The 43,598-nt window shown below is 64.8% G+C and carries 42 protein-coding genes and 1 pseudogene; 30 read left to right on the top strand and 13 right to left on the bottom strand.

Annotated elements, in window-relative coordinates; translation table 11 throughout:
- Positions 1–963: ATP-dependent helicase (locus Q7T45_RS03420; RefSeq protein WP_304867658.1), on the bottom strand; the 963-nt coding region annotated here is incomplete at its 3' end.
- A gap of 196 nt (positions 964–1,159) precedes the next feature.
- Entirely contained in the window at positions 1,160–1,672 is a 513-nt protein-coding gene (locus Q7T45_RS03415) for a thioesterase family protein (protein WP_304745731.1), read from the bottom strand.
- 87 nt (positions 1,673–1,759) lie between these two features.
- On the opposite strand from Q7T45_RS03415, the gene Q7T45_RS03410 reads away from it, so the two are divergent.
- From Q7T45_RS03410 to Q7T45_RS03395, 4 genes are all read left to right on the top strand, one after another.
- The gene (locus Q7T45_RS03410; protein ID WP_304867656.1) at positions 1,760–3,178 is read left to right on the top strand and encodes an FAD-binding oxidoreductase; all 1,419 of its coding nucleotides are present in this window, start codon (positions 1,760–1,762) and stop codon (positions 3,176–3,178) included.
- Between the two features lie 78 nt (positions 3,179–3,256).
- Positions 3,257–3,643: a hypothetical protein gene (locus tag Q7T45_RS03405; RefSeq protein ID WP_304867654.1), complete on the top strand. Its 387-nt coding sequence runs from the start codon at positions 3,257–3,259 to the stop codon at positions 3,641–3,643.
- Between the two features lie 300 nt (positions 3,644–3,943).
- Entirely contained in the window at positions 3,944–5,911 is a 1,968-nt protein-coding gene (locus tag Q7T45_RS03400; RefSeq protein ID WP_304867651.1) for an ice-binding family protein, read from the top strand.
- A gap of 137 nt (positions 5,912–6,048) precedes the next feature.
- Entirely contained in the window at positions 6,049–7,341 is a 1,293-nt protein-coding gene (locus Q7T45_RS03395) for an MFS transporter (RefSeq protein WP_304867649.1), read from the top strand.
- On the opposite strand, the gene Q7T45_RS03390 is transcribed toward Q7T45_RS03395, so the two are convergent.
- A complete protein-coding gene (locus Q7T45_RS03390) occupies positions 7,328–7,939 on the bottom strand; it encodes a TetR/AcrR family transcriptional regulator (protein ID WP_304867647.1) in 612 nt (203 codons plus the stop codon). The two genes, Q7T45_RS03395 and Q7T45_RS03390, sit on opposite strands and share 14 nt — an antisense overlap.
- A gap of 141 nt (positions 7,940–8,080) precedes the next feature.
- On the opposite strand from Q7T45_RS03390, the gene Q7T45_RS03385 reads away from it, so the two are divergent.
- Positions 8,081–9,313, top strand: coding sequence for a cytochrome P450 (locus tag Q7T45_RS03385; RefSeq protein ID WP_304867646.1), 1,233 nt, complete (start codon positions 8,081–8,083; stop codon positions 9,311–9,313).
- A 161-nt stretch (positions 9,314–9,474) separates the two neighbouring features.
- Positions 9,475–13,179, top strand: a complete 3,705-nt coding sequence (locus Q7T45_RS03380) for an AsmA-like C-terminal region-containing protein (protein ID WP_304867644.1) — start codon at positions 9,475–9,477, stop codon at positions 13,177–13,179.
- Between the two features lie 54 nt (positions 13,180–13,233).
- On the opposite strand, the gene Q7T45_RS03375 is transcribed toward Q7T45_RS03380, so the two are convergent.
- Positions 13,234–14,451, bottom strand: a complete 1,218-nt coding sequence (locus Q7T45_RS03375; RefSeq protein WP_304867642.1) for an MFS transporter — start codon at positions 14,449–14,451, stop codon at positions 13,234–13,236.
- Positions 14,452–14,787: 336 nt separating this feature from the next.
- Here Q7T45_RS03375 and Q7T45_RS03370 point away from each other — a divergent pair, with 336 nt between their 5' ends.
- The 3 genes from Q7T45_RS03370 (at position 14,788) to Q7T45_RS03360 (ending at position 17,369) form a co-directional block, all read left to right on the top strand.
- Positions 14,788–15,912 (top strand): DUF2336 domain-containing protein, encoded by a 1,125-nt coding sequence (locus Q7T45_RS03370; protein ID WP_304867639.1) that lies wholly within the window; start codon positions 14,788–14,790, stop codon positions 15,910–15,912.
- A 34-nt stretch (positions 15,913–15,946) separates the two neighbouring features.
- Positions 15,947–16,177 (top strand): hypothetical protein, encoded by a 231-nt coding sequence (locus Q7T45_RS03365; RefSeq protein ID WP_304867637.1) that lies wholly within the window; start codon positions 15,947–15,949, stop codon positions 16,175–16,177.
- Between the two features lie 76 nt (positions 16,178–16,253).
- Entirely contained in the window at positions 16,254–17,369 is a 1,116-nt protein-coding gene (locus Q7T45_RS03360) for a Zn-dependent alcohol dehydrogenase (protein WP_304867635.1), read from the top strand.
- An 86-nt stretch (positions 17,370–17,455) separates the two neighbouring features.
- On the opposite strand, the gene Q7T45_RS03355 is transcribed toward Q7T45_RS03360, so the two are convergent.
- Together Q7T45_RS03355 and Q7T45_RS03350 are read right to left on the bottom strand one after the other, a co-directional pair.
- Entirely contained in the window at positions 17,456–17,611 is a 156-nt protein-coding gene (locus Q7T45_RS03355; protein ID WP_304867633.1) for a hypothetical protein, read from the bottom strand.
- Positions 17,612–17,785: 174 nt separating this feature from the next.
- Positions 17,786–18,058: a Crp/Fnr family transcriptional regulator gene (locus tag Q7T45_RS03350; protein ID WP_304867629.1), complete on the bottom strand. Its 273-nt coding sequence runs from the start codon at positions 18,056–18,058 to the stop codon at positions 17,786–17,788.
- A 138-nt stretch (positions 18,059–18,196) separates the two neighbouring features.
- On the opposite strand from Q7T45_RS03350, the gene Q7T45_RS03345 reads away from it, so the two are divergent.
- The gene (locus Q7T45_RS03345; protein ID WP_370691199.1) at positions 18,197–18,625 is read left to right on the top strand and encodes a response regulator; all 429 of its coding nucleotides are present in this window, start codon (positions 18,197–18,199) and stop codon (positions 18,623–18,625) included.
- A 20-nt stretch (positions 18,626–18,645) separates the two neighbouring features.
- Here the strand turns inward: Q7T45_RS03345 and Q7T45_RS03340 are convergent, their stop codons facing one another.
- Positions 18,646–20,520, bottom strand: a complete 1,875-nt coding sequence (locus tag Q7T45_RS03340) for a ferrous iron transporter B (RefSeq protein ID WP_304867626.1) — start codon at positions 20,518–20,520, stop codon at positions 18,646–18,648.
- Positions 20,521–20,539: 19 nt separating this feature from the next.
- Positions 20,540–20,851 carry a FeoA family protein gene (locus tag Q7T45_RS03335; protein WP_304867622.1) on the bottom strand — a complete coding sequence of 104 codons (312 nt, stop codon included), beginning with the start codon at positions 20,849–20,851 and terminating at the stop codon, positions 20,540–20,542.
- Positions 20,852–21,131: 280 nt separating this feature from the next.
- Here Q7T45_RS03335 and Q7T45_RS03330 point away from each other — a divergent pair, with 280 nt between their 5' ends.
- Both Q7T45_RS03330 and Q7T45_RS03325 read left to right on the top strand, forming a co-directional pair.
- Entirely contained in the window at positions 21,132–21,719 is a 588-nt protein-coding gene (locus tag Q7T45_RS03330; protein WP_304867619.1) for a lipopolysaccharide assembly protein LapB, read from the top strand.
- A 23-nt stretch (positions 21,720–21,742) separates the two neighbouring features.
- A pseudogene (locus tag Q7T45_RS03325) lies at positions 21,743–21,991 on the top strand (HupE/UreJ family protein); the annotation flags it as partial.
- Positions 21,992–22,001: 10 nt separating this feature from the next.
- Here the strand turns inward: Q7T45_RS03325 and Q7T45_RS03320 are convergent.
- The 4 genes from Q7T45_RS03320 to Q7T45_RS03305 all read right to left on the bottom strand — a co-directional run bounded on the left by Q7T45_RS03320 (position 22,002) and on the right by Q7T45_RS03305 (position 24,720).
- Positions 22,002–22,253, bottom strand: a complete 252-nt coding sequence (locus Q7T45_RS03320; protein WP_304867617.1) for a ribbon-helix-helix domain-containing protein — start codon at positions 22,251–22,253, stop codon at positions 22,002–22,004.
- Positions 22,250–22,438 (bottom strand): DUF4169 family protein, encoded by a 189-nt coding sequence (locus Q7T45_RS03315; RefSeq protein ID WP_304745780.1) that lies wholly within the window; start codon positions 22,436–22,438, stop codon positions 22,250–22,252. Before Q7T45_RS03315 ends, Q7T45_RS03320 begins: the two co-directional genes overlap by 4 nt.
- A 321-nt stretch (positions 22,439–22,759) precedes the next feature.
- Positions 22,760–24,187, bottom strand: a complete 1,428-nt coding sequence (gene fumC, locus Q7T45_RS03310; RefSeq protein WP_304867616.1) for a class II fumarate hydratase — start codon at positions 24,185–24,187, stop codon at positions 22,760–22,762.
- A 23-nt stretch (positions 24,188–24,210) separates the two neighbouring features.
- Positions 24,211–24,720 (bottom strand): SspB family protein, encoded by a 510-nt coding sequence (locus tag Q7T45_RS03305; RefSeq protein WP_304867614.1) that lies wholly within the window; start codon positions 24,718–24,720, stop codon positions 24,211–24,213.
- Positions 24,721–25,108: 388 nt separating this feature from the next.
- Here Q7T45_RS03305 and Q7T45_RS03300 point away from each other — a divergent pair, with 388 nt between their 5' ends.
- The 11 genes from Q7T45_RS03300 (at position 25,109) to Q7T45_RS03250 (ending at position 35,315) form a co-directional block, all read left to right on the top strand.
- On the top strand, positions 25,109–25,720 hold the full coding sequence (locus tag Q7T45_RS03300; protein WP_304867612.1) for a chromate transporter: 612 nt from the start codon (positions 25,109–25,111) through the stop codon (positions 25,718–25,720).
- Positions 25,717–26,250, top strand: coding sequence for a chromate transporter (locus tag Q7T45_RS03295; RefSeq protein ID WP_304867610.1), 534 nt, complete (start codon positions 25,717–25,719; stop codon positions 26,248–26,250). The genes Q7T45_RS03300 and Q7T45_RS03295 overlap by 4 nt, the downstream gene beginning before the upstream one ends.
- Before the next feature lie 89 nt (positions 26,251–26,339).
- On the top strand, positions 26,340–26,840 hold the full coding sequence (locus tag Q7T45_RS03290; RefSeq protein ID WP_304867607.1) for a tripartite tricarboxylate transporter TctB family protein: 501 nt from the start codon (positions 26,340–26,342) through the stop codon (positions 26,838–26,840).
- A gap of 7 nt (positions 26,841–26,847) precedes the next feature.
- Positions 26,848–28,413: a tripartite tricarboxylate transporter permease gene (locus Q7T45_RS03285; RefSeq protein WP_304867605.1), complete on the top strand. Its 1,566-nt coding sequence runs from the start codon at positions 26,848–26,850 to the stop codon at positions 28,411–28,413.
- Positions 28,414–28,520: 107 nt separating this feature from the next.
- Positions 28,521–29,504 (top strand): tripartite tricarboxylate transporter substrate binding protein BugD, encoded by a 984-nt coding sequence (locus Q7T45_RS03280; protein ID WP_304867603.1) that lies wholly within the window; start codon positions 28,521–28,523, stop codon positions 29,502–29,504.
- A gap of 176 nt (positions 29,505–29,680) precedes the next feature.
- Positions 29,681–30,475, top strand: coding sequence for a thymidylate synthase (locus Q7T45_RS03275; protein ID WP_304867600.1), 795 nt, complete (start codon positions 29,681–29,683; stop codon positions 30,473–30,475).
- Positions 30,472–31,002: a dihydrofolate reductase gene (locus Q7T45_RS03270; protein WP_304867598.1), complete on the top strand. Its 531-nt coding sequence runs from the start codon at positions 30,472–30,474 to the stop codon at positions 31,000–31,002. Before Q7T45_RS03275 ends, Q7T45_RS03270 begins: the two co-directional genes overlap by 4 nt.
- 156 nt (positions 31,003–31,158) lie before the next feature.
- On the top strand, positions 31,159–32,313 hold the full coding sequence (gene hflK / locus Q7T45_RS03265; RefSeq protein ID WP_304867596.1) for an FtsH protease activity modulator HflK: 1,155 nt from the start codon (positions 31,159–31,161) through the stop codon (positions 32,311–32,313).
- Complete coding sequence (gene hflC / locus Q7T45_RS03260; protein ID WP_304867594.1) at positions 32,310–33,218, top strand: protease modulator HflC; 909 nt, start codon at positions 32,310–32,312, stop codon at positions 33,216–33,218. The genes hflK and hflC overlap by 4 nt, the downstream gene beginning before the upstream one ends.
- A 104-nt stretch (positions 33,219–33,322) precedes the next feature.
- The gene (locus tag Q7T45_RS03255) at positions 33,323–33,523 is read left to right on the top strand and encodes a DUF2065 domain-containing protein (protein WP_304867592.1); all 201 of its coding nucleotides are present in this window, start codon (positions 33,323–33,325) and stop codon (positions 33,521–33,523) included.
- Positions 33,524–33,794: 271 nt separating this feature from the next.
- Positions 33,795–35,315, top strand: coding sequence for a Do family serine endopeptidase (locus tag Q7T45_RS03250; protein WP_304867590.1), 1,521 nt, complete (start codon positions 33,795–33,797; stop codon positions 35,313–35,315).
- A gap of 196 nt (positions 35,316–35,511) precedes the next feature.
- Here the strand turns inward: Q7T45_RS03250 and serB are convergent, their stop codons facing one another.
- A complete protein-coding gene (gene serB, locus Q7T45_RS03245) occupies positions 35,512–36,405 on the bottom strand; it encodes a phosphoserine phosphatase SerB (protein WP_304867588.1) in 894 nt (297 codons plus the stop codon).
- A gap of 4 nt (positions 36,406–36,409) precedes the next feature.
- Between serB and miaA the strand changes: the two genes are divergently transcribed.
- The 7 genes from miaA to ilvC form a co-directional block, all read left to right on the top strand.
- The gene (miaA, locus tag Q7T45_RS03240) at positions 36,410–37,321 is read left to right on the top strand and encodes a tRNA (adenosine(37)-N6)-dimethylallyltransferase MiaA (RefSeq protein ID WP_304867585.1); all 912 of its coding nucleotides are present in this window, start codon (positions 36,410–36,412) and stop codon (positions 37,319–37,321) included.
- 499 nt (positions 37,322–37,820) lie between these two features.
- Entirely contained in the window at positions 37,821–39,596 is a 1,776-nt protein-coding gene (locus Q7T45_RS03235) for an acetolactate synthase 3 large subunit (RefSeq protein ID WP_304867582.1), read from the top strand.
- Positions 39,597–39,783: 187 nt separating this feature from the next.
- Positions 39,784–40,770: a threonine dehydratase gene (locus Q7T45_RS03230; RefSeq protein ID WP_304867579.1), complete on the top strand. Its 987-nt coding sequence runs from the start codon at positions 39,784–39,786 to the stop codon at positions 40,768–40,770.
- Positions 40,771–40,792: 22 nt separating this feature from the next.
- Entirely contained in the window at positions 40,793–41,335 is a 543-nt protein-coding gene (gene ilvN, locus Q7T45_RS03225) for an acetolactate synthase small subunit (protein WP_304867575.1), read from the top strand.
- A gap of 4 nt (positions 41,336–41,339) precedes the next feature.
- Positions 41,340–42,035, top strand: coding sequence for a class I SAM-dependent methyltransferase (locus tag Q7T45_RS03220; RefSeq protein WP_304867572.1), 696 nt, complete (start codon positions 41,340–41,342; stop codon positions 42,033–42,035).
- 1 nt (position 42,036) lies between these two features.
- Positions 42,037–42,639: a LysE family translocator gene (locus Q7T45_RS03215; RefSeq protein WP_304867569.1), complete on the top strand. Its 603-nt coding sequence runs from the start codon at positions 42,037–42,039 to the stop codon at positions 42,637–42,639.
- Between the two features lie 144 nt (positions 42,640–42,783).
- A partial coding sequence (gene ilvC, locus Q7T45_RS03210) for a ketol-acid reductoisomerase (protein WP_304867566.1) occupies positions 42,784–43,598 on the top strand: 815 nt, incomplete at its 3' end.

The following is a 43,598-nucleotide window of genomic DNA, read 5'->3' as shown; positions in this document are numbered from 1 at the left end:
GGGGTGCGGGGCTGCCTCCGCGGACACCGGTTGCGCGTTTGGCTCCCCCTCACCCGGCGCGCTTTGCGCGCCGACCTCTCCCCGCAAGCGGGGAGAGGTGAGAGGAGCTGCGCCCGGAATGATGGAGGAAAGAGGGGCTCCCGCTCTCGTCGGCGCCTGCGACAGCAGCCGAAGCCACAGATATTGCGCGACGTTGGTGTCCTGATATTCGTCGACCAGGATGAACTTGAAACGGTTCTGGTATTGCCGGAGCACGTCGGGATGCTCGCGGAACAACCGGATGTTTTCCAGCAGCAGATCGCCGAAATCGGCGGCGTTGAGGATTTTCAGCCGTTCCTGATAGAGCGCGTAGAGCTTGCCGCCGCGGCCGTTGCCGAACACCGCGGCTTCGCCCGGCGGCACCTGCGAGGGCGTCAGGCCGCGGTTCTTCCAGCCGTCGATCAGGCCGGCCAGCATCCGCGCCGGCCAGCGCTTGTCGTCGATGTTGTCGGCGGCCAAAAGCTGCTTCAGCAGCCGGACCTGGTCGTCGACATCGAGCACTGTGAAATTGGATTTCAGCTGCACCAGCTCGGCGTGGGTGCGCAGGATCCGGCCGCCGATCGAGTGGAAGGTGCCAAGCCACGGCATGCCCTCGACGGCATGGCCCAGCATCTGGCCGAGCCGCAGCTTCATCTCGCGCGCGGCCTTGTTGGTGAAGGTGACCGAGAGGATTTCACCGGGGCGGGCGCGGCCCATGCTGAGGATGTGGGCGATCCGGCAGGTCAGCACCTTGGTCTTGCCGGTGCCGGCCCCGGCCAGCACCAGAACCGGTCCGTCCAGCGTTTCCACCGCCTCGCGCTGCTCGGGATTGAGGCCGGCGAGAAATTGCGGGACCGCGGTCGCCCGCGCGCGCGCGGCAATGCCGCCCGCCGCAGGCTGGTGCGCGGGGACATCATGGTGGGGCAGCTTGTTCGGCTCGGTCATATGCGAATCGTCTTCCGCCCACGATGGCACCGCGGGGCCGTGAAGGGGAGCCTTCTTAGCAGGATTGAAGGGCATATAGGGATTTTGCGGCGGATTTGACAGGCTTTATCCCGTGCCAATACACCGCCGCTTTACGCCTTCCGTGGCGGATTTTGTTCCCCGAGATATACCGGTATCCACTTTTCCGGATCATGCTCTACTTCGAGGGCATCGCGACCTTGCGGCCGATGCCCTCGGGGCGAGGTACCGTACTGTGGGCCTTTGCCAAGGCGTCGATGCGGGCGCGAATGTCCGGCGGAAACGGTGCGGTTTTCCGCACGTTCATGTCCATGTGAAGGGTCATGTTTTCCGACGTGGCGGACAGCCAGCCCTCGGTGGCGTGGCGCAATTCCTTGAAGGTGTGCAACCGCTTGTCATCGGCGGCGACCAGCAGGATCGACACCTGCACGGGATCGCCGAGATGAATCTCCCGCAAATACCGTACGTGGCACTCGGCGGTGAAGGTCGAGCAATTCCGCTCCTTCATGTAGCCGGGCCCGATCCCGATCCGGAGCCACAATTCGTCGATCGCCCGGTCGAACATCACATTGTAATAGGCCATGTTGAGATGGCCGTTGTAGTCGATCCATTGCGGCTCGATCTGCATCACGGAAGCCGGAAATGGCGCGGGCCGCTGCAGGACGTCGTCGCCGGCATCAATCATCGTCATCGCGCATTCCCGTCGGTTCGAACCATGCTCTCTTGACCCCTCATATATCCTTTGCCACGGTCCTCTCAAAGCCGGGAGGAATTTTGCGTGGCGACAACGATAACCAACCATCCGAAGCGGCCGGAGCCGCAGGCACTGAAGGCCAGCATCGACGCGCTGGCCGCACGGTTCGGCAACCGGCTGATCACCTCGCAGGCGGTGCGCGACCAGCACGCCCATACCACGACCTGGCTGGCTTCGCAGCCGCCGGACGCGGTGGTGATGGCGCAGGAAACCGCGGATATCCAGGACGTGGTGCGGATCTGCGCCAAACACGGCGTTCCCGTGATCGCATTCGGCACCGGTACCTCGCTGGAGGGGCAGGTCAACGCGCCGGCCGGCGGGATCTGCATCGACCTGCGCGACATGAACAAGGTGCTTGCCGTCCACGCCGAGGATCTCGACTGCGTGATCGAGCCCGGCGTCACCCGCAAGGCGCTCAACGAGCACCTGCGCGACCAGGGCGTGTTCTTCCCGATCGACCCCGGCGCCGACGCCTCGCTGGGCGGCATGGCGTCGACGCGCGCCTCCGGCACCAACGCGGTGCGCTACGGCACCATGCGCGACAATGTGCTGGCGCTCAAAGTGGTGCGGGGCGATGGCGAGATCATCACCACGGGCACAAGGGCGAAGAAATCCTCGGCCGGCTACGACCTGACCCATCTGTTCGTCGGCGCCGAGGGCACGCTCGGCATCATCAGCGAGCTCACCATCAAGCTGCGCGGCATTCCCGAGACGATCGCTGCGGCGGCGTGCTCGTTCGAGACCGTGCGCGGCGCCTGTCAGGCCACCATTCTGGCGATCCAGACCGGCATTCCCGTCGCGCGCATCGAGCTGCTCAATGCCGAGCAGGTGCGGGCCTGCAATGCCTATTCGAAACTGTCGCTGCCGGAGACGCCGCTGCTGCTGCTCGAATTCCACGGCAGCGAGAACGAGGTCGCCGAGCAATCGAGGAATTTCAGCGAGATCGCGAAAGAATGCGGCGGCGGCGATTTCACCTGGACCACGCGGCCCGAGGACAGGACAAAACTGTGGCAGGCGCGGCACGACGCCTATTGGTCGGTCAAGGCGCTGCGTCCCGGCGCCGGCGTGGTGGCGACCGATGTGTGCGTGCCGATCTCGCGGCTGGCCGACTGCGTCACCGAAACCGAAGAGGATCTCAAGCGCCTCAACCTGCTGTCGCCGATCGTCGGCCATGTCGGCGACGGCAATTTCCACTGCTCGCTGGTGTGCGACGTCGACAATGCGGAAGAGATGGCGCGCGGCGAGGACTTCATGCACCGGCTGGTCGAGCGCGCCCAGGCGATGGGCGGCACCTGCACCGGCGAGCACGGCATCGGGCAGGGCAAGCAGAAATATCTCGAAGCCGAACTCGGGCCGGAGGCGATCGCCGCCATGCGCGCCGTGAAGGCGGCACTCGATCCGCAGAACATTTTCAATCCGGGAAAGATATTGCCGGCGGTGTAGGGCCTCGAGCGTACCACTCACCGTCCGCAAGACTGCCCTGTGCCGATCCAGGCGGGCAGATAGTCAGGGCGCGTCGCGATGCAGTGGTTTGGCAAGAACGAGCGCAAGGAAATCTGGGACGAGGCGATTCAGTGGCCGATCGGCGACATCGAGGCCGCCAAGAAGATACGTGACATCTGCCGCTCCGCGGCCGATAGCGCCGAAAAGGTTCGCGGCCTCGCCGGTCCCCCGGCGAGCCGGAAAGACAAATACCACGCCGAACGATATGAACGCGCGGTCAGGGCCGCGATGGAAATCGCGATGAAGATCTCCGACGAACTGATGCGCGATGCGGCGGTACGCCAGATCGTCGACCTCTGCATGAGCGCGAACAACCTCAAGACAGCGCGCATCCTGTTTCGCGCGATCCAGGCGGTCTCGATCCGGGAAGCCGCGTTCGGCGATCATCCGACGCTGCGGGAGTGAACGCATTCGAAGGCGCGCCATGATCGTGCGGCGACCAATCGGCGCGTCTTCTCCGTAGAATTACGGACTTCGCCGCGCATCCGAGTGATCAATTTTGCTCACACAGCATTGCTCCGGAGACATATTTGTCACCTGCGCCGATAAAGTTTTCGCGTCGAACAATTGGACGCTTTGTCCTTGGTGAAACGCCGAACACGTGTAGCGTTTTTCTGACAGCATCTCGGTTCGAGGCGTCGGTTGGGAACTTGGTCAAGGCGATCTCGGGTTCCCCCACCTCGAATGAGCGACTCGGGGGAATACATGACCAAGGCCTGCCTGACCCGTTCGCATAAACTTTTTCTGGCGGCCCTCGGCCTCACCGCGGCCGTCCCGACTCAGAGCCACGCCCAGGCGCCGCCGCTGGGTACCACCGCGAACTACGCGGTGTTGTCCAATGCCGGCATCACCAATATCGGCAACACGATCATTACCGGAACCGCCGCGCTCCCCGGCGACATCGGCACCGCCACGGCGACCATTACCGGATTCCCTCCGGGATTGGTCACGCCGCCCGGTGTGATTCATCCAATCGGCGATGCGCCGACCATGACGGCGCTCAACTCCCTGGGAATCGCCTACAACAATCTCGCGGCCCGGAATCCCACGGCGAACCTGACGGGGCAGGACCTCGGCGGGCTGACGCTGATCCCCGGCGTCTATAATTTCAGCTCGTCGGCGCAGCTGACCGGGACGCTCAACCTCAATGCGCTCGGCAATCCCAACGCCATATTCATCTTCAACATCGGCAGCTCGCTGACCACCGCCAGCGCCTCGAGCGTGACGTTGCTGAACGGCGCGCAGGGCGGCAACGTGTTCTGGAGGGTCGGCAGTTCCGCGACGCTCGGCACCACCACATCCTTTTCAGGCGACATCCTCGCGCAGGCGAGCATCACGCTGAACACCGGTTCCCGCATCACCTGCGGCGCGGCATGGGCAAGAACCGGCGCGGTGACGCTCGATACCAACACGATTACGGTGTGCGACCTGATCGGAGCCGGGATCGGGCCCGTCGGTGCGCCCCTCATCGCCTCTCTTCTGCTGCCCTCCGCGACAGCCAATCAGGCTGCGGTCGCCAACGCCATCGATGGCTTCGTCGGCAATGGCGGCATGCTGCCATTGGCATTCATCAATCTGTTCAACCTGTCGGCGGGGGATTTGGGAAATGCGCTGACGCAGCTGTCCGGCGAAAACAGCACCGGCGTCGCGCAGGCCGGCACCCAGGCGATGAACTCGTTCCTGTCGCTGGTGACTAATCCATTCGCGGACAATCGCGGCTGGACGCCGGTCAATCCGCCGTCGCGGCCGCCGCTCTACGCCAAGGCCCCGTTCCAAAAGGCGGTAGCTGGCGGCCCCTTCGTCGATCCGCGTCGCTGGAACATCTGGGGCGCCGCTTACGGCGGTCAGACCAACACCAATGGCAATGTCTTCGACGGAAGTCATAATCGGACGGCGCGCAGCTATGGTTTTGCCACCGGCCTCGATTACCGTGTCTCACCTTACACTGTGGTGGGTTTCGCGCTGGCCGGCGGCAACACCAGCTACGGCCTATCCGACGGGCTCGGCGGCGGACATAGCGACATGTTCCAGACGGCGGTCTACAGCATGACGCGGGTTGGCGCGGCCTATGCGTCCGCCGCGCTCGCCTATGGCTGGCATCAGGTCACGACCGACCGGACTTTGACCGTGGCGGGCCTCGATCACCTGACTGCCGGTTTCGCCGCCAACAACATCGGCGGCCGAATCGAAGGCGGTTATCGCTTCGTCATTCCCGGCGTTTACGGCCTGCCGGAATTTGGCTTCACTCCCTATGCCGCCTTCCAGATGCAGGCCTTCCGCACGCCATCCTACGGCGAGGTCGCCGTCTCCGGCTCCTCCATGTTCGCGCTCGATTACCAGGCCCACACCACCACCACGACTCGCACCGAATTGGGCGCCTGGGTCGACCGCTCCATGCTGCTGTACCCGGGTGCGCTGCTATCGCTGCGCGGGCGCGCCGCCTGGGCTCACGACAACTGGTCCGACACCCGCATGACCGCCGGCTTTCAGGCGTTGCCGGGATCGACCTTCACTGTGATCGGCGCCACACCGGTGCGGGATTCATTGCTGGCTTCGGCGGTCGCGGAACTCACCTTCAGGAACGGCGTCTCGGTTGCCGGAAAGTTCGACACCGAGCAGGCGGCGCATTCGCAGACCTATGTCGGCACCGCGCGGCTGCGTTACAGCTGGTAGCGGAGCGGCTATCGCTCTTGACGCCGTCGTTCCGGGATGGTCCGAAGGACCAGACCTCAGGTGCGCAAACGCGCACCGGGGAACCCCGAGCTTCCGGGTTCGATGCTCGCGCATCACCCCGGAATGACGAGTTACCTATGCGGCTTCCCTTCTTCTATGGCTGGGTCATCGTCGTCGTGACGTTCGTCACCATGGCGATCGGCGTCAATGCCCGCACCGCGTTTTCGCTGTTCTTCCCGCCGATCGTGGATGAGTTCGGCTGGGAACGCGGCGTCACCGCGGGCGCCTTCTCGTTCGGCTTTGTCGTTTCCGCCGCGGTCAGCCCGCTGATCGGACGCCTGATGGACAGGTATGGCCCGCGCGGGGTGATGGAGCTCGGTGTCGCGCTGATGGCGGGAGGCCTGCTGCTGGCGCCGCTGACCTCGCAGCCCTGGCATTTGTATCTGACCATCGGCGTCATGGTCGGCGCCGGCAGCGTCTGTCTCGGCTATTCCGGCCAGTCGCTGTTTCTGCCGAACTGGTTCATTCGCCGCCGCGGCCTCGCGATGGGGCTGGCCTTCGCCGGGGTTGGCATCGGCTCCGTCACCCTGCTGCCGTGGGTGCAGCTGATGATCGAGCAGACCGGCTGGCGCACCGCCTGCACCGCGATGGGCATCATGGTCCTGATCGTGCTGGCGCCGATCAACCTGTTGCTGCGCAAGCGGCCCGAGGATATCGGCCTGTTGCCGGACGGCGACGCCGCGCCCACGGCGACGTCCGCAAAACCGGTTTCCAACATCGTCGATCCGGTCTGGGCCGCCACCGACTGGACGCTGCGGCGTGCGCTGCGCACCGCGCGGTTCTGGTGGATCTCATCAGGCTATTTCTGCGGCTTGTACGTCTGGTACGCGGTGCAGGTGCACCAGACCAAATACCTGCTCGACATCGGTTTCAGCCCGACCGTCGGGGTCTGGGCCCTGGGCGTGGTCAGCCTGCTCGGCATTCCCGGCCAGATCTGGCTCGGGCACCTGTCGGACCGGGTGGGACGTGAATGGATCTGGGCGGTGAGCTGCCTCGGCTTTGCGATCTGCTTCGCGGCGCTGATCGCGCTCAAATTCTATCCGACCCTGCTGCTGGTCTACCTGATGATCCTGGCGCAGGGCGCGCTCGGCTATGGTCTCACCTCGATCATGGGGGCGGTGGTGCTGGAGATCTTCCAGGGCAAGCAGTATGGCAGCATTTTTGGCACCATCATGCTGGCCGCTTTGGCGGGCGGCGCTGCAGGCCCGTGGTTCACCGGATTTCTGTACGATCTCACCGGCAATTACACCATCGCCTTCGCGATCGGGATTGCGGTGAGCGTGCTGTCGGCGGTCGCGATCTGGCAGGCGTCGCCGCGCAAGGTGCGCGCCGTCGCCGGCCAAATGCACACGGCGTTCAAGCCGACGTAATTCCCATCGCGCGCTGCAGATCGCTGATGGCGCGCAGGAAACTGTCGGCCGGCGTGGTCTCCGGATCGATCAGGCGGTGCAGGCGAAAGCCGTCCTCCATGGCGAGAACAACCGCACCGGTCCACGCCGGATTCAGCGCCGGATTCCGGCCGCTGTTCTTCGACGTGGTCTCGACGATATCGGCGATCAGTTTGCGCCGGGCGCGCAGCCGCTTGGCTAGTTCGGGCCGGCGCTTTTCGGCGCGCGCCACGAACAGGATCATCTCCATGTGCAGCAGCGGAGAACGACCGAGCGGATCCTGCTGAGTGCGGTCCATGGTCTTCAGCGCGTCGAGGAAATCGGCGAGGTTCTTGTGCCTGGCCAGCAGATTGTGCATGCGCTGAATCGATTGCTCGACGTGATCCTCGAGCATGGCGATGATCAGCTCGTCCTTGCTCTTGAAATTCGAGTAAAACGCCCCGCGGGTAAAGCCGGCCGCGGCGGCGATGGTTTCGATGCTGGCGCCGCCGATGCCCTGTTCCTCGAACACCCGCGCCGCCGCCTCGAACAGCTTCTCGCAGGTATCGTCCCGGGTCGGTCGTGTTCGGACTCTTGACATCGGTCAATTTTACGTCAAAATGCAACTCGATACAACAGTGTATCCAATTTCATATGGTCCGGACGCAACCGGCCCGGCCCCGAGGACGCCAGTCCGCCCGAATGTGCGGACAATTCAGCGCGAAAACGAATTGAGGTCACCATGAACGAGCATGTTCAGACTGCGACCAGCGCGCCGCTGTTCAATCCGCTGGCGCCGGAATTCATTCGCGATCCCTATCCGCATTACGCGCGGCTGCGCACCACCGATCCGATGCACCTGACGCCGCTCGGCATGTACGTCGCGAGCCGTCACGCCGAGGTCAGCCTGGTGATCCGCGACAAGCGCTTCGGCAAGGATTATCCCGACCGCACCAGGCGCCGCTATGGCCCTGACATCATGCAGGAGCCGATGTTCCGCAGCTTCGCCCTCACGATGCTGCAGCAGGATCCGCCTGATCACACCCGCCTGCGCGGGCTGGTGGTGAAGGCGTTCACCGCGCGCCGGGTTGAGGACATGCGCCCGCGCATCCAGCAAATCGTCGACGATACGCTCGACCGCATCATTCCCCAGGGAAAGATGGAGCTGATCGAGGATTTCGCATTCCGTCTGCCGGTCACCATCATTTGCGACATGCTCGGGATCCCCGAGGAGCATCGCGAGATGTTCTATACCGGCTCGCGCAACAGTGGACGTATCCTCGAGCCGGTGCCGCTGTCGCCGGAAGAGATCAAGCAGGGCAATGCCGCCAACGCGATGACCGAGATGTACTTCCACCAGCTGTTCGAGCTGCGGCGGAAGAATCCGGGCGACGATTTGACGACGCAACTGGTGCAGGCCGAGGAAGACGGCAGCAAGCTTTCCAACGAGGAGATGACCGCCAACATCGTGCTTTTGTTCGGCGCCGGGCATGAGACCACCGTCAACCTGATCGGCAACGGTCTTTTGGCGCTGCATCGCCATCCCGACCAGCTGGCCCTGCTCAAGGCCAATCCGGCCCTGATCACCAACGCCATCGAGGAATTCCTGCGTTACGACTCCTCGGTGCAGATGACCGGCCGGGTGGCGCTGGAGGACATCGACGACCTCGGCGGCAAGAAAATCCCGAAGGGCGAAAGCGTGCTGTGCCTGCTGGGATCGGCCAACCGGGATCCGGCGGTCTATCCCGACCGGCCGGACAGCCTCGACATCACCCGGCCGAAGATCCGTCCGCTGTCGTTCGGCGGCGGCATCCATCTCTGCCTCGGCGCCCAGCTGGCGCGGATCGAGGCCGAGGTGGCGATCGCGACCCTGCTGCGGCGGCTGCCCGATCTGAAGCTGGATGACGCCGAGAATCCGGAATGGCGGCCTTCTTTCGTGCTGCGCGGCCTCAAGCAGCTGCCCGCCAGCTGGTAAGGGCGTCGTGACGGCTTCCTGCGCGGAGCCGTCGCAGGCAATGCTGTGACTTCGCCATAGTTGCCTCTATATATGGACTAGCTCCGGCGTTGATTTCAGCGTGCGGCGGGTGGGCCGTTCCGGGCCGCCATCGCGCCGGGGCGTGCCCAAAGGGAGACGCCGTGCAGACGACGCTGCTCGGACTGGCGATTGCCTTTATCATTGCGCTGGTGGCCGCGCTGATCGGCCCGTACTTCATTGACTGGAACCAGTTCCGGCCGCAATTCGAGGCCGAGGCCACCCGGGTGATCGGCGCGCAGGTCCGCTTCGCCGGCAAACTGGATGCGCGCCTGCTGCCGGCGCCGTCGCTGCATTTGCGCTCGGTGGTGGTCGGCGGCGCCAACGATCTCGGCAAGGTGCGCGCCGACAAGCTCGACGTCGAGTTCAGCCTTGGCTCGCTGATGCGCGGCGAATTGCGCGCCACCGAATTGACCGTCAATGGCATGGCGCTCGATCTCGGTCTGGATCCGCAAGGGCGCATCGACTGGCCGGCTTCGACGGGCAAATTCAATCTGGGATCGCTGGCGATCGACCGGCTGAACCTGACCGGCCGCATCGCGCTGCATGATGCGGCAAGCCGCGGCACGCTGGAGCTGAACGATATCGCCTTCAGCGGCGACGTGCGTTCGCTGGCCGGCTCGGTGCGCGGCGACGGCGCCTTTGCGGTGTCCGGGACGCGTTATCCGTTTCGGGTGTCGTCCGGGCAGACCGCCGACGGCAACGGCACCCGCGTCCATCTCAACATCGATCCCGGGGCGCGGGCATTGTCGGCCGATCTCGACGGCGTGCTGTCGTTCGATGGGCGCGCGCCGCGCTTCGAGGGCGCGCTGGTTCTGGCGGCGCCCGCCGGCCTCAAGGCCAGTGGCGATGTTGCCATCACGCCCTGGCGGATCGCCGCCAAGGGCAAGGCCGATCCGTCCGCCGCGCGGCTGGAGCAAATCGAGGCCGCCTACGGCCCGGAAGACAGCGCGCTCAGACTAACCGGCGCCGGCGACATCCGCTTCGGCGCCTCGCCGCTGCTGCGTGCCACGCTGTCGGCGAAGCAGCTCGATGCCGATAAATTCGCCGCCAAGGGAAACGGCGCCGCCGAGCCGGTCCGGTTGTTGCCGGGGTTGCGTTCGCTGATGGCGGCGATCCCGCAGGCCACGCCGATCCCGGCGCAGATCGAGTTCAGCGCCGAGCAGATCATGTTGGGTGGCCGCCCGTTGCAGGGTGTCGCCGCCGCACTGCAGGCCGGCGCCAAGGACTTGAATGCAAAGGCTTGGGCGATCGACCGGCTGGAATTCCGGGCGCCGGGCGCGACCCGCGTGACCTTGAGCGGCTCGAATGCGCAAGCCGGCAGTTTCACCGGCGCGCTCAGCGTCGATTCCTCCGATCCGGATGCGCTGGTGACCTGGCTGCAGGGCCGCACCGAGGTGGTCTATCGCAGCCAGAAGCCGCTGCGGCTGCGCGGCGACCTGACCGTGGCCCCGGATCGCGTGGCGATCGAAGCCATGAAGGCCGAGATCGACGGCGGCGCCGTCGAAGGGCGGGTTGAGGTGTCAACGGCCCCGGGCGGTTCGCGGATCGATGCCGAGCTGAAGGCGGAACGTCTCGATCTCGATGCCGCAACGGCGCTGGCGCGTTCGCTGGCGGGGCCGCAGGCCAAATGGCCTGACGAGGCGCGGCTCACGCTCGATATCGGCCGCGCCATATCGGCCGGTCAGGAACTGCGCCCGCTGTTGGCGAAGGTCGGCTACGGACCGAAATCGTTCGCGCTGGAGCAGTTGAAGATCGGTCAGGCCAGCCAGGTGATGCTGGAAGGCGCGGGGAGTTTCGATCGCGTCAATACGTCGGGAAAACTGACGCTGAATTCGAGCGCGGCGTCGCTCGGCCAGATCACCGCCCTGATCGCGCCGCTGGCGCCGGCGCTGGCGGCGCGGATCAATGCGATGGGAGCAGGTCCCGGCCCGGCGCGGCTCAAGCTGTCGCTCGATCTGGACAAGACCGCGCAGCAGGCTGACCGCGCCAATGCGCGCGCCGTGTTCGACCTCGATGCGCCCCAGCTCAAGGGCGTGGTCACGATCGTGGCAAAGCCCGTCATCACAGCGCTCCACGGCATCGATCTGGCGGCGCTCGGGCGCAGCGAGTTCAGTCTTGAATCCAGGATGTCATCGGGGCAGGGCCGCCCCTTGCTGGCGGCGCTGGGGCTCGATCGCGCGGTCGCGGCGGGCGACGGCCCGGCGCAATTCGAAGGCTCGGTGACTGGCGTGTGGCGCGCGCCGCTGCGGCTGAAAGTGAAGATGTCGGGAACCGGCCTGGACGCCGAGGCGGAAGGCACGGCCGAGCCGTGGGCGGCCGAGCCGAAGGCCAGCGTCAATCTGAAGGTTCGCAGCGCCGATCTCGGGCCGCTGCTGGATCTCAAAGCGTCGGATACGCTGGCGCGGAATATCGGCCTGTCGGCGCGCGTTTCGCTCGCGGGCAACCGGCTGGCCTTCGACGATCTGGACAGCACGATAGCGGGCTCGCGGCTGCGCGGCCGCTTGGCGCTGGTCCTCGGCGACGAAAAGAACGTCGAGGGCGAGATCGGCCTCGATACGCTCGATCTCGCGCCGGCATTTGCGCTCGCCATTGGCGCCGCTGGGCACGACGCCGCCGAGCCGCTCGGTTCCGGGTTCTCGAAAGGCTGGCGCGGCCGCGTCGCGTTTCAGGCGCTGCGCGGCGCGCTTCCGGGCGGCGGCGAATTGCGCCCGGTCAGCGGAGTCCTCAAGGGGGACGGCCAGTCGGTGAGCTTCGAAGCCATCACCGGCAGCATCGGCGGCGGCGAGGCGAGCACCAATATCGATGTCAGGCAGACCGGCAATGGCATTGCCTTGAATGCGCGGGTTCAACTCAGCGGCGTCGATGGCGCGGCGCTGCGCTATCGCGGGCTGAAGATGCCGGCGGGCCGCGCCTCGATGCAGATGACGCTGGCAAGCCAGGGCCGCAGCGCGTCGGCGCTGACGGGGGCGCTGTCCGGCAGCGGAACGGTGACGCTTGAATCCGCAGCCATTGCCGGGCTCGATCCGCGCGCCTTCGACGCCGCGATCCGCGCCAGCGACGGCGGACAGGCGACCGACGACATCAAGCTGCGGCAGATCGTCGAGCGGGTGCTGTCGGCAGGCTCCCTGTCGGTCAAGTCGGCGCAGATTCCGTTCAGCATCGGGGACGGCCGGATCCGCATCGGGGCCACCACGCTGGATGCCGAGGGCGCGCGCGCCGTCGTATCGGGCGGATACGATATTCCCGCCGACCAGGCCGACATCCGCGCCAGCCTCGCTTCGACGGCGGTCGGATCGGCCAGCAGCCGCCCGGAGGTTCAGCTGTTCGCCGCGGGCCCGCCCGACGCGCTCGATCGCACGATCGATGTGGCGGCGCTGTCGTCATGGCTGGCGGTGCGGGCGATCGACCGCGAAACAAGACGGCTCGATGCGATCGAGCGCGGCGAGCCGCCGCCGCCATTTTCTGCCTCGCTGCCACCGGCGACCACGGCGCCGTCGGGGACGCCGGACGCGGTACTGCCGGGCCTGCCAACTTCCGAGGTGCCGATTCCCGGCCGCGATCCGCGCCGGCCTCCGCCTCCGCCGAAGCCCAAGGCCGCCATTCCGCGTCCCCCGGCGGCGCCGCCGGCTCCCGGTGCGGCAACCCCCAGTGCAGCAGCTCCTGCCGCGGCAGCTCCCCCTGCGCCGGTCGCGAGCCAGCAGGCGGCACCGCTGCCGCCGCCGATCGAGGTCAGGCCGGCGCCCGGTTCCGCTGTGGCGCGGCCGCCGAAGCTGCGGCCGCCGCTGGTGCTGACGCCGCCTCAATGACCGGCGTCCGCGCGGACATCTGGTTTCCCGACGGCCCATCGGCCTCGTACGTGATCAAGTGGCTGGCTTCAGTGCTGCTTTCATGCCGACTGCCATGAACAGCGCCGCCAATACTGAAAAGACCGCGCCGGCGAGGAAGGTCGCCGTCGGTCCGAACGCTTGCCATAACCAGCCGGCCAGCACGCTGGCGATCAGCAGCGCCAGGCCGGTGACCAGATTGAACAGGCCGAAGGCGGTGCCGCGCAGGTCTTCAGGGGCGGTATCGGCAACCAGCGCCGCAAGCAGCCCCTGAGAGAGTCCGAGATAGAGACCCCAGAGACCGACGCCGATGAATACCGCGACAAGGCCCGGAACGAAGGCCAGCGTGAGATCGGCGATCAACAAGGCGCCAAGTCCGCACAGCAGCAGTTTTCCCCGGCCTATCCTGTCGGAAAGTATGCCGGCCGGCGTTGCGGTCAGGGCATAGACGATGTTCATCCACACGAACACCAGCGGGATCAGGGCCAATGCCAGGCCTTCGGCTTGCGCCTTCAGCACGAGGAAGGCCTGGCTGAAGCGCGCCAGCGTGAATACCATGCCGATCGCAACGACCATCCAGAAGGCCGGGGACAGGTGCGCCAGTTCCTGCTTGCGGATCGGCCAGCCACGCTTCGCCGTTGCCTTGACGCCGTCCGGCTCCTGCACGCCGGCGACGAGCAGCAGCACCGCGAGGACGGCGGGAACCGCCGCCCACCAGAACACGGCGCGGAAGTCGTTGGCGTAGAGCACCATCAGCGCCATCGCCAGGAGGGGGCCGGCAAATCCTCCCACCGTATCCAGCGCCTGTCGGATGCCATAGCCGGCGCCGCGGATCGCAGGCGGCGTAATGTCGGCGATCAGCGCGTCGCGCGGCGCATCGCGGATGCCCTTGCCGATGCGGTCGACGAAACGCGCGGCCAGAATTTCCCCGGCCGTACTCGCGAGCGGGAATACCGGCTTGGTGAGGGCGGCGAGTCCATAGCCGATGCCGACCAGCAGCTTGCGTTTGCCGATGCGGTCGGAAAGGGCACCGGAGAAAACCTTGGCGACCGCAGCGGTAGCCTCGGCCACGCCCTCGATCAGGCCGACGATCGTCGTACTGGCGCCGACCACGGTCACGAGAAATATGGGTAACAGACTGTGAATGAGTTCGGACGAGACGTCCATCAGCAGGGAGACAAGACCGAGCGCCCAGACGCTTTTCGGCACGTCGCGCCATGTCACGGTCGATGTTCTTGCGGTCTCGGAACTCATCAGAAAGAAATAGCGGGCCGCCGGGTGCCGATCTTGCGTTGGGTCAACCCGTTGCCGCCGCGGGTTTGGCTGGAGCGGAACTGGCCGAAAGCGTCGGGAAACGGACTGCGAGAAGGAGATGTGCCGGCATTGGCCGGAAATATACCAAATTCGGCGGTCCCGACCGCAGCCCGAAGCCGCGTTTAGGCGCAGGAGATCAACGACTTCCCGGCAATTTGAGCGAATTTTTAGAGATAATACTTCTTTGCCAGCTTTACGGAAAACTCGGGTTTGCCCGCTAGAGTTCCACCGTGCGCAGATTTGCGCAGATTGGTTGCGATCCAGGGTTTGAAGAAAATGAGTGCGGCAAAATCGTTTCTTACGGATCTCGACCAAGCGGTGTCGCGGGGGACCGCCGAGAGCCGCACCCGGGCGCTGTGGCATACCACCGACCTGATGATCACCGGCCGCTACAGCGAGGATGAAATCTGGACCTTCGGCGAGGTCATCGGACGGCTCGCGGACGAGATCGAAGTGGCGGCCCGCGCCCAGCTGGCGCGGCGGCTGGCCCGCTTCGACAAGGCCCCGGTCAATATCATCCACAAACTCGCCTTCGACGATTCGATCGAGGTCGCCGGCCCGATCCTGCAGGAGTCCGACAAGCTCGAGCCTTACGCGCTGGTCGCCAACGTCTGCACCAAGGGCCAGACCCATCTGCTCGCGATCTCGAAACGGGAACAGCTCGAAGAGACCGTCACGGACGTGCTGGTGACCCGCGGCGACCAGGAGGTCGTGAACTCCGTCGCCACCAACAGCGGCGCGCGCTTCTCGGATTTCGGCTTCCTGCACATGATCCAGCGGGCCGAAGGCGATTCCATTCTCGCCGAGCAGCTCGGTCTGCGCGAGGACATCCCCCGGCATATCTTCCAGCAGCTGATCGCCAAGGCGTCCGACGACGTCAGAAAGCGGCTGGAGCAGGAGCGGCCGGCCATGGTCGACCAGATCAAGTCCACGATGTCCGACGTCGCGGGCGAGCTGCAATCGAAGTTCGGCCCGGTATCGCGAAGCTATTTTGTCGCCAAGCGTCTGGTGACGGCGCAGCATCGCCAGGGCAATTTGAACGAGAACAGCATCTCGCTGTACGCCAGGTCGCACAAGCTGGAAGAGGTCACGATCGGACTATCCCTGCTGTGTTCATTGCCGGGCGACGTGATCGAGCGCGCCATGCTGGACAAGAACCGGGAAACCCTGCTGATCCTGGCCAAGGCCCTCGACTTCTCGTGGGCGACCACGATGGCGCTGCTGTTTCTCGGCGCCAAGGATCACCGCATCACCGCCAACGAGTTGAGGGCGCTGGAAGGCGAATTTGGCCGCCTCAACCTCAAGACATCGCGCAGCGTTCTGGAATTCTATCAGTCCCGCAAGAGCGCAGGGGATGGCGATGCCGGCCCGAAGCGGCAGCCGGCGGTTGCCGTGCGATGAGCTGGCGATCCGAAACAGGCTGGGGAAATCGGTGATGAGCGCACTCTCATTCGGCACAGCTTCACGGGAACGCCTCGGCGCTGCTTCCGGTGAGCCGAAGCCCGACGCGTCCTCGGTGGATATGGCCTGGCTCGTTCTCGAAGCCGCCAACGATCTCGGCGACCACGAGACCGTCGAGGCATGCCGCCGGGTGATCGATGCGAGCCTGAACGGCAGGCTTGCTCCGCCATCCGACGTTCACCTCATCGTCGATTATTTCAGGTGATGTGAGTTCGGCTTAGCCAGCTTGCCATGCCGGCGCCGCGGGTTTGCGAATCCCCGGCGATGATGCATCATCAATCATGGACTCACTCGCGGCCGTATTTCGTGAGGTCGGCGCTCCCCTCTCGATCGAGCGCATCATGCTGGATCCTCCGGGACCCAGCGAGGTGCTGGTGCGCGTTGCCGCCGTGGGCCTGTGCCGCACCGATTATCATGTCATGCGCGGCGAGCGCCGGGTCGCGATGCGGCCGATGGTGCTTGGCCACGAGGCCGCGGGCGTCGTCGAAAAAACCGGCGACGCGGTCGGCGGCATCCAGCCCGGCGATCACGTCGTTCTGACCTTCATCCCCGGCTGCGGAAAGTGCCACTGGTGCCGGCGCGGTCTGCATCATCTGTGCGCCGAGGGCGCGCGCATCACGCAGGGACCGCAACTCGACGGCAGTTACCGCCGGCGTGACCGCGACGGCGTCGCGGTTGGCGCCTTCTGCATGATCGGCGCCTTTGCCGAACGCGCCGTCGTCGATCAGGCGTCCGTCGTCGTGATCGGCAAGGACATCCCGTTCGATCTTGCCAGTCTCGTCGCCTGCGGCGTGCCGGCCGGCGTCGGCGCCGCGCGGCAGCGGGCGCGGGTGCAGCCTGGCGAAAGCGTGCTGGTGGTGGGCTGCGGCGGCGACGGCATGAACGTGGTCCAGGGCGCGCGGCTGTGCGGCGCCGCCAGGATCATCGCCGCCGATATCGTGCCGGCCAAGCTCGACTGGGCGCGCGGGTTCGGCGCAACGCATGGCGTCAACGCGGAAGGCGATGCGCTGATTCGCGCGGTGCACGAGCTGACGGATGGAATCGGCGTCGATCATGCCTTTGTCTGCATCGATCCACCCTCGACATTGCTGCCGGCGTTCCGCGCCACCGCCAGGGGCGGCAACGTCGTGGTCACGGCGCTGACGCCGGACACCGTGACGGAAATCAGGATTCCGCCACTGGAGCTGTTCGTCAGCCAGAAGGCCATCATGGGCGCGGTGTATGGCTTTGCCAGTCCGCGCCTGCAAATTCCCGAACTGCTGACGCTATACCGCAAGGGTGACCTGAAGCTGCGCGAACTGATCACGCGCACCTACCGTCTCGACGACATCAACCGCGGCTATGCCGACCTCGAGGCGGGCAAAAACCTGCGCGGGGTCGTGGTGTTCGACGGCTGAACGACGCGCGAAGCAGGCGGTGAACGGGGTTCGTCGGAGCCTGATTTTCAGTTCCACGCTGATTGATCGCTTCAACGATCGGGGGCTCACCGATCCCCGGGAATCGACTTCGCGTCCTTGGCAATTTCCGCAGCCAACAGCTTCAGCAACTCAGCGTGCCGGACCTTATCGTCCGCCACATTGGTCTCGGCGAGCAATCGTCGATAATGCTCAAGGTTTTGCTGATGCACGAAACGCTCCATCTTACCTCCGAGGGGTGAATGGGCGGGAACGACACCATGCGCCGTTGCTGGGAGGCTGTCGAGCGTTCGTTCGATTCCGTTGGTACCGGTTCCAGAATCGGGCATCTCAGCATGACATGCGAATAGCCCACCCGCCAATTGATCGGTAGCAGATATGGACCGTGTCCTTCGGCCTCAGTTCAGCAATCTCTCGTACTGCGCATTGACGGCTTCGTAACACTCGCAGGAGGCGTCTTTCAGACTTTCGAGATTGGTGACTTCGATGTGTCCCCTGGCGTATTTGATGATTCCGGCTTGCTGCAGGGCATGAGCAACGGTAGACACGCTGTTTCGTTGCACGCCGATCATCTGAGCAAGGAAGCCCTGAGTCAGGTGCAATGAATCATTACCAGCCAGGTCGTGCATGCGCAGCAACCAACGTGCCAGGCGGCTCTCGGCCGAATGCATGGCGTTGCAAGCGGCCGACTGTTGCGCCTGCGCAACCAGCGCCTGCTCGTGTCGAATTAAGATGGTGCGGAACGCAATGCTCTGCTCGGCGGCGGCCCGCAGGACGACGAATCGCTCCCGAAAGGCGCAGAGACCATCATGATCGTCGAGGACGATCCCTTCGTTCGTTCCTATGCCGTCATGCGACTGGAGAGTCTGGGCTATGCGGTGATTGCCGCCGTCGACGGCGCCGATGCGTTACAGAAACTCAGAGCCGATACTCACATCGATATTCTGTTCACCGACATCGTGATGCCAGGTGGCATCAATGGGTGGGAACTCGCCGACCTTGCGAGGCAGCTGCGGCCTGGATTGCCGGTCCTCCTCACCTCCGGTTACGCATTGGAAACCCTGGCCAAGCATGGCCGGCTGCGCGCCGGTGCGATCGTCCTTACCAAGTCCTATCGCAAGGCGGATCTCGCCCGCCGCCTGCGAGAGGTCGTCAGTGTATCTCAACTCTTGTCACGGTCCCTCGCGGAGACCGCTGCCGTGTCGGTGACAGTGGCCGAAAGACAAGGCCCGAGTTAACGAATGAAGCGATGTGAAACTCAGCCGGCACCGAGCGCGACGGCGATATTGTAGGTCGCAAAACTCGCGGCATAAGCCAGCGCGAACATGTAGCCGAAGGTGACCCACATCCAGGTCCAGCTTCCGGTCTCGCGCCGGATCACCGCCAGCGTCGAGGCGCATTGCGGCGCGAAAATGTACCAGGCCAGCAGCGACAGCGCGGTCGCCAGGCTCCATTTCGTCGCCAGCAGCTGTCCGATCTGCTCGGCCGCTTCCTTGCCGCCCTCGATGGCATAGACGGTGCCGAGCGCCGCGACGGCGACTTCGCGCGCCGCCATGCCCGGGATCAGCGCCACCGCGATCTGCCAGTTGAAGCCGACCGGGGCCAGCAGCGGCTCCAATGCCTTGCCGATCATGGCGGCGAGGCTGTAGTTGATGGCGGGGTCCGTCGCGCCGGCCGGCGGCTGTGGGAACGACGCCAGAAACCAGATCAGGACCATCATCGAGAAGATCGTGGTTCCCGCCCGCTGCAGGAACATCATGGCCCGCGTGTAGATGCCGATCGCGATGCTGCGCGGGCGCGGCATCTTGTAGTCGGGCAATTCCAGCATGAACGGCGCCGGGGCATAGTCGCGCCACATGAAGAATTTGATCAGGAACGATACGCCGAGCGCGCTGGCAATGCCCGTGGCGTAGAGGCCGAACATGACCAGGCCCTGTAAACTGACAAAACCCCACACCTGTCTGGCGGGGATGAAGGCGGAAATGATCAGGGTGTAGACCGGGATCCGCGCCGAACAGGTCATCAGTGGCGCGATCAGGATGGTGGTGAGGCGGTCGCGGCGGTTGTCGATCACCCGTGTCGCCATGATGCCGGGGATGGCGCAGGCGAAACTCGACAGCAGTGGAATGAAGGCGCGGCCGTGCAGGCCGGCGCCGCCCATGATGCGGTCCATCAGGAACGCCGCGCGCGCCATGTAGCCGAAATCTTCCAGCAGCAGGATGAACAGGAAGATGATGATGATCTGCGGCAGGAACACGATGACGCTGCCGACGCCGGAGATCACGCCGTTCTGCAGGAAGCTCCGCACGAGGCCCGCGGGCAGGGCGTCGTGAACCAGTTGCCCGAGGGCGCCGAAGGCCGAGGCCAGCAGCTCCATCAACGGCGCCGCCCAGGCGAATACCGCCTGGAACATCACGAACAGGATCAGCGCCAGGATCGCGAGCCCCGCCACCGGGTGCAGCACCACGGCGTCGATCCGCGCGGTCCAGGTGTCGGGCCTGGTCGGCAGGCTGATGGTCGCCGCGATGATGCGGTCGGCTTCGCGCTGGGTGGCACGCAATTGCGCGACCGTGAGCGGCTGCCACAGGTTCGGCTGGGCGGGGTGCGGGGCTTGCACCGTGATGAGTTCGTCGGTCCGGCGCAATAGCTCTGATGTGCCGCCCTTGCGCACCGCGATCGAGGTGACGACGGGAACGCCGAGTGCCTCGGACAGCCGCGGCACGTCCACGGTGACGCCTCGGCGCGTGGCGATGTCGAACATGTTGAGCACCAGCATCAGCGGCCGGCCGGTGCTCTTGAGCTCGAGCAGGAGACGGATCGTCAGGCGCAGATTGGTGGAATCGGCGACGCACAGCACGAGATCGGGCAGCGCCTCGCCGGGGGTGCGGCCGAGCACGATATCGCGGGTGATTTCTTCATCGGGGCTGCGGCCGCGCAGCGAATAGGTGCCGGGCAGATCGACCAGCGATACCTGACGCCCCCGTGGCGTGACGAACGAGCCTTCCTTGCGTTCCACCGTGACGCCCGGATAGTTCGCGACCTTCTGGCGGCTGCCGGTCAGCGCATTGAACAGCGAGGTCTTGCCGCTGTTCGGCGTGCCGACCAGGGCGAGATGCAGCAGCGGAGCTTCCATGAATCGAGATCCGGTCGCGTCAGGCGACGATAATGGCCATGGCCTCGCGCCGGCGCACCGCGATCGTGACATTCTCGACGCGGACCGCGATCGGATCGCGGCCGACGATGCCCTCATGCAGCACTTCGACTCGCGCGCCTTCGACGAAGCCGAGTTCGATCAGCCGGCTTTCGAGTTCATCGGCCGACAGCGCAGAGCCGGCATTGCCGGCGGCGAGGTGCTGGATCACGCCCGAATAGCCGCGCTTGGCCAGCCCCAAGGGAATCCCCGAGGGAGCGTCCAAGGGGATCCCGGAGGGCGATTGCGGATGAGCGCCGTTCCGTTCAGTCATGGCTTGTACTTCCAAGCGGTGGCGGGCCGGTCAAGGCTGACGACCATCATGCGGCTGCACCTTAGAGCGATTGTAAACAACTGACGCGCCCTCGGATCGATGCGGTCCCCTGCAATCCTTAAACGCCGCCAAAACGAGCCCGTATTGATCCAGCGCAATTATTCTCCGGCCCCGAAATTTCCGGGGCAATGCCTCGGGAATTCCTTGGGAATTCCTTGGGCAAGACGGGGTTTACAACGACGGCTGGAGGGATCGCCAAACGGACACGCAGGAGGCCCGCATGACGAGATCAGCGATCAGGCTGGTGATGCTGAGCATGTTTCTGGCGGCACCGTTCGCCGTGCCCCCCGTCGCTCCGGCGCTTGCCGCCGGCGGCGGTGGCGATCCGCCTCCGTCGGCGACCCCGCCGCCGCCGGACACCCGGCCCGCGCCCGCCGGCCGTAGCACTCAAAAACCCAAGAAGAAGCCCAGCAAGCAGTCCAGTGTAGAGGAACCCGGATTTGCCGCGGGTTACCGCGCGGCCCATGCGACGATCTACGACCGCAACGACTATGCCGCGGCCATCGCGCAGCTCAAGGCGCTGGGCCATGACGACCACGCCAGCGTCGCCAATCTGATCGGCTATTCCTATCGCAAGCTCGGCGATTACCGGCTCTCGCAGATCTGGTACGAGCGCGCGCTGAAAGCCAACCCGAACCATGTGCTGACCTGGCAGTATTACGGCCTGTGGCAGATCGAGCAGGGCAACCGCGAAGGTGCGCAATATCATCTGAGCCGGATCGCGGCGATCTGCGGCACCGGCTGCGACGAGTATCGTTCGTTGGCCGCGGCGCTCGAAAAGCCGCCGGGCACCGGCCTCGTGTACTGAATTCAGCAATGTAGCCTTGCGGGCACGGGTTCGGCTTCGCCGGCGCGCTCGGCGAAATCGGCCTGCCGCAAAACGCCATCCCGCTGGCGCTGTTCTTCTTCAACGTCGGCGTCGAACTCGGACAGCTGATGTTCGTCGCTGCATTCGCAGTCGCGGCACGGCTGATGGCCCGTATGCGCATGGTGTGGCCGCGCTGGATCGAACTGGCGCCGGCCTATGCGATCGGCAGCGTCGCGATGTTCTGGGTGCTGCAGCGCGTCGCTGCGCTCTAGCCAGACTGGACTAACCCTGCGGCTTCGAATCCAGCCCGGCGGCCATGGCGCGGCTGCGAAAGTAATCCAGCACGAACAGGCGAATGGCCGACGACAGATTGCCCTGCTGGCGGTTGGAGTCGATCTCGCCCACCAATTCGGACAGCGTCATGTCGCGCAGGCCCGAGATTTCCTTCATGCCGTTCCAGAACGCCTCTTCGAGGCTGACGCTGGTCTTGTGGCCGGCGACCACGATCGAGCGCTTGACGACCGGCGACTTCATGATGCGTCCTCGCCGTCAATGCGGTGCTGATCCAGCAAATTGTTCGCACGGGTCTCGCGTTGTTGGTCCAGCGCGCGTTCGGATTTGGTTCGGCCGAATCGCGTGCGGTTGGCGTCGGCCTGCTTGGCCGACGCGACGCGCTCGGTGCGCTTCTTGAACCGCTTCAGGTTGACCACGTCCCCCATGCCTGTCTCCGTCATCCAAATATCGAAGGACAAGAAAAGTACTTGCGAAGGCATGAGTGGTCGCTGCGCACCTTGGCTGGCTCGGCGCTATGCGCCTTGGCTGGCTCGGTCGTCATCCCAGGAAATCCCCGTCAGTGCCTTTTGATAGCATCAAAAAATGCGTTTCGCTCTGCGAAAACCAAATATTCTTGAGCTCTACCATGAGCCCGATCAATGACGGTAGCGGATCAGTCTAAGTCTTTAGCTATTATGATCTATAACGATAATGCGGCCCCCGTAAACAAACGGGGACCCCGTAGTTTCCCGGGGGTCGCCGCGCGATCAACCTGGGTGTGTCATTTTGTCCGGCTGTACCAGCCGGTCGAATTCCTGAGCCGAAACAAATCCCAGCCGCACCGCCTCTTCGCGCAACGTGGTGCCGCTTGCATGGGCCTGCTTCGCGACCTTGGCGGCGTTGTCGTAGCCGATCCTCGGCGCCAGCGCCGTCACCAGCATCAGCGAGCGCTCCATCAGATCATGGATACGTTTTTCATCCGCGCGAATTCCGTCGACACAATTTTCCGTGAACGAGCGGGTGACGTCGGCCAGCAGTTCGATGGAATTCATCATGCAGTGCGCCATCACCGGCTTGTAGACGTTCAATTCGAAATGGCCCTGGCTGCCGGCGACGGTGATGGCGGTCTGGTTCCCGAACACCTGGCAGCACACCATGGTCATCGCTTCGCACTGGGTCGGGTTGACCTTGCCCGGCATGATCGACGAGCCCGGCTCGTTTTCGGGCAGGATCAATTCGCCGAGGCCGGAGCGCGGACCGGATCCGAGCAGGCGGATGTCGTTGGCGATCTTGAACAGCGCGGTCGCCACCGAATTGATGGCGCCGTGCACGAACACGTAGGCGTCGTTGGCAGCCAGCGCCTCGAACTTGTTGGGCGCACTGGTGAACGGCAGTTTTGTGATCCTGGCGGCGTGCCTGGCGAACAGCCTGGCGAATTTCGGCTTCGAGTTGAGGCCGGTGCCGACCGCGGTGCCGCCCTGCGCCAGCGGGTAGAGATCCTTCACCGCTATCCGCAGCCGCGCGAGGCCGCTCTCGACCTGCGCGGCGTAGCCGGAAAATTCCTGGCCGAGCGTCAGCGGCGTCGCGTCCTGGGTATGGGTGCGGCCGATCTTGACGATGCGGGCGAACGCCTTTTCCTTCCTGCGCAGCGCGCGGTGCAGTTCGCTCAGGGCGGGAATGAGATCGGCGGTGATGCGTGTCGCGGCGGCGATGTGCATCGCGGTCGGGAACGAGTCGTTCGACGACTGGCTCATATTGACGTGATCGTTGGGATGAACCGGCTTCTTGGTGCCGAGTTCGCCGCCCAGCAGTTCGCTGGCGCGATTGGCGATCACCTCGTTGAGGTTCATGTTGGTCTGGGTGCCGGAGCCGGTCTGCCAGACCACCAGCGGAAAATGATCGTCGAACCTGCCCTCGATCACCTCGCGTGCGGCGCGCACGATGGCGCGGGCGCGGCGGGCGTCAAGCAGTCCCAGTTCGCGATTGGTTTCCGCGGACGCCAGCTTGACGATGCCGAGCGCGCGGATGATGTCCATCGGCATTCGGTCGCGGCCGATGCGGAAATTGTGTCGGGAACGTTCGGTCTGCGCGCCCCAATAACGTTCTGAGGAAACCTCGATCGGACCGAAGCTGTCGGTCTCGCTGCGGGTGGATTTGGAACGCGATGGTGCTTTCGACCGAGCCATCCGGGACATCCATTGCGCGAGGGCGTTGTGGATTACTTCTTGCGGAAGCGATCCAGCCGCACCACCTCGGCGCCCTCGCTCGGCCTGGCGGGCTCGTCCTTGGTCTCGGCGGCCGGTGCCGGAACGGGCAGGGCGGAGGGGGCGGGGACGGCCGGAAGGTTGGCCGCCGGCGCCTCGGCTGCCGCGTCGGCGGGCTCGAACTGCAGGCCGAACTGAACCGACGGGTCGAAGAAGCTCTTGATCGAGTTGAAGGGGACCACCAGCCGCTCCGGAATGCCGCCGAACGACAGGCCGACTTCGAAGCGGTCTTCGGTCACCACCAGGTCCCAGAACTGGTGCTGCAGGATGACGGTCATTTCTTCCGGATACTGCGCCAGCAGCCGCGGCGACAGCTTCACGCCGTCGGCGGTGGACAGGAAGGTGATGAAGAAATGATGTTCTCCGGGCAGGCCGTGCTCGGCGGCGTCGGTCAAGACGCGGCGCAGCACCCCGCGCAGCGCGTCACGCGCCAGCACGTCGTATCGGATATGATCGGTCGCCATTATGGGGTCCTGTCACGTTCAAAAGTATTTTGCGGATCGGCAGCGCAGCCTGGGTGCCCCGACTCGCCTGTTCCGTCCATGCTACCCCGGCGGCGGGCCGAGGTCAGCAGCCGTTGCCGCGGATGGTGGAATTTCCAGCAGATCATTCGAACAGCAGGCAAATCAAATGAAGTGGCGCCTTCGGTTGCCGGCTGCCTCCAAACCGGCCCGGCGGAGCGATGGCAATGATATTTCCGTGGCCGACGAACCGGCAGCCTCGATATAGGCGGCAAATGCCCGGAAAAACAGAGCGGGAACGGGCGCATCTGGAACTGGAACGGAGTTCAAGGCGGCAGGACTGCCTGAACAGGGGTTGGCCTTGACCGAGCGGCCGTTCTAAATCTCTGACATGCCTCCGGATTCGCAACCGGCCGCCTTGCCGGCGCCGGAACTCCCGCCGCTTTCAGCGCCGACCCCGCCGGGGTTGCTCGAGCTGTTTGTCGCGTTCGCCAGGATGTCGCTGGCCGGCTTCGGCGGCGTGCTGGTCTGGGCGCGGCGCAGCATCGTCGACCAGCACCGCTGGATGACGGCGGACGAATTCAACGAGACCTTCGCGCTGTGCCATTTTCTGCCAGGACCCAATATCGTCAACCTCAGCGTGGTGTTCGGATCCCGCTTTCGCGGCATTCCCGGCGGCATCGCGGCCTTCGCCGGGCTGGTCGGACCGCCGGTGGTGATCGTCACCATCCTGGCGGCGCTCTATGCCCGCTACGGCGAAATCGATGCGCTGCGGCGCATTCTGGCCGGGGTATCCAGCGTGGCCGTCGGTCTGCTGGTGGCGGTGGTGTTGCGCATGATGATGCCCCTGATCAGGAAGCGCGACCTGGTCGGACTGCTGATTCTGGCCGCGGTGTTCATCGCCATCGGCCTGCTGCGGCTGCCGCTGCCGGCGGTGTTGCTGGTGGCCATCCCGCTCAGCATCGCCATCACCCTTGTCATGCGGCGGCGGGTTGCGGCATGAATTCGGACCCCAATCCGATCTGGACCCTGGCCTGGACCTTCGGGCTGATGTCGTTGTTCGCGGTCGGGGGCGCCAATGCCGCCATTCCGGAAATGCACCGGGTGGCGGTCGAGGTTCACCACTGGATGACGGACAAGCAATTCGCCGACGTGTTCGCGATATCGCAGATGTCGCCGGGACCGAATGTGCTGATCGTGACCCTGATCGGCTATTCCGTCGCCGGAGTTGCAGGCGCGCTGGTTGCAACGCTGGCGATGTGCGGACCGACCGCCATCGTTGCCTATTATGTGAGCCGCTTGCTGGCGCGGTCGACTCAGTCGCGCTGGCCTGCCATTATTCAGGCGGCTTTGGTACCGCTGTCGATCGGGCTGATGGGCGCCAGCGGACTGATTTTGGCGGTGACTTCGAACCGGACCTGGGCCGCCGCCCTGGTCACCGTCGCCACCGCGGCACTGGCCTTCGCCACCCGGCTCAATCCGTTCTGGATGCTGCTGGCCGGGGGGTGTTTGGGTTTCGCTGGCGTTATCTGACGAAAATCGGTAGGCAGGTTTGCCGGACCGGCATCTGGGCCATCCAAAAACAGAACGGGCGAGAAGCCCGTGCGGGGGGAGTGAGATCGATGAGTGATACGCCGAGTCATGTACCGGTCAAATACATCATGCCGAAATGGATACGCGGTCCGCAGGATTTCGTCGGCGGACTGGCGATGGTTGCCATCGCGGTATTCGCATTATGGGCATCGAGCGACCTGCAGGGCATGCGCGGATTCTCATTCGGGGCCGGAACCGCGCCCCGCATGTTCGCCTACCTGCTGCTCGGGCTCGGCATCGCGATAACGATTGTCGGTCTTGTCAAGGATGGCGAGCACATCACCACCTACGCGTGGCGCGGCCCGCTGTTCGTATCGGCGGCCATCCTGTCCTTTGCGTTGACGATCCGCCCGATGGGCCTGATTTTCTCGGCATTCACCAGCTTCCTGATTTCGGCGATGGGCTCGCCGGAAACGCAATGGAAGCAGACCATCATCGTCGGCGTTTGCCTGACGGCTTTCTGCAGCCTGTTGTTTCCCTACGCGCTGGGTCTGCCATTGCAGATGCTGCCAAAATTTATGATCCGGTGAGGGTGTGATGGGTGACGTTCTTTCAAATCTGAGTCTCGGCTTCGGCGTTGTGTTCCAACTGGTGCAGTGGACGCCGGCCTTTCTCGGCGGCATGTCGATTCCGATTCCCGTCAACATCCTGCTGTGCCTGATCGGTGCGCTGGTTGGCACCCTGGTCGGCGTGCTGCCGGGCATCGGCACCATTGCGACGGTGGCCATGCTGCTGCCGATCACCTTCGGCCTGCCGCCGGTCGGCGCGCTGATCATGCTCGCCGGCATCTATTACGGCGCCCAGTATGGTGGCTCCACCACCTCGATCCTGGTCAATATTCCGGGCGAGGCAGGTTCCGTGGTGACCGCGCTCGACGGCTTCCAGATGGCCAAGCAGGGCCGTGCGGGCCCGGCGCTGGCGATCGCGGCGATCGGCTCGTTCTTCGCCGGCTGCGTCGCGACCGTGCTGATCGCGGTGTTGGGCGCGCCGCTGACCAAGCTCGCGCTGGCCTTCGGGCCCGCTGAATATTTCTCGCTGATGGTGCTCGGCCTGATCTTCGCCGTGGTGCTGGCCAAGGGCTCGGTGCTGAAGGCGATCGCGATGATCGTGTTCGGCCTGCTGCTGTCGATGGTCGGGTCCGACATCGAGACCGGCGCGTCGCGGATGGCCTTCAACATCCCCGAACTGGCCGACGGCCTCGGCTTTGCCACCCTCGCGATGGGGCTGTTCGGTTTCGCCGAGATCATCCGAAATCTCGATGCGGGCGGTGAAAGCGATCGCCAACTGGTGCAGCAGAAGGTCACAGGCCTGATGCCGACCAAAAAGGACCTGAAGGATTCCGCGCCGGCGATCCTGCGCGGCACGGTGCTGGGGTCGATCCTCGGCATTCTGCCGGGCGGCGGCGCGGTCATCGCATCGTTCGCGGCCTATACGATGGAAAAAAAGCTGTCGAAGCATCCGCAGAAGTTTGGCCGTGGCGTGATCGAGGGGGTGGCGGCGCCGGAAAGCGCCAACAACGCCGCGGCGCAGACCTCGTTCATCCCGCTGCTCACGCTCGGCATTCCGCCCAATGCGGTGATGGCGCTGATGGTCGGAGCGATGACCATTCATGGCATCGTGCCCGGACCGCAGGTGATGCAGAAGCAGCCCGAGCTGGTCTGGGGCATGATCGCCTCGATGTGGGTCGGCAATTTGATGCTGCTGATCATCAACCTGCCGCTGGTCGGGATCTGGGTGCGGCTGTTGCGCGTGCCGTATCGCCTGATGTTCCCGTCGATCGTGGTGTTCTGCTCGATCGGCATCTATTCGGTGAACAACGCGCCGACCGACGTGATGCTTGCCGGCGTATTCGGGCTGCTCGGCTACTGGCTGATCAAGCACGACTTCGAGCCGGCGCCGTTGCTGCTCGGGATGGTGCTCGGACCGCTGATGGAAGAGAACCTGCGTCGCGCCTTGCTGATCTCGCGCGGCGACTGGACGGTGTTCGCGACCCGTCCGCTGTCGGCGGTGCTGATGCTGATCTCGGCGTTCCTGCTGGTGCTGACGATCCTGCCATCGCTGCGCAAGAAGCGTGACGAAGTGTTTGTGGAGTCCGAGAACTAATATGCGTCGGCGCCGCATCCGGAACCCTGGTGTCGGAAGCGGCGCGGCGTAACCATGTGCCAACCGGTTCATGCCGGTCTAGCTAACCGTTTTGGGAGGGACATCTGATGAATTTTTACAGTCGCATGCTGGCGGCCGGTGGTCTGGCCGTCTTGGCCGGCCTCGGTGCAGTTCCCGCGCAGGCCCAGGCGCCAGCCTATCCGACGCGCTCGATCACCATGATCGTGCCGTTCGCGGCCGGCGGTCCGACCGATGTCATCGCGCGCATCGTCACCGGGCATATGCAGCAGACGCTCGGCCAGAGCATCATCATCGAGAACGTGGTCGGCGCCGGCGGCACCACCGCCACCACGCGCGCCGCGCGCGCCGCCAATGACGGCTATACGCTGATAACGGGGCATATGGGCACCCACGCGGCGTCGGTGCCGCTGTATCCCAAGCTGGCCTATCATCCCGAAAAGGATTTCGAACCGGTCGCGCTGCTGGCCGGAACCCCGATCCTGATCCTGGCGAAAAAGGACTTTGCGCCGAAGGATCTCAAGGAATTCGTCACCTACGTGAAAGCCAATGCCGACAAGGTCAATGCGGCGCATGCCGGCGTGGGCTCGGTCTCCCACGTGTCGTGCGAACTGCTGCATTCGATCCTCGGCATCAAGCCGGTCAGCGTTCCCTTCAATGGCACGGGTCCCGCGATGAATGCGCTGGTCGGCGGTCAGGTCGACTACATGTGCGACCAGATCGTCAATGCCGTGCCGCAGATCAAGGGCGGCACCATCAAGGCCTATGCGATCGCGACCCCCGAGCGCAATCCGTCGCTGCCGGACGTTCCGACTACCAAGGAGGCTGGTCTGCCTGCCTTCCAGGCACAGGCCTGGAACGCGATTTTCGCGCCGAAGGGAACTCCGCCTGAGGTCATCGCCAAGCTCAACGCGGCAGTGGTCAAGGCGCTCGACGATGAAACCGTCCGCAAGCGCCTGCTCGACCTCGGCAGCGTCATCCCGCCGGTTGCCGAACGCACGCCCGCCTCGCTGGCGGCTTTGGTGAAGAGCGAAATCGCCAAGTGGACCCCGGTGGTCAAGCCGGCCAACTAGTTCGATCTGCCGAAATCGGCCGATGACAAGGGCAGAACGTGAGTTCTGCCCTTGCGATTCGTGCGTCGGAACCTCATTTTTCCGGGTATAATCGAGCTGTGGGGCTGAATCGCTGCTGTCGATCGGCGGTTGCGGCCGCTAGAACTCGCTTTTCCCCGGATGAATAGCCCGTCGCCATGAATCAGTACCACGATCTGCTCGAACGGATTCTCTCGGACGGCGCGGAGAAGCAGGACCGCACCGGCACCGGTACGCTGTCGATCTTCGGCCACCAGATGCGCTTCAACCTGGCCGCCGGCTTTCCGATGCTGACCACCAAGAAACTGCCGATGAAATCGATCGTGCACGAATTGCTCTGGTTCCTCAAAGGCGACACCAACATCAAATATCTGAAAGACAACGGCGTTTCGATCTGGGACGAATGGGCCGACGCCAATGGCGATCTCGGCCCGGTCTATGGATCGCAGTGGCGGTCGTGGCCGGCGCCGGACGGCCGCCACATCGACCAGATCGCCAATGTCATCGACATGATCAGGCGCAATCCGGATTCGCGGCGCCTGATCGTGACCGCGTGGAATCCCGCCGAAATCGACAAGATGGCGCTGCCGCCGTGCCATTGCCTGTTTCAGTTCTACGTCGCCAACGGCAAATTGTCGTGCCAGCTCTATCAGCGTTCCGCCGACGTGTTTCTCGGCGTGCCCTTCAACATCGCCTCCTATGCGCTGCTGACGATGATGGTGGCGCAGGTGACCGGCCTGAAGCCTGGCGATTTCGTGCACTCGTTCGGCGACACCCACCTCTACGTCAATCATCTCGATCAGGCGAAGCTGCAACTGACGCGTCCGACGCGACCGCTGCCCACGATGAAGATCAATCCCGAGGTGAAGGACATCTTCGCCTTCCGCTATGAAGATTTTGTCCTGGAAGGCTACGACCCGCATCCGCACATCAAGGCCGAGGTCGCGGTGTGAGTGCGACTTCTCGTCCTGAAATCGTCCTTATCGTCGCGGTCGCTGAGAACGGCGTGATCGGTGCCGGCGGCGCCATCCCCTGGCGGCTGAAGTCCGACATGCAGCGCCTCAAGGCGATGACGCTGGGCAAGCCGGTGGTGATGGGCCGCAAGACCTTCATATCGCTGCGCCGTCCGCTGCCCGGACGCACCAATATCGTCATCACCCGCGACGCCGGCTTTCGCGCCGACGGGGCGGTGGTGACGACGTCGTTCGACGCGGCCCATGCGGTCGCGACCGGCGATGCGCTGCGGCGTTTCGCCACTGAGATCGCCGTGATCGGCGGCGCTGAAATTTACGCGCAATGGATGGATCGGGCGGACCGGCTGGAAATTACCGAGGTTCACGCCCGGCCGCAGGGCGATACCCATTTCCCCGCCATCGATTCCGCGGCCTGGGAAGAGGTTGCGCGGGTGCGGAATCCGGCCGGTCCGGACCACAGCGCCGACTATTCCTATGTGACATATCGCCGACGGCGGCCGCATTAACTCCTTTAGGCAATGTTTGCATTGACAATTTCCGGCCCGAGCATAGCTCCTGCGAGCCAACAAGCCGCGTTGTAAGGGCCGGGGCGGTCCCCTATAAGGCCGTGCAGATGTAGTGAGGCCGGGCGCCTTTGCCTCGGCCCGCGGAGGAGACTGTCGATGCCGTGGAAGAATCAAGGCGGAGGCCCGTGGGGCTCCGGTCCGAAAGGGCCTTGGGGCTCAGGCCCGCAATCGGCGGGGCCGAGGCCGCCCGATCTCGAAGACCTCTTGCGCCGCGGCCAGGATCGGCTGCAGCAGATTTTGCCGGGCGGCTATTTCAGCGGCATGGGCATCGCGATCATCCTGCTCATCGCGGTGATCATCTGGCTGTTCTCCGGCGTTTTCCGCGTGCAGTCCGAGGAACTCGGCGTGGTGCTGCGCTTCGGCAAGCATGTCCGCACAGTGCAGCCGGGCCTGAATTACCACTGGCCCTATCCGATCGAGACGGTGCTGTTGCCGAAGGCGCTGCGCGTGTCCACCATCAACGTCGGCATGTCCCTGATCGATGATCCGGCGCGGCGCGGCCGCACGATGCGCGACGTGCCGGAAGAGAGCCTGATGCTGACCGGCGACGAGAATATCGTCGACGTCGACTTCACCGTGCTGTGGCGGATCAAGCCTGACGGCGTCGGCAATTATCTGTTCAACATCCAGAATCCCGAAGGCACCGTGAAGGCGGTGGCCGAAAGCGCGATGCGCGAGGTGGTTGGCCGTGCCAACATCCAGCCGATCCTCACCGGCGCCCGGACCACGACGGAAGCCAACGTGCAGGATCTGATGCAAAAGACGCTCGACTCCTATGGATCGGGCATTCTGGTGCAGCAGGTGCAGATGCAGAAGGTCGATCCACCGGCCCAGGTGATCGACGCGTTCCGCGATGTGCAGGCGGCGCGCGCCGATCTCGAGCGGTTGCAGAACGAAGCCCAGACCTATGCCAACCGCGTCATTCCCGACGCGCGCGGCCGCGCCGCGCAGATCCTGCAGGTCGCCGAAGGCTACCAGCAACAGGCCATCGCCGAGGCCAAGGGCCAGAGCGCGCGCTTCCTGAAGGTCTATGACGAATACAAGAAGGCGCCCGATGTCACGCGCCAGCGCATCTATCTGGAGACGATGGAGCGCATCCTCGGCGGTGCCGAGAAACTGATCCATGACGGCGGCGGCTCGTCGTCCGGACAAGGTGTCGTGCCGTTCCTGCCGCTGAGTGAGCTGTCGCCGCGGCGACAGGCCGCGCCGGCTGCCGGTCAGCCGCAACAACAGAGCGGAGCCACCCGATGAAGTCCGGAACCACAGGTGTTGTTGCGCTACTCGTGCTGGTGGTCGTGCTGATCGTCGGCTACAGTTCGGTGTTCCAGGTGACGCAGACCCAGCAGGCGCTGGTGGTGCGGTTCGGCAAGCCCGTCGACGTCGTCCCCGAGCCGGGCCTGCATTTCAAGGCTCCGTTCATCGATACCGTGATCAGTATCGACAAGCGGATCCTCGATCTGGAAAACCCGTCGCAGGAAGTGATCGCTTCGGACCAGAAGCGTCTGGTGGTCGATGCTTTCGCCCGTTATCGCATCAAGGATGCGCTGCGGTTCTACCAGCGCATCGGCTCGATCCAGGCCGCCAACATCCAGCTGACCACGCTGCTCAACGCGTCGTTGCGCCGTGTGCTCGGCGAGGTGACGTTCATCCAGGTCGTGCGCGACGAGCGCGAGGGCCTGATGAACAAGATTCGCGACCAGCTCGACAAGGAAGCCGACGGCTATGGCATCGAGGTCGTCGATGTCAGGATCCGGCGCGCCGATCTGCCGGAGCAGAACAGCCAGGCGGTCTATCAGCGGATGCAGACCGAGCGACAGCGCGAGGCCGCCGAGTTCCGCGCCCAGGGCGGCCAGAAGGCGCAGGAGATCAGGTCGAAGGCGGACCGCGAAGCCGTCGTCATCATCGCCGACGCCAACTCCACCGCCGAGCAGGTGCGCGGCGCGGGCGACGGCGAACGCAACCGGTTGTTCGCCGAAGCCTACGGCCAGGATGCGGATTTCTTCGCGTTCTACCGTTCGATGACGGCGTATGAGAACGGGCTGCGCAGCAACGATACCCGCTTCCTGCTGCGGCCGGACTCCGACTTCTTCAAGTTCTTCAGCAACTCGTCGGGCAAGCCGCCGGTTGCGGCGGCGCCGGCTGCGCCGAAGCCGTAAGGCTGTCTGAACAAGAACCAGGGCGAAGCGGGGTGCCGCTTCGCCTGCGGCGACCACAAGGCCGCTGCCGTCAAAAAGAACGTCAAGGGTGAGGTTGCAGTCCGATGAGGTCCATAGCGTTTGCCGACTTCCTCATCGGCCTCGGCATCCTGTTTGTGCTTGAAGGCCTGCTGTTCGCGGCAAGCCCGGCCTGGATGCGCCGGGCGATGCAGAGCGCCATGGCGACGCCGGACAACATCCTGCGCATCGTCGGCATCGGATCGGCGGTCGTCGGCCTGATCCTGATCTGGTTTGTCCGGCGCTAACATTCCGTCATTCCGGGGCGCGCGTTTAGCGCGAACCCGGAATCTCGAGGGATTCCCCGGTGCGCAATTGCGCACCTGCGGTCTGGTGCTTACGCACCATCCCGGAATGACGATCATACCAGCACGCTAAAAAGGTTGCGGGATCAACGCGATCGTGAGCCGCCGGCGCCGGTTTTTCGCCGGAATGTCCGGCTCAAATGCTTGCGCCGCAGACCAGTTCGGGCGCACTGTGGCCTCCAGATTCCGACCCGTCGCAAAGAGAGAAGCCGATATGACCGGTGCGATTCCATACCCGAGCTATCGCCTGCGCCCCCTGATGGCCGCGATCTGCGCCGCAAGCCTGCTTGTCGCGCCGGTCTTGTCCGGGCCGGCTTTGGCGCGGGGCCCCGACGGCATCGCCGACGTCGCCGAAAAGGTGATCGACGCCGTCGTCAACATCTCGACCTCGCAGACCGTCGAAGCCAAGGGGGGCTCCTCCGGCGGCGAGCGGGGCGCGACGCCGCAACTGCCGCCGGGCTCGCCGTTCGAGGAATTCTTCGACGATTTTTTCAAGAACCGCCGCGGCGGTCCGGGAGGCGGCTCCAAGGGCGGTGAGGCGCAGCCGCGCAAGACCAACTCGCTCGGCTCCGGCTTCATCGTCGACACCGCAGGCATTGCCGTGACCAACAATCACGTCATCGCGGATGCCGACGAGATCAACATCATCATGAACGACGGCACCAAGATCAAGGCCGAGCTGGTCGGCGTCGACAAGAAGACCGATCTCGCGGTGCTGAAGTTCAAGCCGCCGGCCAAGCCGCTGGTCGCGGTGAAGTTCGGCGATTCCGAGAAGCTGCGGCTCGGCGAATGGGTGATCGCGATCGGCAATCCGTTCAGTCTCGGCGGCACGGTGACCGCCGGCATCGTTTCGGCGCGCAATCGCGACATCAATACTGGCCCCTATGACAGCTACATCCAGACCGACGCCTCCATCAACCGCGGCAATTCCGGCGGCCCGCTGTTCAACCTCGACGGCGAAGTGGTCGGCGTCAACACGCTGATCATCTCGCCGACCGGCGGCTCGATCGGCATCGGGTTTGCGGTGCCGTCTAAGACCGTGGTCGGCGTGGTGGATTCGCTGCGGCAGTTCGGCGAATTGCGCCGCGGCTGGCTCGGTGTCCGCATCCAGCAGGTCACCGAGGAAATCGCCGAGAGCCTCAGCATCAAACCGGCGCGCGGCGCCCTGATCGCCGGCGTCGAGGACAAGGGTCCGGCCAAGCCGGCGGGCATCGAGCCCGGCGACGTCGTGATCAAGTTCGACGGCAAGGACATCAAGGAACCGAAGGACCTGTCGCGCGTGGTGGCCGACACCGCGGTCGGCAAGGAGGTCGACGTCGTCATCATCCGCAAGGGCAAGGAAGAGATCCGCAAGGTCACGCTCGGCCGCCTGCTGGACGACAAGGCGGTGCAGACCGCGGCCAAGACCAAGGAGGAGCCCGTCGAGAAGCCGGTGACGCAAAAGGCGCTCGGCCTCGACCTCGCCACCCTCAGCAAGGACCTGCGCACCCGCTACAAGATCAAGGACAGCGTCAAGGGCGTCATCGTCACCGGGGTCGACAGCGGCTCCGACGCCGCCGAGAAGCGCCTCAGCGCCGGCGACGTGATCGTCGAGGTGGCGCAGGAGTCGGTCGCCAACGCCGCCGACATCAAGAAGCGGGTCGATCAGCTGAAGAAGGACGGCAAGAAATCCGTCCTGCTGCTGGTATCGAACGCGGAAGGCGAACTGCGCTTCGTGGCGCTGGGCGTGCAGTAGGGTACGTTGCTCAGTCGTACGGGTCGCGCTGGCTGCTCGGAATGATCCTGTCGTCCCTGCGAAAGCAGGGACCCATAACCACCGTCGTTAGTTGAAGCAGAATCCGTCGGCCGCCGAGCAACAACGCAAGGCCACGGCGTATGGGTCCCCGCGCCCCGTGCGCAATTGCGCACTAGGCGGGGACGACGTTGAAAAACTATCCCACAAACTCGTCCCGGCGATAGCCCTGCGCATAGAGCAGCGCCGTGAGGTCGCCGTGGTCGATCCTGGCCGCGGCAGCCGCTGCGACCGCGGGCTTGGCATGGTAGGCGACGCCGAGGCCGGCAGCCTGGATCATGCCGAGATCGTTGGCGCCGTCACCGGTCACCATGGTGTCGATCTCGTCGAGATCGAAGGATTCGCGCAGCTCGATCAGGGTCGCCAGCTTCGCGGCGCGGCCCAGGATCGGCGCGCGGACTTCGCCGGTCAGTTTGCCGTCCTCGACCTTGAGTTCGTTGGCGCGGTTTTCCTGAAATCCGATCCGCTCGGAAACCGCGCCGGTGAACAAGGTAAAGCCGCCCGAGATCAGGCAGGTCCAGGCGCCGTTAGCGCGCATGGTCATCACCAGTTCACGGCCGCCCGGCGTCGCCGTGATGCGCGTCTTCAGCACCTCGTCGACCACGCCGACGGGCAATCCCTTCAGGAGCGCGACGCGCTCGCGCAGCGCCGGCTCGAACTCGATTTCGCCGCGCATCGCGCGCTCGGTGATCCCGGCGACATGCGCCTTGAGGCCGGCGAAATCGGCCAGTTCGTCGATGCATTCCTGCCCGATCATGGTGGAATCCATGTCGGCCAGAAAAAGCTTCTTGCGCCTGAACGCCCGAGGCTGCACCACAATGTCGACAGGCAAGTCGCCGCGCGCCTCGCGCAGGCGGGTGACGGCGGCGCCGATATCGTCGTGGCTGCCTTCGAAGGGGATGTCGACCGCCACTTCGTCGAACAGCCACTGCGCCTGTTCGGGCTGGCCAAGAACGGCGCGCGCGCCGTTCACCACCGTGCTATCGAGCGCGGGGGCGGCGGGGTTGCAAATGAGCGTGGCGACGAGAGACATCTGAGTGGCTTCACACGTGGAGAATGACAAGGCGGTGCTTATCGCAGGGCCGACCGCCAGCGGCAAGTCGGCGCTCGCGCTCGAGCTGGCGCAAAGCACCGGCGGCGTCGTCATCAATGCCGATTCGATGCAGGTCTATCGCGACCTGCGCGTGCTGACGGCGCGGCCGACACTGGAGGAGGAGGCGCGGGTGCCGCACCGGCTCTATGGCCATGTCGATGCCGCGGTGAATTTCTCGGCCGGAAGCTGGGTGGCCGATGCGGCAAACGTGCTGGCGGAACTCCGCGCGCAAAATCGCCTGGCGATTTTTGCCGGCGGCTCCGGCCTGTATTTCAAGGCGCTGACGCGTGGGCTGTCGGCGGTGCCGCCGATCCCCACGGAGATCCGCGAAAGCGTGCGCGCGCGGCTGGAACGCGACGGCGTCGAGGCATTGCATGCCGAGCTGGCGCGGCGCGATCCGGCCTCCGCCGAGCGCCTGAAGCCGCGTGATCGCAGCCGCATTGCCCGCGCGCTCGAGGTGGTGGAGGCGACCTCGCGTTCCCTGACCGAATGGCATCGCGACGGTCTGCCGCCGCTATTGCCGGAGACGCAATTCCGCGCGCTGTTTCTCGCGCCCGACCGCGACCAGCTTTATGCGCGGATCGACGCGCGTTTCGATGCGATGCTTGCGGCCGGCGCGCTTGACGAGGTTGCGGCGCTGGCATCGCGAAAACTCGATTCCCAGCTGCCTGCGATGAAGGCGCATGGCGTGCCGGCCCTGATCCGGCATCTCCAGGGCGAGATCAGCCTGGACGAGGCGGCCGTGATCGGCCGCGCCGATACCCGGCATTACGCCAAGCGGCAGTTCACCTGGTTCCGGCATCAGCTACCGGAATTCGAGTGGGTGAGGCCGGAGGCGGCGCGGGAGCGGTTTTGAAGTCCCGTAGCCCGGGTGGAGCCAGCGGGTCGGCGCGAAGCGAGGCCCCGAGGGCGTAATCCGGGGAGCAACACGCGACGCCCGCCCCGGATTACGCCATCGGAACGCGCGTTCGCGCGATCCGCTGACTTCATCCGGGCTACGGGACCTGTAGAGCGCGCCCGCGCATGGCTGGAACCAGCAAATTGCGCTCGCCCGGGGCAAAAAACCCCGCTAAGCTGTATTTCTGCGCCGATTGCCCCCGTGGCTTGACTTTTCAGGCTTGGGCAGTATGTTCCGCGCAACCTTTGGGAAGTCTGAGCCGTCCAATGCGTAATATTATTACCAAACTTCTTATCGTCGTCGTACCCAGGCGCACCGCCGGGGGTGGCTGAGGCCATCCATATTCGGGCGGTGTGCATGGGGCCTCTTGGGCCCCTTTTTATTTTCCCAAGACCCCAACTGAAGAAAAATACCCAACTGAAGAAAGCCGCTGACCACAGCGCATCCGGAGCAAGCCATGAGCGATACCAGCCACGATCCGAACCAGATGACCGGCGCAGCGATGATCGTCCGCGCGCTGATCGATCATGGCGTGAAGCACATCTTCGGCTATCCCGGCGGCGCGGTGCTGCCGATCTATGACGAGCTGTTCCAGCAGAGCGACGTCGAGCACATCCTGGTGCGGCACGAGCAGGGCGCCGGCCACGCCGCCGAGGGCTATGCGCGCTCCACCGGCAAGCCGGGCGTGGTGCTGGTGACCTCGGGGCCGGGCGCCACCAACATGGTGACGCCGCTGGCCGATGCGCTGATGGATTCGATCCCGCTGGTCTGCATCACGGGTCAGGTGCCGACCCATTTGATCGGCAATGACGCGTTCCAGGAATGCGACACCGTCGGCATCACCCGGCCCTGCACCAAGCACAACTGGCTGGTGCGCGACGTCAACGATCTGGCCAAGGTGCTGCACGAAGCGTTCTACGTCGCGAGCTCCGGCCGGCCCGGCCCGGTCGTGGTCGACGTGCCGAAGGACGTGCAGTTCGCCACCGGTACCTATCACCCGCCGCGCAAGTCCGACGTTCATCTGTCCTACACGCCGCGCCTGAAGGGCGACGCCGGGCAGATCCGCAAGGCGGTGGCGCTGCTGGCCTCGGCCAGGCGCCCGGTGATCTACAGCGGCGGCGGCGTCGTCAATTCCGGCCCAGAGGCCTCCAGGTTGCTGCGCGAACTGGTCGAAGTGACCGGCTTCCCGATCACCTCGACCCTGATGGGCCTCGGCGCCTATCCGGCCTCGGGCAAGAACTGGCTCGGCATGCTCGGCATGCACGGCACCTACGAAGCCAACATGGCGATGCATGACTGCGACGTCATGCTGTGTGTCGGCGCGCGCTTCGACGACCGCATCACCGGCCGCACCGATGCGTTCTCGCCGAACTCCAAGAAGATCCACATCGATATCGATCCGTCCTCGATCAACAAGAACATCCGCGTCGACGTTCCGATCATCGGCGATTGCGCCAACGTGCTGGGCGACCTGTTGCAGGTATTCAAGGCGGAGGCGAAGCGGCCGGACATCAAGCCGTGGTGGCAGGAAGTCGCGAAATGGCGGGCGCGCAATTCGCTGTCATACAAGAAGAACAGCGATATCATCCTGCCGCAATACGCCATCGAGCGGCTGTTCGAACTGACGCGCGGGCGCGACACCTACATCACGACAGAAGTCGGCCAGCACCAGATGTGGGCGGCGCAGTTCTTCGGCTTCGAGGAGCCGCACCGCTGGATGACCTCGGGCGGATTGGGCACCATGGGTTACGGCCTGCCGGCGGCGGTCGGCGTCCAGGTCGCGCATCGCGACAGCCTCGTGATCGACATCGCCGGCGACGCCTCGGTGCAGATGACGATGCAGGAGATGTCGACGGCCATTCAGTATGAACTGCCGATCAAGATCTTCATCCTGAACAACCAGTATATGGGCATGGTGCGGCAGTGGCAGCAGCTGCTGCACGGCAACCGGCTGTCGCACACCTATTCCGAAGCGCTGCCGGATTTCGTCAAGCTGGCGGACGCTTTCGGCTGCGTCGGCATCCGCGCGACAAAACCCGGCGACCTCGACGGCGCCATCCAGGAGATGATCGACGTCAGGCGCCCGGTGCTGTTCGACTGCCGGGTGGCGGCGCTGGAAAACTGCTTCCCGATGATCCCGTCCGGCAAGGCGCATAACGAAATGCTGCTGCCGGCGGAAGCCAACGACGAAGCCACCGCCGCTGCCTTCGCCGGCGGCAAGGCGCTGGTGTAAACGATGAACCAAGCGCGGCATCCCTTCTCGACCTCTCCCCGCTTGCGGGGAGAGGTCGAAATTCGCGGTAGCGAATTTCGGGTGAGGGGGAGTCTCCGCGAGTCGCGCTCGTTGAGAAAGCCCCTCACCCCAACCCTCTCCCCGCAAGCGGGGCGAGGGGGCTCACCGTCGTTGTTGAGACAAGCCGATGTTTGATCTGCAGCAACTGGAACACGCGCACGGCGTGGTCGGCGCGGCGATGCCGCCGACGCCGGCCTACGCGTGGCCGCTGTTGTCGGAGCGGCTCGGCGCGACCGCCATCGTCAAGCACGAGAACCATACGCCGATCGGCGCCTTCAAGGTGCGCGGCGGACTGGTCTATCTCGATCTGCTGAAGCGCGAGGCGCCCGACACCATCGGCATCATCTCGGCCACGCGCGGCAATCACGGCCAGAGCCTGGCCTATGCCGCGGGCCGTTACCGCATGCCGGTGACGATCTACGTTCCCCAGGGCAACTCCGTCGAGAAAAATAACTCGATGCGGGCGCTCGGCGCCGACCTCGTCGAGCATGGCGAGGATTTCCAGGCCGCGCGCGAGGAAGCGATTCGCCGCGCCTCCGCCACGGGATTTCATATCGTGCCGGCGTTTCACCGCAATCTGGTGCTGGGCGTCGCGACCTACGCGCTCGAACTGTTCCGGAAGGCCAGGGATATCGATGTGCTTTATGTGCCGATCGGGCAGGGCTCGGGCGTCTGCGGCTGCATCCTGGCGCGCGACCTGCTCGGGCTCACAACCGAGATCGTCGGCGTGCAATCGACCGAAGCGCCGTCCTACGCGCTGTCCTTTGCGGCCGGCACGGTCGTGACCACCGAGAGCAGCAATACGCTGGCGGATGGCATGGCGACGCGCGTGCCCGATCCGGATGCACTCGCTATCATCTGCAAGGGCTGCTCGCGCATCGTGCAGGTCAGCGACGACGAGGTCGCCGCCGCGATCCGCGCCTACTGGACCGATACCCACAATCTCGCCGAAGGCGCCGGCGCCGCGGCGCTCGCCGCCGCCTTGCAGGACAAGCCAAGACTCCGCGGCAAGCGGGTCGGCTTGATCCTGAGCGGCGGCAATATCGATTTTGACTTATTCAACCGCTGGGTCATTCCGCAAGCCGCCGTCGCCGGCGGCAGGGTGCCGGCGTGAACGCAAATTTGGGGACGAAACGATGAACCAGCCCGCATCCGCCTATTTCATGGAAGATCGCCACGATCCGATCGAGACGCACACGCTCTCGGTACTCGTGCAGAACGAGCCGGGCGTGCTGGCCCGCGTCATCGGGCTGTTCTCCGGCCGCGGCTACAACATCGAAAGCCTCACGGTCTCCGAGACCGAGAACCAGAAACACGTCTCCCGCATCACCATCGTCACCACGGGCACGCCGATGGTGATCGAGCAGATCAAGCATCAGCTCGACCGCATGATTCCGGTCTACCGCGTCGTCGACATGACGCTGACGGGACGCTCGATCGAGCGCGAGCTGGCGATGGTGAAGCTGCGCGGCACCGGCGAGCACCGGGTCGAGGCGCTGCGCCTCGCCGAAGCGTTTCGCGCCCGCGTCATCGACGCCACTACCGAGAGTTTCGTGTTCGAGATCACCGGCAACTCCGCCAAGATCAACCAGTTCATCGACCTGATGCGCCCGCTCGGCCTCGTCGAGGTTTCGCGCACCGGCGTCGCCGCCATCGTCCGCGGGCCCGAGGGGATGTGATTCCATGCTGGCGCGCGACTGGTACTACACGCAACGGCGTCGCCTCGGACTGGATTCCGCGGTCGCCTCGATCTACGACCGCCATGACAACAGCGACGTTCGCACCCACGCGGCGCTGTCCATGCTCGGCGTGCAGCGCGGCTGGAAGGTAGCCGATATCGGTTGCGGCAACGGCGTGCTGGCGGTCGAGGCGGCGCTGATGGGCGCCGATGTCGACGCCATCGACATTTCTCCGGCGATGCTGGCGCTGGCGAAAATCCAGGCCAGCGACCGCAAGGTCGCGCTCCGGACCCAGCCCGCGGGCCTGCTGAGTTTTGCCTATAAGCCCAATTCGTATGACCTGATCGTCAGCGAATTCGCGCTGCATCATCTGCCCGATTTCTGGAAAGCGGTGGCGCTGGCGCGAATCTATGCCGCGCTGAAACCGGGCGCGAATTTCTATCTGCGCGACATCGTCTTCGTCAGCATGCCCGACGGCGTCGACCGCGACGTCGAGGCATGGGCCGATTTCAGCATCAAGAACCACGACTTCGATCGCGACAGCGTCGTCACCCACATGCGCGACGAATACTCCACCTTCGGCTGGGTGATCGAGCGCATGCTGACCGATGTCGGCTTCACGCTGGTCTCGGCCGATTACCACGCGCCGCTGCACGGCACCTACCTGCTGCGCAAGCCGAAACCCGGCGAGCAGGGCTAGCGTGTCGCAGTCGCTGCTGATCGCCTTCGTCATCTTCGCCACCGTGATGTTCTTCACGCCGGGGCCGAACAACATCATGCTGCTGTCGTCGGGGCTGACCTATGGCTTCCGCCGCACCCTGCCGCATGTCGCGGGCATCACGATCGGCTTTGCCTTCATGATCGGGGCGGTGGGCCTTGGGCTCGGGACCATCTTCATCACCTATCCGGTGCTGCAGACGATCCTCAAATATGCCGGGGTCGCCTATCTGGTCTATCTCGCCGTCCATATCGCGATGTCCGGACCGGCCGCGCCGGATCAGGACAATGCGCGCCGGCCGATGACGTTTTGGGGCGCGGCCATGTTCCAGTGGATCAACGTCAAGGGCTGGGTAATGGTGATCGGCACCATCACCGCCTATGCCGGCATTGCCAGCTTTCCCTGGAATATCGTCTTCCAGGTCCTGCTCAGCCTGCTCCTGGGAACATTGTCCTGTTCGGCCTGGGCGCTGTTCGGCAGTGCGCTGCGGCCGATCCTGACCTCGCCGGGGGCGGTGCGGGCCTTCAACATCGTCATGGCGCTATTGCTGCTGGCCTCGCTCTATCCGGTGTTCATGGACGCATGATGCCGCACCGGGCCATGCAGAAACGGATTTCCCCTGAGGGGGAAAATGCTCTAGACAACCCCGGAAATTCGCGGGCGACCGGCGGTCCTGACCACCTAAAAGCCTGATTAACCGGCCGATTTGGCCACCTATGAGGGAACGACCATGCGTGTTTATTACGATCGCGACGCCGACCTGAACCTGATCAAGGGCAAGAAGGTCTGCATCGTCGGCTATGGCAGCCAGGGCCACGCCCATGCGCTGAACCTGAAGGATTCCGGCGGCAAGGACGTCGCGATCGCGCTGCGCAAGGGATCGGCCTCCGCCCAGAAGGCGGAAAACGCCGGCTTCAAGGTGATGGAAGTCGCCGAGGCCGCCAAATGGGCCGACCTGATGATGATGCTGACCCCCGACGAATTGCAGGGCGACATCTACCGCGAGCACATGCACGACAACATGAAGAAGGGCGCCGCCCTGGTGTTCGCGCACGGCCTCAACGTCCACTTCAACCTGCTCGACCCGCGCGCCGACCTCGACGTGCTGATGATCGCGCCGAAGGGTCCCGGCCATACCGTTCGCTCGGAATACCAGCGCGGCGGCGGCGTGCCTTGCCTGATCGCGATCGCCAAGGACGTTTCGGGCAACGCCCACGACCTCGGCCTCAGCTACGCCTCCGCGATCGGCGGTGGCCGTGCCGGCATCATCGAGACCTCGTTCAGGGAAGAATGCGAGACCGACCTGTTCGGCGAGCAGGTGGTGCTGTGCGGCGGCCTGGTCGAACTTATCAAGGGCGGCTACGAGACGCTGGTGGAAGCCGGCTACGCGCCGGAGATGGCCTATTTCGAGTGCCTGCACGAAGTGAAGCTGATCGTCGACCTGATCTTTGAAGGCGGCATCGCGAACATGAACTACTCGATTTCGAACACCGCCGAGTACGGCGAGTACGTGACAGGCCCGCGCATCATCACCGAAGAAACCAA

This window comes from Bradyrhizobium sp., assembly GCF_030646015.1.
In the GTDB taxonomy this organism is placed as follows: Bacteria; Pseudomonadota; Alphaproteobacteria; order Rhizobiales; family Xanthobacteraceae; genus Bradyrhizobium.
Note: the sequence above shows the minus strand (reverse complement) of the source record. Positions and strands in the feature narration are given on the sequence as shown.

Coding starts and splice junctions, on each gene's coding strand:
- Q7T45_RS03415 (WP_304745731.1), bottom strand. CDS start 1,672: ATGACGATGATTGATGCCGGCGACGACGTCCTGCAGCGGCCCGCGCCA.
- Q7T45_RS03405 (WP_304867654.1), top strand. CDS start 3,257: ATGCAGTGGTTTGGCAAGAACGAGCGCAAGGAAATCTGGGACGAGGCG.
- Q7T45_RS03400 (WP_304867651.1), top strand. CDS start 3,944: ATGACCAAGGCCTGCCTGACCCGTTCGCATAAACTTTTTCTGGCGGCC.
- Q7T45_RS03395 (WP_304867649.1), top strand. CDS start 6,049: ATGCGGCTTCCCTTCTTCTATGGCTGGGTCATCGTCGTCGTGACGTTC.
- Q7T45_RS03390 (WP_304867647.1), bottom strand. CDS start 7,939: ATGTCAAGAGTCCGAACACGACCGACCCGGGACGATACCTGCGAGAAG.
- Q7T45_RS03385 (WP_304867646.1), top strand. CDS start 8,081: ATGAACGAGCATGTTCAGACTGCGACCAGCGCGCCGCTGTTCAATCCG.
- Q7T45_RS03375 (WP_304867642.1), bottom strand. CDS start 14,451: ATGAGTTCCGAGACCGCAAGAACATCGACCGTGACATGGCGCGACGTG.
- Q7T45_RS03370 (WP_304867639.1), top strand. CDS start 14,788: ATGAGTGCGGCAAAATCGTTTCTTACGGATCTCGACCAAGCGGTGTCG.
- Q7T45_RS03365 (WP_304867637.1), top strand. CDS start 15,947: ATGAGCGCACTCTCATTCGGCACAGCTTCACGGGAACGCCTCGGCGCT.
- Q7T45_RS03360 (WP_304867635.1), top strand. CDS start 16,254: ATGGACTCACTCGCGGCCGTATTTCGTGAGGTCGGCGCTCCCCTCTCG.
- Q7T45_RS03355 (WP_304867633.1), bottom strand. CDS start 17,611: ATGGAGCGTTTCGTGCATCAGCAAAACCTTGAGCATTATCGACGATTG.
- Q7T45_RS03350 (WP_304867629.1), bottom strand. CDS start 18,058: ATGCATTCGGCCGAGAGCCGCCTGGCACGTTGGTTGCTGCGCATGCAC.
- Q7T45_RS03345 (WP_370691199.1), top strand. CDS start 18,197: ATGATCGTCGAGGACGATCCCTTCGTTCGTTCCTATGCCGTCATGCGA.
- Q7T45_RS03340 (WP_304867626.1), bottom strand. CDS start 20,520: ATGGAAGCTCCGCTGCTGCATCTCGCCCTGGTCGGCACGCCGAACAGC.
- Q7T45_RS03335 (WP_304867622.1), bottom strand. CDS start 20,851: ATGACTGAACGGAACGGCGCTCATCCGCAATCGCCCTCCGGGATCCCC.
- Q7T45_RS03330 (WP_304867619.1), top strand. CDS start 21,132: ATGACGAGATCAGCGATCAGGCTGGTGATGCTGAGCATGTTTCTGGCG.
- Q7T45_RS03320 (WP_304867617.1), bottom strand. CDS start 22,253: ATGAAGTCGCCGGTCGTCAAGCGCTCGATCGTGGTCGCCGGCCACAAG.
- Q7T45_RS03315 (WP_304745780.1), bottom strand. CDS start 22,438: ATGGGGGACGTGGTCAACCTGAAGCGGTTCAAGAAGCGCACCGAGCGC.
- fumC (WP_304867616.1), bottom strand. CDS start 24,187: ATGTCCCGGATGGCTCGGTCGAAAGCACCATCGCGTTCCAAATCCACC.
- Q7T45_RS03305 (WP_304867614.1), bottom strand. CDS start 24,720: ATGGCGACCGATCATATCCGATACGACGTGCTGGCGCGTGACGCGCTG.
- Q7T45_RS03300 (WP_304867612.1), top strand. CDS start 25,109: ATGCCTCCGGATTCGCAACCGGCCGCCTTGCCGGCGCCGGAACTCCCG.
- Q7T45_RS03295 (WP_304867610.1), top strand. CDS start 25,717: ATGAATTCGGACCCCAATCCGATCTGGACCCTGGCCTGGACCTTCGGG.
- Q7T45_RS03290 (WP_304867607.1), top strand. CDS start 26,340: ATGAGTGATACGCCGAGTCATGTACCGGTCAAATACATCATGCCGAAA.
- Q7T45_RS03285 (WP_304867605.1), top strand. CDS start 26,848: ATGGGTGACGTTCTTTCAAATCTGAGTCTCGGCTTCGGCGTTGTGTTC.
- Q7T45_RS03280 (WP_304867603.1), top strand. CDS start 28,521: ATGAATTTTTACAGTCGCATGCTGGCGGCCGGTGGTCTGGCCGTCTTG.
- Q7T45_RS03275 (WP_304867600.1), top strand. CDS start 29,681: ATGAATCAGTACCACGATCTGCTCGAACGGATTCTCTCGGACGGCGCG.
- hflK (WP_304867596.1), top strand. CDS start 31,159: ATGCCGTGGAAGAATCAAGGCGGAGGCCCGTGGGGCTCCGGTCCGAAA.
- hflC (WP_304867594.1), top strand. CDS start 32,310: ATGAAGTCCGGAACCACAGGTGTTGTTGCGCTACTCGTGCTGGTGGTC.
- Q7T45_RS03255 (WP_304867592.1), top strand. CDS start 33,323: ATGAGGTCCATAGCGTTTGCCGACTTCCTCATCGGCCTCGGCATCCTG.
- Q7T45_RS03250 (WP_304867590.1), top strand. CDS start 33,795: ATGACCGGTGCGATTCCATACCCGAGCTATCGCCTGCGCCCCCTGATG.
- serB (WP_304867588.1), bottom strand. CDS start 36,405: ATGTCTCTCGTCGCCACGCTCATTTGCAACCCCGCCGCCCCCGCGCTC.
- Q7T45_RS03235 (WP_304867582.1), top strand. CDS start 37,821: ATGAGCGATACCAGCCACGATCCGAACCAGATGACCGGCGCAGCGATG.
- Q7T45_RS03230 (WP_304867579.1), top strand. CDS start 39,784: ATGTTTGATCTGCAGCAACTGGAACACGCGCACGGCGTGGTCGGCGCG.
- ilvN (WP_304867575.1), top strand. CDS start 40,793: ATGAACCAGCCCGCATCCGCCTATTTCATGGAAGATCGCCACGATCCG.
- Q7T45_RS03220 (WP_304867572.1), top strand. CDS start 41,340: ATGCTGGCGCGCGACTGGTACTACACGCAACGGCGTCGCCTCGGACTG.